The 56796-nt window shown below is 64.6% G+C and carries 56 protein-coding genes and 1 tRNA gene (2 of these 57 running past the window's edge); 38 read left to right on the top strand and 19 right to left on the bottom strand.

The window, feature by feature from the left end:
- From CH292_RS03040 to CH292_RS03010, 7 genes are all read left to right on the top strand, one after another.
- A protein-coding gene (locus tag CH292_RS03040) for a type I polyketide synthase (RefSeq protein ID WP_218830162.1) crosses the window boundary here: on the top strand, positions 1-2663 show its end. It extends 7939 nt beyond the left edge of the window; only the last 2663 of its 10602 coding nucleotides appear in the window; its start codon lies off the left edge, out of view; its stop codon occupies positions 2661-2663.
- 9 nt (positions 2664-2672) lie between these two features.
- Positions 2673-12839, top strand: coding sequence for a type I polyketide synthase (locus CH292_RS03035; RefSeq protein WP_094653961.1), 10167 nt, complete (start codon positions 2673-2675; stop codon positions 12837-12839).
- Between the two features lie 105 nt (positions 12840-12944).
- Complete coding sequence (gene purN / locus CH292_RS03030; protein ID WP_094626244.1) at positions 12945-13583, top strand: phosphoribosylglycinamide formyltransferase; 639 nt, start codon at positions 12945-12947, stop codon at positions 13581-13583.
- Entirely contained in the window at positions 13580-15130 is a 1551-nt protein-coding gene (gene purH, locus CH292_RS03025) for a bifunctional phosphoribosylaminoimidazolecarboxamide formyltransferase/IMP cyclohydrolase (RefSeq protein ID WP_094653960.1), read from the top strand. Before purN ends, purH begins: the two co-directional genes overlap by 4 nt.
- Before the next feature lie 141 nt (positions 15131-15271).
- Positions 15272-16138, top strand: coding sequence for a DUF559 domain-containing protein (locus CH292_RS03020; RefSeq protein WP_037161515.1), 867 nt, complete (start codon positions 15272-15274; stop codon positions 16136-16138).
- A 97-nt stretch (positions 16139-16235) separates the two neighbouring features.
- Positions 16236-17621: a sigma 54-interacting transcriptional regulator gene (locus CH292_RS03015; protein WP_026347681.1), complete on the top strand. Its 1386-nt coding sequence runs from the start codon at positions 16236-16238 to the stop codon at positions 17619-17621.
- The gene (locus CH292_RS03010) at positions 17621-19570 is read left to right on the top strand and encodes a VWA domain-containing protein (RefSeq protein ID WP_019664480.1); all 1950 of its coding nucleotides are present in this window, start codon (positions 17621-17623) and stop codon (positions 19568-19570) included. Before CH292_RS03015 ends, CH292_RS03010 begins: the two co-directional genes overlap by 1 nt.
- On the opposite strand, the gene CH292_RS03005 is transcribed toward CH292_RS03010, so the two are convergent.
- The 7 genes from CH292_RS03005 to rpmB form a co-directional block, all read right to left on the bottom strand.
- Positions 19567-20136 carry a DUF1707 domain-containing protein gene (locus CH292_RS03005; RefSeq protein ID WP_019664481.1) on the bottom strand — a complete coding sequence of 190 codons (570 nt, stop codon included), beginning with the start codon at positions 20134-20136 and terminating at the stop codon, positions 19567-19569. The genes CH292_RS03010 and CH292_RS03005 overlap by 4 nt on opposite strands.
- A gap of 13 nt (positions 20137-20149) precedes the next feature.
- Positions 20150-20611, bottom strand: coding sequence for a hypothetical protein (locus CH292_RS03000; RefSeq protein ID WP_019664482.1), 462 nt, complete (start codon positions 20609-20611; stop codon positions 20150-20152).
- Positions 20612-20674: 63 nt separating this feature from the next.
- Entirely contained in the window at positions 20675-21598 is a 924-nt protein-coding gene (locus CH292_RS02995; RefSeq protein WP_019664483.1) for an AEC family transporter, read from the bottom strand.
- Between the two features lie 108 nt (positions 21599-21706).
- Complete coding sequence (gene rpsR, locus CH292_RS02990) at positions 21707-21961, bottom strand: 30S ribosomal protein S18 (RefSeq protein WP_008719028.1); 255 nt, start codon at positions 21959-21961, stop codon at positions 21707-21709.
- Positions 21962-21978: 17 nt separating this feature from the next.
- Positions 21979-22284 (bottom strand): 30S ribosomal protein S14, encoded by a 306-nt coding sequence (gene rpsN / locus CH292_RS02985; protein WP_019664484.1) that lies wholly within the window; start codon positions 22282-22284, stop codon positions 21979-21981.
- 17 nt (positions 22285-22301) lie between these two features.
- A complete protein-coding gene (gene rpmG / locus CH292_RS02980) occupies positions 22302-22472 on the bottom strand; it encodes a 50S ribosomal protein L33 (protein WP_170947607.1) in 171 nt (56 codons plus the stop codon).
- Positions 22469-22705, bottom strand: coding sequence for a 50S ribosomal protein L28 (rpmB, locus tag CH292_RS02975; protein WP_019664486.1), 237 nt, complete (start codon positions 22703-22705; stop codon positions 22469-22471). Before rpmB ends, rpmG begins: the two co-directional genes overlap by 4 nt.
- Positions 22706-22814: 109 nt before the next feature.
- On the opposite strand from rpmB, the gene mrf reads away from it, so the two are divergent.
- The 5 genes from mrf (at position 22815) to CH292_RS02950 (ending at position 26990) form a co-directional block, all read left to right on the top strand.
- Complete coding sequence (gene mrf / locus CH292_RS02970; protein ID WP_094653959.1) at positions 22815-24065, top strand: ribosome hibernation factor-recruiting GTPase MRF; 1251 nt, start codon at positions 22815-22817, stop codon at positions 24063-24065.
- Positions 24062-24322, top strand: a complete 261-nt coding sequence (locus CH292_RS02965; RefSeq protein WP_019664488.1) for a type B 50S ribosomal protein L31 — start codon at positions 24062-24064, stop codon at positions 24320-24322. Before mrf ends, CH292_RS02965 begins: the two co-directional genes overlap by 4 nt.
- 3 nt (positions 24323-24325) lie before the next feature.
- Positions 24326-24493, top strand: coding sequence for a 50S ribosomal protein L32 (rpmF, locus tag CH292_RS02960; RefSeq protein ID WP_037110618.1), 168 nt, complete (start codon positions 24326-24328; stop codon positions 24491-24493).
- 193 nt (positions 24494-24686) lie between these two features.
- A complete protein-coding gene (locus CH292_RS02955; protein ID WP_170947606.1) occupies positions 24687-25772 on the top strand; it encodes a lipase family protein in 1086 nt (361 codons plus the stop codon).
- 36 nt (positions 25773-25808) lie between these two features.
- Positions 25809-26990 (top strand): RtcB family protein, encoded by a 1182-nt coding sequence (locus CH292_RS02950; protein ID WP_094653958.1) that lies wholly within the window; start codon positions 25809-25811, stop codon positions 26988-26990.
- A gap of 72 nt (positions 26991-27062) precedes the next feature.
- On the opposite strand, the gene corA is transcribed toward CH292_RS02950, so the two are convergent.
- Complete coding sequence (corA, locus tag CH292_RS02945; protein WP_037185226.1) at positions 27063-28079, bottom strand: magnesium/cobalt transporter CorA; 1017 nt, start codon at positions 28077-28079, stop codon at positions 27063-27065.
- 76 nt (positions 28080-28155) lie between these two features.
- Here corA and CH292_RS02940 point away from each other — a divergent pair, with 76 nt between their 5' ends.
- The 8 genes from CH292_RS02940 to CH292_RS02900 all read left to right on the top strand — a co-directional run bounded on the left by CH292_RS02940 (position 28156) and on the right by CH292_RS02900 (position 35748).
- On the top strand, positions 28156-28590 hold the full coding sequence (locus CH292_RS02940; RefSeq protein ID WP_094653957.1) for a VOC family protein: 435 nt from the start codon (positions 28156-28158) through the stop codon (positions 28588-28590).
- A gap of 91 nt (positions 28591-28681) precedes the next feature.
- On the top strand, positions 28682-29299 hold the full coding sequence (locus tag CH292_RS02935) for a trimeric intracellular cation channel family protein (RefSeq protein ID WP_019664495.1): 618 nt from the start codon (positions 28682-28684) through the stop codon (positions 29297-29299).
- A gap of 39 nt (positions 29300-29338) precedes the next feature.
- On the top strand, positions 29339-30031 hold the full coding sequence (locus tag CH292_RS02930) for a response regulator transcription factor (RefSeq protein ID WP_170945144.1): 693 nt from the start codon (positions 29339-29341) through the stop codon (positions 30029-30031).
- 44 nt (positions 30032-30075) lie between these two features.
- Positions 30076-31530, top strand: coding sequence for a HAMP domain-containing sensor histidine kinase (locus CH292_RS02925; protein WP_256977892.1), 1455 nt, complete (start codon positions 30076-30078; stop codon positions 31528-31530).
- A 104-nt stretch (positions 31531-31634) separates the two neighbouring features.
- Positions 31635-33083 carry a S1C family serine protease gene (locus CH292_RS02920; protein WP_094653955.1) on the top strand — a complete coding sequence of 483 codons (1449 nt, stop codon included), beginning with the start codon at positions 31635-31637 and terminating at the stop codon, positions 33081-33083.
- Between the two features lie 89 nt (positions 33084-33172).
- Complete coding sequence (locus CH292_RS02915; protein ID WP_019664499.1) at positions 33173-33670, top strand: molybdenum cofactor biosynthesis protein B; 498 nt, start codon at positions 33173-33175, stop codon at positions 33668-33670.
- Between the two features lie 772 nt (positions 33671-34442).
- On the top strand, positions 34443-35153 hold the full coding sequence (locus CH292_RS02905; protein ID WP_094653953.1) for an MspA family porin: 711 nt from the start codon (positions 34443-34445) through the stop codon (positions 35151-35153).
- A gap of 169 nt (positions 35154-35322) precedes the next feature.
- Positions 35323-35748 carry a hypothetical protein gene (locus tag CH292_RS02900; protein WP_094653952.1) on the top strand — a complete coding sequence of 142 codons (426 nt, stop codon included), beginning with the start codon at positions 35323-35325 and terminating at the stop codon, positions 35746-35748.
- Between the two features lie 151 nt (positions 35749-35899).
- Here the strand turns inward: CH292_RS02900 and mscL are convergent, their stop codons facing one another.
- A complete protein-coding gene (mscL, locus tag CH292_RS02895; RefSeq protein ID WP_019664505.1) occupies positions 35900-36379 on the bottom strand; it encodes a large conductance mechanosensitive channel protein MscL in 480 nt (159 codons plus the stop codon).
- Between the two features lie 274 nt (positions 36380-36653).
- Between mscL and CH292_RS02890 the strand changes: the two genes are divergently transcribed.
- The 3 genes from CH292_RS02890 (at position 36654) to CH292_RS02880 (ending at position 38754) form a co-directional block, all read left to right on the top strand.
- The gene (locus CH292_RS02890; protein WP_020111420.1) at positions 36654-37322 is read left to right on the top strand and encodes an MspA family porin; all 669 of its coding nucleotides are present in this window, start codon (positions 36654-36656) and stop codon (positions 37320-37322) included.
- A 43-nt stretch (positions 37323-37365) separates the two neighbouring features.
- Positions 37366-38094, top strand: coding sequence for an MspA family porin (locus CH292_RS02885; protein ID WP_094653951.1), 729 nt, complete (start codon positions 37366-37368; stop codon positions 38092-38094).
- Positions 38095-38229: 135 nt separating this feature from the next.
- Positions 38230-38754, top strand: coding sequence for a hypothetical protein (locus CH292_RS02880; RefSeq protein WP_094653950.1), 525 nt, complete (start codon positions 38230-38232; stop codon positions 38752-38754).
- Between the two features lie 5 nt (positions 38755-38759).
- On the opposite strand, the gene CH292_RS02875 is transcribed toward CH292_RS02880, so the two are convergent.
- The 3 genes from CH292_RS02875 to CH292_RS02865 form a co-directional block, all read right to left on the bottom strand.
- The gene (locus tag CH292_RS02875) at positions 38760-39473 is read right to left on the bottom strand and encodes an SAF domain-containing protein (protein WP_094653949.1); all 714 of its coding nucleotides are present in this window, start codon (positions 39471-39473) and stop codon (positions 38760-38762) included.
- Between the two features lie 81 nt (positions 39474-39554).
- Entirely contained in the window at positions 39555-39884 is a 330-nt protein-coding gene (locus CH292_RS02870) for an FmdB family zinc ribbon protein (protein ID WP_037161652.1), read from the bottom strand.
- Positions 39885-39974: 90 nt separating this feature from the next.
- Positions 39975-40571 carry a 5-formyltetrahydrofolate cyclo-ligase gene (locus CH292_RS02865; protein ID WP_170947600.1) on the bottom strand — a complete coding sequence of 199 codons (597 nt, stop codon included), beginning with the start codon at positions 40569-40571 and terminating at the stop codon, positions 39975-39977.
- Positions 40572-40652: 81 nt separating this feature from the next.
- On the opposite strand from CH292_RS02865, the gene CH292_RS02860 reads away from it, so the two are divergent.
- The 9 genes from CH292_RS02860 to CH292_RS28800 all read left to right on the top strand — a co-directional run bounded on the left by CH292_RS02860 (position 40653) and on the right by CH292_RS28800 (position 47244).
- Entirely contained in the window at positions 40653-41594 is a 942-nt protein-coding gene (locus tag CH292_RS02860) for a UTP--glucose-1-phosphate uridylyltransferase (RefSeq protein WP_019664512.1), read from the top strand.
- Positions 41595-41628: 34 nt separating this feature from the next.
- Positions 41629-42888, top strand: coding sequence for a gephyrin-like molybdotransferase Glp (gene glp / locus CH292_RS02855; RefSeq protein ID WP_020111413.1), 1260 nt, complete (start codon positions 41629-41631; stop codon positions 42886-42888).
- Positions 42889-42962: 74 nt separating this feature from the next.
- Positions 42963-43610 (top strand): GNAT family N-acetyltransferase, encoded by a 648-nt coding sequence (locus CH292_RS02850; protein WP_019664514.1) that lies wholly within the window; start codon positions 42963-42965, stop codon positions 43608-43610.
- Positions 43611-43765: 155 nt separating this feature from the next.
- Positions 43766-44590 carry a gephyrin-like molybdotransferase receptor GlpR gene (gene glpR / locus CH292_RS02845; RefSeq protein ID WP_037161492.1) on the top strand — a complete coding sequence of 275 codons (825 nt, stop codon included), beginning with the start codon at positions 43766-43768 and terminating at the stop codon, positions 44588-44590.
- A 52-nt stretch (positions 44591-44642) separates the two neighbouring features.
- Positions 44643-44718 (top strand) — tRNA-Ala (locus CH292_RS02840).
- Between the two features lie 550 nt (positions 44719-45268).
- Positions 45269-45724: a GyrI-like domain-containing protein gene (locus CH292_RS02835; RefSeq protein ID WP_019664517.1), complete on the top strand. Its 456-nt coding sequence runs from the start codon at positions 45269-45271 to the stop codon at positions 45722-45724.
- Between the two features lie 8 nt (positions 45725-45732).
- The gene (locus tag CH292_RS02830; protein WP_019664518.1) at positions 45733-46155 is read left to right on the top strand and encodes an effector binding domain-containing protein; all 423 of its coding nucleotides are present in this window, start codon (positions 45733-45735) and stop codon (positions 46153-46155) included.
- Between the two features lie 194 nt (positions 46156-46349).
- Positions 46350-47027: a ScbR family autoregulator-binding transcription factor gene (locus tag CH292_RS02825; protein ID WP_026347686.1), complete on the top strand. Its 678-nt coding sequence runs from the start codon at positions 46350-46352 to the stop codon at positions 47025-47027.
- Between the two features lie 43 nt (positions 47028-47070).
- Positions 47071-47244 carry a hypothetical protein gene (locus CH292_RS28800; RefSeq protein WP_020111410.1) on the top strand — a complete coding sequence of 58 codons (174 nt, stop codon included), beginning with the start codon at positions 47071-47073 and terminating at the stop codon, positions 47242-47244.
- Here the strand turns inward: CH292_RS28800 and CH292_RS02820 are convergent.
- Both CH292_RS02820 and CH292_RS02815 read right to left on the bottom strand, forming a co-directional pair.
- The gene (locus CH292_RS02820) at positions 47241-47945 is read right to left on the bottom strand and encodes a ferredoxin reductase (RefSeq protein ID WP_094653948.1); all 705 of its coding nucleotides are present in this window, start codon (positions 47943-47945) and stop codon (positions 47241-47243) included. The genes CH292_RS28800 and CH292_RS02820 overlap by 4 nt on opposite strands.
- On the bottom strand, positions 47942-48541 hold the full coding sequence (locus CH292_RS02815; RefSeq protein ID WP_026347688.1) for a sulfite oxidase-like oxidoreductase: 600 nt from the start codon (positions 48539-48541) through the stop codon (positions 47942-47944). The genes CH292_RS02820 and CH292_RS02815 overlap by 4 nt, the downstream gene beginning before the upstream one ends.
- Positions 48542-48639: 98 nt before the next feature.
- Between CH292_RS02815 and CH292_RS02810 the strand changes: the two genes are divergently transcribed.
- Positions 48640-49479, top strand: a complete 840-nt coding sequence (locus tag CH292_RS02810) for an SDR family oxidoreductase (protein WP_094626262.1) — start codon at positions 48640-48642, stop codon at positions 49477-49479.
- Here CH292_RS02810 and soxR read toward each other — a convergent pair.
- Together soxR and arsC are read right to left on the bottom strand one after the other, a co-directional pair.
- Complete coding sequence (gene soxR / locus CH292_RS02805) at positions 49474-49932, bottom strand: redox-sensitive transcriptional activator SoxR (RefSeq protein ID WP_020111406.1); 459 nt, start codon at positions 49930-49932, stop codon at positions 49474-49476. The genes CH292_RS02810 and soxR overlap by 6 nt on opposite strands.
- A gap of 19 nt (positions 49933-49951) precedes the next feature.
- Entirely contained in the window at positions 49952-50299 is a 348-nt protein-coding gene (gene arsC / locus CH292_RS02800; RefSeq protein WP_027498741.1) for an arsenate reductase (glutaredoxin), read from the bottom strand.
- A 54-nt stretch (positions 50300-50353) separates the two neighbouring features.
- On the opposite strand from arsC, the gene CH292_RS02795 reads away from it, so the two are divergent.
- The 4 genes from CH292_RS02795 (at position 50354) to CH292_RS02780 (ending at position 53650) form a co-directional block, all read left to right on the top strand.
- Entirely contained in the window at positions 50354-51019 is a 666-nt protein-coding gene (locus CH292_RS02795) for an NAD(P)-binding oxidoreductase (protein ID WP_179277895.1), read from the top strand.
- Between the two features lie 29 nt (positions 51020-51048).
- Complete coding sequence (locus tag CH292_RS02790) at positions 51049-51402, top strand: GntR family transcriptional regulator (protein WP_019664527.1); 354 nt, start codon at positions 51049-51051, stop codon at positions 51400-51402.
- A gap of 61 nt (positions 51403-51463) precedes the next feature.
- Positions 51464-51895 carry a DoxX family protein gene (locus CH292_RS02785; RefSeq protein ID WP_094626263.1) on the top strand — a complete coding sequence of 144 codons (432 nt, stop codon included), beginning with the start codon at positions 51464-51466 and terminating at the stop codon, positions 51893-51895.
- 78 nt (positions 51896-51973) lie between these two features.
- On the top strand, positions 51974-53650 hold the full coding sequence (locus CH292_RS02780; protein ID WP_256977876.1) for a BCCT family transporter: 1677 nt from the start codon (positions 51974-51976) through the stop codon (positions 53648-53650).
- Here the strand turns inward: CH292_RS02780 and CH292_RS02775 are convergent.
- Positions 53601-55142 (bottom strand): dolichyl-phosphate-mannose--protein mannosyltransferase, encoded by a 1542-nt coding sequence (locus tag CH292_RS02775; protein WP_037143919.1) that lies wholly within the window; start codon positions 55140-55142, stop codon positions 53601-53603. The genes CH292_RS02780 and CH292_RS02775 overlap by 50 nt on opposite strands.
- Positions 55143-55178: 36 nt before the next feature.
- Here CH292_RS02775 and rsmI point away from each other — a divergent pair, with 36 nt between their 5' ends.
- A complete protein-coding gene (rsmI, locus tag CH292_RS02770) occupies positions 55179-56027 on the top strand; it encodes a 16S rRNA (cytidine(1402)-2'-O)-methyltransferase (protein ID WP_020111399.1) in 849 nt (282 codons plus the stop codon).
- Here the strand turns inward: rsmI and CH292_RS02765 are convergent.
- Positions 56004-56432, bottom strand: a complete 429-nt coding sequence (locus CH292_RS02765) for an SRPBCC family protein (RefSeq protein WP_020111398.1) — start codon at positions 56430-56432, stop codon at positions 56004-56006. The genes rsmI and CH292_RS02765 overlap by 24 nt on opposite strands.
- Before the next feature lie 15 nt (positions 56433-56447).
- A protein-coding gene (locus CH292_RS02760; RefSeq protein WP_020111397.1) for an alpha/beta hydrolase crosses the window boundary here: on the bottom strand, positions 56448-56796 show its 3' portion. 683 nt of this gene lie beyond the right edge of the window; the window shows 349 of its 1032 coding nt (coding positions 684-1032); its start codon lies off the right edge, out of view — the gene reads right to left on this strand; it ends in the stop codon at positions 56448-56450.

Here is a 56796-nt window from a genome sequence, read left to right as displayed (position 1 = left end):
CGGCGCCCGAGCGTCGCGGTGACGCGGCAGGTATGGGCCAGACCGAGCTGGACCACCCGTTGGTGGGTGCGCTGGTGCGTCGAGCAGGATCGGGAGAAGTCCTTCTGACAGGCCGACTTTCACCGTCGACGACGCCTTTGCTCGGCGAGCATGCAGTCCTCGGCACGAAAATGCTGCCCGGTGCTTCACTCGTCGAACTGGCGATCACCGCTGGCGAGACGGTGGATCTTCCCGTTGTCGACGAGCTCACTCTCGAAGCGCCTCTTGTCGTCGGCGACGGCGGTTCGGTGGTCGTGCAGGTCGTCGCGGATCCCGATGGTGTCGTGGAGATCTACTCACGCCCACATGACGAGGACGGGTGGATCAGGCATGCAACCGGACACTTGTCCGCCTCGAGGGCCGAGGGCACTACGCCGACATCTGTCGACTTGTCGCAGGACGCAGAACCGATCGACGTGAGCGACCTGTACGACACGATGGCTGACGCCGGATACGAGTACGGCCCGATCTTCCGAGGAGTGCGCGCCGCGTGGCGTGACGGCAACACAGTGGTGGCGGACCTCGAACTGCCGGCCACCGAGGAGACCGCGACGACGCGCTTCGCTCTACACCCGGCGCTGCTCGATGCGGCATTGCACTGCACCACGTTCTTGGACGGAGATTCCGCGGCAGGTGAGGGCGAGGTCGAACTCCCCTTCGCGTGGCAGCACGTGCAGGTGCACGGTCCGAGAAGTGGCCGCAGCGTCCGGGCACGGGTATCGCGTGTCGGGACGGGTGACGGTGTACGTATCGACCTCACCGATGCCACGGGCCGACCCGTCGCGACAGTGGGGTCTTACCGGACCCGACCGGTACCGGCAGGGCGGCTCGGAGCGCCGCGTCGACCGGTGCTGTACACACTCGCCACCGTGCCACTGACGACGGCATCTCGGTCCACGGCGGGAACCGAGAACTGGACGCGGCTGGACACGTGGCCGTCTCTCATAGCCAATAGTGTTGGGCGAGTGGCAGTGTGGTCGGCGCCTCGTTCCGACGACAATTCGCCGACCGCGATCAGAGCGGCGGTCGACCAGGCGTTGGCCGTTCTGCAACCGTTCCTCGCCGATGCACAGTCGGCAGAATCGACTCTCGTGGTCGTCGTGGGCGACAGTGCATCCGATGCGGCGGTCCGCGGGCTCGTACGTGCGGCTGCAGCGGAGAATCCGGGCCGCGTGGTCCTCGTGGACGTCGGTTCCGGTCCGTCGTGGCCGTTGCCGCACGCCGTCGTGGACCTCGGTGAACCCGAAATCGTGTTGCGCGACGGGGGGATCGGGGTGCCGAGGCTCGTGCCGGCATCACAGTCCGACGAACTCGAGCCGGTTCTTGCCTGGGGGACCGTCCTGGTCACCGGCGGAATCAGCGGCCTCGGCGCACTCGTCGCGCGACACCTCGTCGACCATCACGATGTCCGCTCATTGGTTCTGGTCGGTCGTCGCGGCGCCGAGACGCCGGGTGCAGCGGATCTGGTGGCCGACCTCACCTCGGCGGGTGCCGACGTCACGCTGGTGCGATGCGACGTCTCCGTACGGTCCGAGGCGGCAGCCCTGCTCGACGAGCATCGGATAGACAGCATCGTGCATGCGGCCGGAGTGCTCGACGACGCTCTCGTGACCGACCTGACAGCAGAGCGCATCGACACGGTGCTCCGCCCGAAGCTGGACGCAGCCTGGAACCTGCACGAGCTCACGCTCGATCGAGAGCTCGCACATTTCGTGATGTTCTCCTCCGTCGCAGCCGTTGTCGACGCCACCGCGCAGGGCAACTACGCAGCTGCGAACCTGGCCGTCGAACATCTCGCGAGTAGGCGGCGCGCGCTCGGACTTGCGGCAGTCGCACCGGCGTGGGGACTGTGGAGCGGGGTCGGGATGGGAACCACCCTCGCCGAGGCCGACCTACGACGCATCGCACGCTCGGGCATGGCCGCGATGGACACAGCATCCGGGCTCGCACTGTTCGACGAGGTCGTGCGCAGTGCGCTGGTCGCGCCGGTGCCTGTCCAGCTGGATCCGACGGCGTTGCGCGGGGAACCAGCGTCGCTGCCGCCGGCATTGCGCTCACTCGTTCGGGCGCAACCGGCCCGGCAGCAGCCCGTCGCCGCAGTCACATTGGCCGATCGTTTGGTCACCGTCGCCGAGGCCGATCGACTGCACACGGTCCTTCGCGCGGTACGCACCGAGGTCGCAGGTGTACTCGGTCACGATGGGCCCGATACTGTCGACCCGGCACGGGCGTTCACCGAGGTGGGATTCGATTCACTTGCAGCCGTTGAGCTTCGGAACCGCCTCACCGCCGTAACCGGACGGACCCTGCCGTCGACGCTGACGTTCGACTACGCCACCCCCGCGGCGCTGGCCGATCATCTGCTGGAACTTCTCGCGCCGGAACCGCGGAATCACGACAGACCGGACGACGACGCGAACGTGCGAGAACTGTTGGCGACCATCCCGCTCGACAGGCTGCGTACCGCAGGACTGCTGGACACGCTGATGGAACTGGCGGAACCAGTTGCCGCACAAAGCGAGACGATCGAATCCGAGACCGAGCGCTCTATCGCCGACATGAACGTTGCCGACCTGGTGCGCGCTGCACTGGGTAGGCGAGAGACCCCACCGAACGAGGAGTGACGAGCCACCGTGGACACATCCGTCGAACAGATCGTCGCAGCCCTACGTGAATCGATGCTGGAGAACGAACGGTTACGGGAGCGCAACAAGGCCCTGAGCACTGCTGCCGAGAACGTAGTCAGCGAGCCCATCGCAATCGTGTCCATGAGTTGCCGCTACCCGGGCGGTGTGACCACACCCGAGGAGCTGTGGGACCTCGTGGACGGGGAAACCGATGCAGTAGGCGGCTTTCCGACCGACCGCGGGTGGGACATCGAGAATCTGTACGATCCCGACCCCGCGACACCCGGCCGCACTCACGTCGCCCTCGGCGGATTCCTCTACGACGCGTCGGAGTTCGACGCCGACTTCTTCGGGATCTCACCGCGTGAAGCCGTCGCGATGGATCCGCAGCAACGTTTGCTTCTCGAAGTGGCGTGGGAGGCATTCGAGCGCGGAGGGCTCGATCCGAGTACGTTGCGCGGCAGCAGGACCGGTGTGTTCACCGGCATCATGTATCACGACTACGGCACGTGGCTGACGGAAGTTCCAGAAGGGGTCGAGGGCTACCTCGGTAACGGAAACCTGGGGTCGGTGGCGTCGGGGCGGGTGTCGTACGTACTCGGGCTCGAAGGTCCAGCCGTCAGTATCGACACGGCATGCTCGTCGTCGCTTGTCGCGGTCCACCTCGCCGCGCAGGCACTGCGGCGAGGTGAGTGCACGCTGGCCCTCGCCGGTGGTGTGACCGTGATGTCGACGCCCGATACGTTCGTCGACTTCTCCCGTCAGGGTGGCCTCGCGGCCGATGGTCGGTGCAAGTCCTTTGCCGCATCTGCCGACGGGACGGGCTGGGGTGAAGGCGCTGGTCTCCTACTCCTCGAGAAGCTGTCGGACGCGCGCAAGAACGGTCATCAGGTACTGGGAGTGCTGCGCGGCAGCGCAATCAATCAGGACGGTGCATCGAACGGACTGACAGCCCCCAACGGACCCTCCCAGCAGCGAGTCATCGGTCATGCGCTGGCGGATGCGCGGCTGACTCCGTCGGCGATTCAGGTGGTGGAAGCGCACGGCACCGGGACTCCGCTCGGCGATCCGATCGAAGCGCAGGCCCTCCTAGCGACGTACGGCCGCGACCGTAGCGGCGAGGCGTTGCACCTGGGTTCGATCAAGTCGAACATCGGGCACACGCAGGCCGCTGCCGGTGTCGCCGGCATCATCAAGCTGGTCATGGCGATGCGCAACGGTCGTATGCCGCGCACGTTGCACGCCGACGAGCGATCGGACCGTATCGACTGGTCTGCGGGAGCGGTCGAGCTGCTGACCGAGGCCAGGGAATGGCCCGAGCTCGACGGAACGCGTCGCGCTGCTGTGTCGTCGTTCGGGATCAGCGGTACCAACGCGCACGTCATCGTCGAAGGCGTTCCGCACCTCGAGCCCGCAGACGAGGTCGAAGGCGGTGACCGTGTGCTTCCGATTGCGCTGTCCGCGCGCACGATCGGAGCGCTTCGGTCGTCCGCGTCGAGCTTTGCCGAGAGACTCGAATCCGCACGGCTCGCCGACGTCGCGTTGTCCGCGGCGACTACTCGCGCCGGTTTCGAACACCGCGCCGTCGTCCTCGGCGTCGACTCCGCATCGGCGGTTGCCGGCCTCGGCGCACTCGCCGGGGGATTCGACGCGCCGCATGTCATCACCGGACGCAGCGCGCGAGACTCACGAGTCGCATTCGTCTTCCCCGGCCAGGGGTCGCAGTGGGTGTCGATGGCATCGGACCTGCACCGAGAATCACCGATCTTCGCGAGCGAACTCGACCGATGCGCGGCTGCTCTCGCGCCGTACCTGGACCGTCCACTACTGGAACTGCTGTGCGACGCCGACGCCCTCGAGCGTGTCGGGGTCGTGCAACCCGCACTGTGGGCGGTCATGGTGTCACTCGCCGCGCTGTGGCGCGCTTACGGAGTCGAACCCGCCGCGGTCATCGGCCATTCGCAGGGCGAGATCGCGGCTGCGTGTGTTGTCGGTGCACTGGCGCTCGACGACGGGGCCCGCGTGGTCGCGCTGCGTAGTCGAGCCATCGCCGAGGACCTCAGCGGGCGCGGAGCGATGCTGTCCGTCGGACTGCCGCTCGCCGACGTGGAAACCCAACTGGCCTCGCGCAGCGGAGTGTCGATTGCGGCCGTCAACGGTGCATCGTCCGTCGTCGTGTCCGGTGACACCGAGTCGATCGATGAGCTCGCGACAACGCTCGCCGCCGAGAACATCCGCATCAAACGCCTACCCGTCGACTACGCGTCGCATTCGGCGCATGTGGAATCGATCCGCGCGCGAGTGCTGACCGACCTCGCCGGCATAAACGCGTCGTCGTCGCCGATTCCCTTTTACTCCACGGTCACCGGCGGGCCAATCGACACTGCAACGCTCGGCGCGGAGTACTGGTACGAGAATCTGCGCGGCACAGTACGATTCGCCGACGCCACAGGTGCTTTGCTCGACGCCGACTACGGCGTGTTCGTCGAATGCAGCCCGCATCCGGTGTTGGTCGCCGGGATCGAGGAAACCGCGGATGCGCGAGGTCGCGACGTCACGGCGCAGTCCTCACTCCGTCGAGACGAAGGCGCCGGAACGCGCTGGACCGAAGCGCTGGCCGAGGCCTGGGTTCGCGGAGTTCGCGTCGATTGGGCCCCAGCATTCGACGGGCTGTCGGCCTCGGTCGTCGACGTACCCACCTACCGATTCGACCGCAGCCGCTTCTGGCTACCGAATGCCGTTGCAGCCGCCGGTGATCCGAGTGCCATCGGTATCGACCGACTCGATCACCCCATACTGGTCGGCGAGATCGCCGCGGCAGGTGGCGGCGCGACGATCTTCACCGGCAGGGTCCGCCAGGACTCACCCGAGTGGATCGCTGACCATGGTGTCGCAGGCACCGTACTTCTGCCGGGCACCGCCCTGGTGGACCTGGTGATCGCAGCCGCGGACCGCGTCGGCGCGCGGCATCTGTCGGAGCTGACCCTCGAAGCGCCGGTGATCGTAGGCTCGGGCGTCGACATTCAGATTCGTGTCGACGAGGCCGACGGCAGCGGCGACCGGTCGGTGTCGGTGCACGGACGCGCAGACGGTGGCACCACGTGGGTTCGGCACGCGTCCGGCGTACTCGCGACGGACGTGCCCAGTGTGCCGCGCTTCGACTTCGGGCAATGGCCGCCTGCCGGCGCCGAGCAGGTTCCCCTCGACGGCCTGTACGACGCATTGGCCGAACGCGGCCACGACTACGGGCCAGCGTTCCGTGGCCTACGGGCTGCATGGCGACGCGGCGACGAGGTGTTCGCCGAGGTGGATCTGCCCGTGGATGCGGGGACGCACGTGCTGCACCCGGCATTGTTCGATGCCGCTCTGCATGTCGGCTTTCTCGCGGACTCGAACGATGGAGTCGAGCTTCCGTTCGTATGGTCGGACGTGACCGTGCATGCCGGTGGCGCAATGTCGTTGAGGGTGCGCGCTCGCGGCACCAGCACACTGTCCCTCGACCTGGCCGACGCGACAGGAGCGCCGGTCGCGACGGTGGGGGCGCTCGTGTCGCGGGTCGTCGATTCGTCCGACGTCGCAGCCACTCGAGGGACGGAGAATCTCTACAGGCTCGACTGGCAGTCGGTGCCGCAGTCGGCTGCGTCCGATCGGGCACTCGAGATCGTCACCGTCACGCCCGACGACATCGATCCGGTGCGCTCGGTACGCAGTGAATTCGACCGACTCGTTCCGCTGTTGCGCGCGGCAGCGGACACCGACTCTCCGCTGCTGGTCGTCCGCACGAGCGAGGGTGTGTCGTGTGCGGGAGAGTCCGTGTCGCCCGTAGCGGCAGCGGTGTGGGGGCTCGTGCGAACCGCTCAGGCCGAGAACCCGGGCGTGATCGTTCTCGTCGACGCGCCTGCCGGAACCGACGACGACGCCGTTGCCGGAGCCGTCGGCTCGGGTGAACCCGAGCTCGCGATCCGAGACGGCTCACTCCGCGTTCCGAGGTTGGTCGCGGTAGACGGAGCGAATGCGGTTGCGCAGCCGATCGATTCGAACGGAACCGTGCTGGTGGTCGGAGGCTCCGGTGGACTCGGCATTGCCCTTGTTCGCCATCTGATCGCACACGACGGGCTCCGCCACATCCTGCTCGTCTCACGCAAGGGAGAGGTGCCCGCGGAGATTGCGGAGTTCGCGGCCGAGCACGATGCCCACGTCGGGGCCGCAGCCTGCGACGCCGCAGACCGGACCGCGCTGGCCGCGGTGATCGACGCCGTACCGTCGGCGCATCCGCTGACCGGCATCTACCACCTCGCCGGAGTGCTCGACGACGGGCTCGTCACCGGGGTCGATCCCGAGCGAGTCGATCGTGTGCTGCGCCCGAAAGTCGACGTCGCATGGAACCTTCATGTGCTGACCGCAGAGATGAACCTCGCACGATTCGTGCTGTTCTCCTCCGCGGCCGGCGTCGTCGACGGTGCAGGCCAGGGTGCCTACGGCGGAGCCAACGGTTTCCTCGACGGCCTCGCGGGACTTCGTGCAGCACAGGGCCTTCCGGTGTTGTCGCTGGCATGGGGATTCTGGGCTGAACGCACCGGCATGACGGGGCATCTGACCGACGCCGATGTCGAACGAATGGCGCGCAGTGGCGTGATCCCCATCCAGACCGACGACGGCTTGACGATGCTCGACGCGGCCCTCGGTGGTGCAGACCCCGTCGTCGTCCCGATCGGATTGAACCTGAGCGCGCTTCGTGAGGCGAGCGCGGTTCCGACGGTTCTCCGCGGACTGGTCCCGACCGCCAGACGGGCTGCATCCACTGCTCGGTCGGCGAATGCAGGGTTGGCCGACCGGCTCCGGTCCATGGCACCAGCCGACCGCACATCGACGCTCCTCGAACTCGTACGCACGCACGTCTCGTCGGTCCTCGGCCACGGATCCGACATGGTGCTCGATCCGCGGCGGTCGTTCAGGGACTGGGGCTTCGACTCCTTGTCGGCGGTGGAGCTTCGTAACCGTCTGAGTGGTGTGGTCGGCACGCGCTTGCCCGCGACGCTCGTGTTCGACTATCCGGATCCGGCGTCGCTCGCAGCGCATCTCGAATCCGAGATTCTGGGCGACGGTGTTTTCGAACCAGTGAGCGAGACTGCGGCCAGCACTACATCGGACGACGACGCCGTCGCCATCATTGCCATGACCTGCCGCTTCCCCGGCGGCATCTCCTCACCCGAGGATCTATGGCGCCTGCTCGAGAACGGCGAGGACGTCATCACGGACTTCCCGAACGATCGCGGTTGGAAGCTCGACGACATCTACGATCCCGAACCAGGACTCGCGGGCCGTACATCCACGCTACGCGGCGGATTTTTGCACGACGCAGCTGATTTCGACGCGGACCTCTTCGGCATGGGACCCCGCGAAGCACTCGCGACGGACCCACAACAGCGACTGTTGCTCGAGACGTCGTGGGAAGCCTTCGAACGTGCCGGAATCGATCCACGCTCGGTACGCGGCAGTGACACAGGCGTATTCGCAGGAGTGATGTACCACGACTACGGATCCGGTATCGGCCAGGTCCCCGACGCGATCAAGGACTATCTCGGCAACGGCAGCTCCGGCAGTGTGGTGTCGGGGCGGGTGGCGTATGCGTTCGGTTTGGAGGGGCCGACGATGACGGTGGATACGGCGTGTTCGTCGTCGTTGGTGTCGTTGCATCTGGCGGCGCAGGCGGTGCGTCGTGGTGAGTGCTCGATGGCGTTGGCGGGCGGTGTGAGCGTCATGGCTTCTCCTGGAACGTTCGTCGAATTCACGCGTCAGCGCGGTCTCGCCCCTGACGGTCGGTCCAAGTCGTTCTCGGACGATGCGGACGGTGCCGGATTTGCGGAGGGAATGGGAGTGCTTCTACTGCAGCGTCTTTCGGATGCGCGCGCTGCGGGTCGTCGGGTGTGGGGTGTGGTGCGGGGTTCGGCGGTCAATTCCGATGGTGCGTCGAATGGTTTGACGGCGCCGAACGGTCCGTCGCAGCAGCGGGTGATTCGGGCGGCGTTGGTGGATGCGGGTGTGGGTGTGTCGGGTGTGCAGGTGGTGGAGGCGCATGGGACGGGGACTCGGTTGGGTGATCCGATCGAGGCGCAGGCGGTGTTGGCGACGTATGGTCGTGGGCGTGTGGGTGGGCCGTTGGTGTTGGGTTCGGTGAAGTCGAATCTGGGTCATACGCAGGCTGCTGCGGGTGTGGCGGGTGTGATGAAGGTGGTGTTGGGGATGCGGTTCGGGGTGGTGCCTGCGTCGTTGCATGTGGGTGCGCCCTCGTCTCGGGTGGAGTGGTCCGGTGGGGTGGAGGTGGCGTCGGTGGCGCGGGAGTGGGTTGGTGGTGTGGATGGTGTGCGTCGTGGTGCGGTGTCGTCGTTCGGTATCAGTGGGACCAATGCGCATGTGGTGATCGAGGAGGGGGATCCGGTCGAGTCCGCACCGGCACCCGTTGTCGACGCTCCGCCCTTGCCGATCGTGCTGTCCGGTCACACGTCCGACGCAGTTCTGGATCTGGCACAGAGGATTTCGGGTATCGATCCGTCGGTCGATGTTCGAGACATCGCCGCTACGTCGGTCCGTGGTCGCGCTGTGCTCGCGCACTCTGCCGCCGTGGTGGTTCGTGACCACCAGGAGCTGGAATCGGCCCTCGATGCACTCGTCTCGGGACGCGCACATGCAGGCGTGGTGCGCGGAACTGCCGCACACGGCCGTGTCGCGTTCCTGTTCACCGGCCAGGGTGCGCAGCGCATCGGCATGGCCGACGATCTTCGTCGGACCTATCCGGTGTTCGCCTCGGTGTTCGACGACGTCACCAGTCGATTCGACCGGTACCTCGACTTGCCGCTCGCCGAGGTAGTGTCCGGGGACCACGACGGCTTGGACGACACTCTCTACACTCAATGCGCCCTGTTCGCCGTCGAGCTGGCGCTGTTTCGACTGCTCGAATCCCTCGGTGTGCGAGCGGATGTGGTGGCCGGCCACTCCATCGGTGAACTCACCGCCGCCCACGTCGCGGGCGTGTTCGACCTGGATGATGCGGTCCGACTTGTCGCCGCTCGCGCGTCGGGGATGCAGGCGCTTCCTTCCGGAGGCGCGATGATCGCCCTCGATGCGTCCGAATCGGAGATCGCACCATTGCTCGACGATTCGGTGTCGATCGCAGCGATCAACGCACCACGGTCCGCGGTGATCTCCGGCGACGAGGAGTCCGTCGAGCGGGTAGCCGCGTTCTTCACCGATCGCCGGTCGACGCGCCTGCGTGTGTCCCACGCGTTCCACTCCGCACGGATGGAGCCGATGCTGCACGGACTCTCGGACGCCGCACGGACGGTGACATTCCACGAGCCGGTCATGCCGATCGTGTCCACGCTCACCGGAACGACCGTGACGCCGGATCTGTTGACCGATCCCGAGTACTGGTCGGCACAAGTACGCGGCACCGTGCGCTTCGCCGAAGCGGTCGCAACACTCGAGGCAGACGGGGTTCGAACTTTCGTCGAAATCGGACCCGACGCTGCATTGACCTCTCCCACGAACGATTCACTCGTCGACCCGGATCGTGCCGCTGTGATCCCACTGCTGCGGCGCAAGACCGAGGATGCGGCAGAGTTCGCGAAAGCGCTCGGTGCGTTGCACATTCGAGGAATTTCCGTGGCGTGGGATTCCGTTGCCGGGAACGCCGGGTCGGTGGATTTGCCGACGTACCCGTTCCAGCGACAGCGTTACTGGCTCGCGGACGTAGCGCGACCGGCTGTGACCGACAACTCCGACGTGCACCCGATGCTCGGGTCGGTGCTCGAACTGGCCGAGAGCGAGCTGATCGCATTCACTGGGCGAATCGGGGTGGAGACACATCCGTGGTTGGCTGATCACGCTGTCGGCGGCGTGGTGCTGCTGCCCGGGGCCGCATTCGTCGAATTCGCGGTCGCAGCAGGTGATCGCTTCGGGCCGACGACGGTCTCCGACCTCGTCATGGAACGCCCTCTCGCGATTCCGCGATCAGGCTCGGTCGAAGTGCAAGTTGTTGTTGCAGAACCTGATTCGAGCTCGGCACGACGCGTGAGCATCCACGCTCGGTCGGAGGACGCGGGCTGGACTCGGCACGCAGCCGGATCCCTGATCGCTCCTGCGGCTTCCGGGCCGAGGCGCTCGGATGCCTGGCCACCAGCGGATGCCGTTGCCGTCGACATCACGGATTCGTACGCAGAATTGGCAGCGCAGGGCTACAACTACGGCCCGGCCTTCCGCGGGCTGCAGTCGGCGTGGCGGCACGGCGCCGATGTATACGCCGAACTCGCGCTTCCCGACGACGTCGACGCCGATGGTTACGGCCTGCACCCGGCGCTGCTGGACTCCACGCTGCACGCGATCGATCTGCTCGACGGGCAGGACCGAACGGTGATGGCGCTGCCCTTCGCGTGGGACGGCGTCACGCTGCATGCGTCCGGGGCAACGAAGGTGCGACTACATCTGACCTCCAGCACCCAGGACGAGGTGCGGCTCGAACTGACGGACAGCCACGGGGAGCCGGTCGTCACCGTCGAGAGTCTCCGGTTGCGGACGGTCACCGACGAGCAGTTGTCCGGGCTCCGCGCGACACCCGGCGACCTGTATGCAGTCGAGTGGACCCCACTCGAGCTCGGCTCGGACTCGGCAGAATTCGTCGTCGTCGATGTTCCGACCGACTCCGGTGTGGACGTCCCAGGTGACACTCGGAACGCGATCGTAGGGGTGGCTCGGGAACTTCAGCGACATCTCGCCGAACCGTCCCCGCAGACCATCGTCGTCACCACCCGGTCCGCGGTGTCGGTCGATACACCCGTCGATGTCACACAGGCGGGTGTGTGGGGCCTCGTGCGGTCGGCGGCCGCAGAGCATCCGGATCGACTGGTGCTCGTGGATGTCGACGCCGACCCTGCATCGACTGCTGTGCTGTCCGCGGCAGTTGCGTCGGGAGAGCCCGAGATCGCGCTGCGCGGGGGAGCAGCTTTCGTGCCAAGGCTCGTCGAACATCACTCGGATTCACCCGAGGCAGGTCCGCTCGGGACCGTGCTGATCACGGGAGGCACGGGCACGCTGGGCCGGATCCTCGCAGCTCACCTACTCGCCGAGTACTCCGTGTCGCGGATCCTGCTGGTCGGTCGAAACGGCGGAGATGTGTCCGACTTCGACGACTCACGTGTCGAGGCGGTTGCGTGTGACGTCACCGATCGCGACGCTCTCCGCGCGTTGGTCGACGGGATCGACGACCTGGGAGCCGTCGTCCATGCGGCAGGCGTGCTCGACGACGGCGTCCTCACCGCGCTTACAGCCGAACGCATCACCGCGGTACTCGCACCCAAGGTCGACGCGGCGTGGCATCTACACGAGCTGACGAAAGACAGAGGTCTTGCGGCGTTCGTGCTGTTCTCGTCGGCCGCGAGCGTGCTCGGAGGCGCAGGCCAGGCTGCATACGCGTCGGCGAACGGGTTCCTCGACGCCCTTGCCGAACATCGCGTCGGCGAAGGTCTTCCCGCTGTGTCTCTGGGGTGGGGAGTGTGGGACACCGAGACCGGGATGGGCGGCACGCTCAGCAGCACCGAGCGTGCGCGCTTGAGCCGAGACGGACTTGCGCCGTTGTCGGTGGAGGATTCGCTCGCGTTGTTCGACCGCGCGCTGACGGCCGATTCTGCGGTCCTGCTGCCGGTGCGCGTCGCGGCGACTCAGCAGTCGGTTCACCTCCTGCGTCACTTCGCAGAACCGGAACCGGTACGCGTCGCGACAGTCGAGGCAGTCGGTCTACGGGGGAGGATCAAGGCGATGTCGGCCGTTGACGCGCGGGACGTGCTGATCGAAGCAGTGCGCGGCCACGTCGCGGATGTGCTCGGTCATGCGAGTTCGGCGATGGTCGATCCGGATCGAGGCTTCGGGGAGATGGGCGTCGACTCGCTCGCGGCCCTGGAAGTACGGAACCGCCTCGCGGCCGACACCGAGTTGCGCCTCTCCACGACGCTGACGTTCGATTACCCGAACCCGGCCGTTCTCGGCGCCTTTCTGACCGAGGAACTAGGGATCGTGGCAAGCCTCCCGACCGAACCTCGGGACTCCGAGGCGGCGGTCGACGATGTATCCGACGCCACTGCCGAGGAACTGTTCGCGGTCCTCGACCAGGAACTGACGTAGAGCCTCTCGATCGAGAAAGGACCTGCGTTACGACGCCCGAACAGGCAGCGACTATTCTTCACACTGGTCCCGGTCAGATACAGACGGGCGATCCGGCCTCGATCGATCAGGAGAAGTGCGCTGACTGCCACCCGTGAGCACCCAGCACGCGTCGTTGTCCTCGCTTCGGGCACCGGATCGCTTCTGCAGTCCCTGATCGATGCGACGAAGGCCGAGTCCTATCCGGCGCGGATCGTTGCGGTCGGTGTCGATCGTGATTGCGACGCTGCCCGGCATGCACACACTGCCGGGATTGCGCATTTCCGCGTCGGGCTGAGGGAGTTCGCGGACCGTGATGGCTGGGATGCGGCTCTCACCGAACGTGTGCTGGCGCACGAGCCCGATCTGGTGGTGACCGCCGGCTTCATGAAGATTCTCGGTTCCGATTTTCTCGGTGCGTTCGCCGGACGCATCGTCAACACTCATCCTGCGCTGTTGCCGTCGTTCCCCGGTGCGCATGCAGTGGAGGATGCGCTCGCCTACGGCGTCAAACTGACCGGGTCGACGGTGCATCTCGTCGATGCCGGTGTCGATACCGGGCCGATTCTGGCTCAGGAAGCTGTGCCCGTGCTGGGCGACGACGATGTCGCGACTCTGCACGAGCGAATCAAGACCGTGGAACGCAGGCTTCTGGTCGATGTGATCGCAGCTGTTGCCACCCGAGGTGTTGTCTCCGATGGACGAAAGGCTCAGATTCAACCATGAGTGAACGTAAAGCAGTGCGCCGCGCACTGGTCAGCGTCTACGACAAGACCGGTTTGATCGAACTCGCAACCGGCTTGCACACGGCAGGCGTCGCTCTGGTCTCCACCGGATCGACAGCATCCAAGATCACCGACGCCGGGATCCCGGTCACCAAGGTCGAGGATCTCACCGGATTTCCCGAGACCCTCGACGGCCGTGTGAAGACGCTGCATCCGCGTGTCCATGCGGGTGTTCTCGCCGATACCCGTCGGCCGGAGCATGTTTCGCAGCTCGAGGAGCTCGGGATCGAGGCGTTCGAGTTGGTCGTGGTGAACCTCTATCCGTTCACCGACACCGTTGCCAGTGGCGCGACACCGGACGAATGCGTCGAGCAGATCGACATCGGTGGCCCGTCGATGGTCCGCGCTGCCGCGAAGAATCACCCGTCGGTGGCGGTCGTGGTGGATCCGGCTCGGTACTCCGATGTACTCACCGCAGTGTCCGGCGGCGGGTTCACGCTCGCCGAGCGCACTTCGCTTGCGGCACAGGCGTTCCAGCACACCGCTGCGTACGACGTCGCGGTCGCCTCGTGGATGAGCAGCGTTCTCGTGGAATCGGACTCGCAGTTCCCCGAATGGATCGGCGGCACCTGGGACCGCGCGGCAGTGCTGCGCTACGGCGAGAACCCGCATCAGGCCGCAGCCCTGTACAAGGACCCGGCCGGCACCGGCATAGCTCAGGCCGAGCAGCTGCACGGCAAAGAAATGTCTTACAACAACTTCACCGACGCCGACGCAGCGTGGCGTGCCGCTTTCGATCACGAGGGCCCGACCGTCGCGATCATCAAGCACGCCAATCCGTGTGGCATCGCCGTCGGCGCGGATATCGCCGAAGCGCACCGCAAAGCCCACGCCTGCGACCCCGTCAGTGCTTACGGCGGCGTGATCGCAGCCAACCGCGAAGTGACGGTCGCGATGGCCGAGCAGGTCGCGGAAATCTTCACCGAGGTGATCGTCGCTCCGTCCTACGCAGACGGTGCACTCGGAGTTCTGCAGCGCAAGAAGAACATTCGGGTTCTGCTCGCGGCCGCGCCGTCGGGCAAGGGTGTCGAGCTCAAGCCGATCTCCGGTGGGACTCTGCTGCAGGAACGCGACGCCATCGACGCCGACGGCGACAACCCGGCCAACTGGACTCTGGCAGCCGGTGACGCAGCGGACGAGCAGACCCTGAAGGATCTCGAATTCGCCTGGCGTGCAGGCCGTGCCGTCAAGTCCAACGCAATCCTGCTGGCCAAGGACGGCGCGTCCGTCGGCGTCGGTATGGGCCAGGTCAACCGCGTCGACGCAGCTCATCTCGCCGTCCAGCGTGCGGGCGATCGCGTCGTCGGTTCGGTTGCCTCCTCGGACGCCTTCTTCCCGTTCCCCGACGGCCTGCAGGTTCTCTTGGCCGCAGGCGTCAAAGCCGTCGTGCAGCCCGGCGGATCCGTCCGCGACAACGAAGTCATCGCCGCAGCCCAGGACGCCGGCGTCACGCTGTACCTCACCGGTTCGCGTCACTTCGCGCACTGATCCAGTTCGCACTTGTGCGGGCCGAAGCACCTGATTGGTCTGCACAAGTGCGAACTCGCGCCCTGTGGACAGACCGGAATCTATCCACAGGCTCCGGCTCCAGACCGCTTTTCGGGTGGGTAGCCGTGCAATCGTGGGCGGGTGCCCGCCGACCAGCCGTTCAGAGGTTCCCTCGCAGTCCGCGACGGTAGCCTGACTCGACATCAGCTGACCCACGGCTTCAAGCGCATTCACCGCGACGTCTATGTGCGCAAGGACGTTCGGATCGACGCCGTTGTCCGGGCGCGGGCAGCCCATGAGTTCGCTGGTAGGGCGGCGGTGTGTTGCGGGATGTCGGCAGCTGCATTGCACGGCGCACGATGGATCGACCCCGACTCGCCTGCGGAGGTGATCTGGCTCGGACGCCGACGCCAACTCGACGGTATCCGCATCCGATTCGATACCGTCCGCGATGTCGAGATCACCACCGTCGCAGGTCTGCCGGTGACCACGATCCCCAGAACCATGTTCGATCTGGCGAGGCGGCTCCCCAGAGTGCGGGCCGTGCAGGTTCTGGACGACCTGTCAGGAGTGTCCGGAATCTCGGCTGCAGACGTTCTTCCGTTGTGCGCACGGTATGCGGGCTTACGGGGAGTATCCGCGGCGCGATCGGTTCTGGCACTCGTCGACGGTGGTGCAGAGTCTCCGCAGGAAACCGCTACTCGGCTGTTGCTCGTCGATGCAGGACTGCCTCCACCCGAGACACAGATTCGCGTTGCCGACGAACACGGCATGTTGTTCGCTCGCTGCGATCTGGGCTGGCCGGAGTGGAAGGTGGCCGTCGAGTACGACGGGGTGCAGCACTGGACGTCGGAGAAGCAGCGGTCCTGGGACATCGAGCGGTTCGAGAGGCTCGAGCGCGCCGGCTGGCTGGTGGTCCGAGTGAATTCGGAGCAACTGCGCCTCCGTCCGCGCGAGGTGGTCGAGCGTGTTCGACGCAAACTGCGGCAAGCGGGCGCGCCTGTGTGACGAGTTCGCACTTGTGCAGACGAAAGACCCCCGTTTCTCTGCACAAGTGCGAACTCGACGAACGGTGCTTCTTCTGAGACGGGCGTACTTTGGTGAAGTGACCTCTAATCGACCTGGCATCACCACTGTCGGCGAGTTGCGTGCGTCCGGACACGTGCAGCGCTCCGTGAAAGAAGAACTCCGGGAAAATCTGCTCGACGCGTTGCGTGAGGGCAGGGATGCGTGGCCGGGAATTCTGGGCTTCGACAAGACTGTGCTTCCGCAGTTCGAGCGAGCGATTCTTGCTGGTCATGACGTTGTTCTGCTCGGTGAACGAGGGCAGGGAAAGACACGCCTTCTGCGTACGTTGAACCTTCTGCTCGACGAGTGGGCGCCTGTCATTGCAGGTTCCGAGCTCGGTGAGCATCCGTACGAACCCATCACTCCGGCGAGTATCCGACGCGCACGTGAGCTCGGCGACGGGTTGCCCGTCGAGTGGCGTCACCGTAGCGAGCGATACTCGGAGAAGCTGGCGACTCCGGACACGTCGGTTGCGGACCTCGTCGGCGATGTCGATCCGGTGAAGGTCGCCGAGGGTCGGAGTCTGGGAGATCCGGAGACCATCCACTTCGGGCTCGTGCCGCGGAGTCACCGGGGGATCGTGGCGATCAACGAACTCCCCGATCTCGCGGAACGTATTCAGGTTTCACTGCTCAACGTCATGGAGGAGCGGGATATCCAGGTCCGCGGCTACACGCTGCGGCTGCCGCTGGATGTCGTCCTCGTCGCGAGCGCGAACCCCGAGGACTACACCAACCGTGGGCGGATCATCACTCCACTGAAGGACCGCTTCGGCGCCGAGATACGTACTCACTACCCGCATGCGTTGGCCGACGAGATCTCGGTGATCGAGCAGGAGGCCAACCTCCCGGCGAACGTACCGTCGTATCTGCTCGAGGTGCTGGCTCGGTTCACCCGGCTGCTGCGTGAGTCGCCGTCCGTCGACCAGCGTTCGGGTGTGTCGGCGCGGTTCGCCATCGCGGCGGCGGAGACCATCGCGGCCGCAGCGGTGCATCGTGCTGCGGTTCTCGGCGAGAGCGACGCGGTGGCGCGGCCGGTGGACCTCGGAACCATCATCGAAGTGCTCAGGGGCAAGGTGGAATTCGAGTCCGGTGAAGAGGGCCGCGAGACCGAGGTGCTCGAGCATCTGCTTCGGCGCGCGACGGCCGACACGGTGCGGGACCGGTTGGGCGGAATCAACCTGGCACCGCTCGTCACGGCCATCGAACAGGGTGAGCCGGTGGTGACGGGCGACCGAATTGCCGCCAAGACACTGATCGGTGAGCTGCCGGACCTCGAGGTGCTGCAGGACATCGACGAGCGTCTGAACGCGACCTCCGACGGCGAACGCGCTGCCGCAACGGAACTCGCGCTGGAAGGGTTGTACCTTGCGCGGCGGATTTCCAAGGATCCCGATGACGACGGACAGACGGTGTACAGCTGATGCCTGCCAGTAGATACGGGCGGTATCACGACGGCCCCGATCCACTGGCACCGCCGGTAGACCTCCGCGAAGCACTGGAGTCGATCGGCGAGGACGTGCTCGAGGGCGCATCGCCTCGCCGGGCGATGCAGGAGATGCTCCGGCGGGGTACCCGGAACATGAGGGGCCTCGACGATCTGGCGGCCGAGGCCAACCGTCGGCGACGGGATCTTCTGCGCAAGAACAACCTCGACGGAACACTTCAGGAGGTCCGCGAACTCCTGGACAAAGCTGTGCTCGAGGAGCGCAAGGCGCTGGCGCGTGCGCTCGACGACGATGCGCGTTTCCAGGAGATGCAAATCGGGGATCTGTCCCCGTCGACGGCGCAGGCCGTGCAGGAGTTGGCCGATTACGACTGGCGTTCCTCGGAGGGTCGTGAGAACTACGAGAAGATCAAGGATCTCCTCGGGCGGGAGATGTTGGACCAACGCTTCGCCGGTATGAAGAATGCGCTCGAGAATGCGACGGACGAGGATCGACAAGCCATCAGCGAGATGCTGAAGGATCTGAACGAGCTTCTGGACAAGCACAATCGAGGCGAGGACACCGAGCAGGACTTCTCGGAGTTCATGGCCGAGCACGGCCAGCATTTCCCCGAGAATCCGTCGAACGTCGAGGAGCTCCTCGATTCGCTCGCTCAGCGCGCCGCGGCAGCTCAGCGTCTGCGGAACTCGCTGAGCCCGGAGCAGCGAGCGGAATTGGATGCGCTGGCGCAGCAGGCATTCGGAGATTCCACTCTTCTGCAACAGCTCGACCAGCTGGACCAGAACCTTCAGCAGGCCAGGCCGGGGGAGGATTGGGACGGTTCGCAGAACTTCCGCGGCGAGAACGGGATGGGCCTGGGCGACGGGACCGGTGCGCTGCAGGACATCGCTGATCTGGAGAACCTCGGAAATCAGCTTTCCCAGCAGTACAACGGCGCCGCGCTCGACGACATCGACGCCGACGCGTTGCTGAAACAGTTGGGGCCCGAAGCTGCGGCGGATGCTCGCATGTTGGCCGAGCTCGAAAAGGCGCTCGAACAGCAAGGTTTCATGGACAAGGGTGCCGACGGCCAGTGGCGGCTGTCGCCGAAGGCGATGCGTCAGCTGGGACAGTCGGCCCTCAAGGACGTCGCGGGACGAATTTCCCGACGCGGCGGCGAGCGCGACACGCGCAAGGCCGGTGCGATGGGAGAGCCGACGGGTGCTTCTCGGGCATGGGAATTCGGTGACACGGAGCCGTGGGACGTCACCCGCACCGTCAACAATGCCGTCCTGCGCACCGCAGCCGAAGGTTCGACGTTCCCGGTGCAACTCCAGGTGACCGACGTCGAGATCAGCGAGACCGAAACGCGGACGCAGGCGGCCGTTGCGTTGCTCGTCGACACGTCGTTCTCGATGGTGATGGACGGTCGCTGGGTGCCGATGAAACGCACCGCGCTTGCGTTGAATCACCTTGTCAGCACCAGGTTTCGCGGTGACGATCTGCAGCTGATCGGCTTCGGTCGTCACGCGCAGACGTTGACGGCGTCGGAACTGGCCGGTCTCGACGGGGCGTACGACCAGGGCACCAATCTGCATCACGCGTTGATGCTGGCGGTGCGGCACCTGCGTCGGCATCCCAACGCGCAACCCGTCGTGCTGATCGTGACCGACGGCGAGCCCACCGCGCACCTCGAGCCCGACGGGCACGCGTATTTCGACTATCCGCCGTCGAACAGAACGTTGGGGCTGACGGTCCGTGAACTCGACACGGTGGCGAAGCTGGGTGCGCAGGTGACCATCTTCCGGTTGGGAGACGATCCGGGGTTGGCCCGCGTCGTGGACAAGATGGCCGAGCGGGTCGGCGGGCGAGTCATCGCCCCCGAGCTGGACGGGCTGGGAGCTGCGGTGGTGTCGGACTATCTGAAACGCAGGAAGTCCCGCTAGTCCTTGGCTTTGATGCTGACGCCGCCCCAGAAGGCGAAGCCTGTCACCACGATTCGTGGGGCTCCGGGAGCACCTTGCTGGCTCAGGTGGTCGAAGCCGCCCATGATACCTGCGCCGCGTACTTCGACGGCGACGTTGCGGGGGACCGTGATGTCGATGCCGCCCATGATCGCAACGCAGTTGAGCGTCACCTCGGGAGCCGAGAAGTGTGCTCGGCGTAGGTCGATCTCACCGCCGCCCCAGAACGCGACGGCCTCGACGCGCGGTGCGACGGTCCATTCTCCCTTGCGCTCGAATCCACTCATGATGGCGACGGCGCGATCGGTGGAACGGCTGGGAGCCGAGTAGAGAGCTTCGGTGGGCGGCGTCAGCGCAAGGTCGCTGGTGAGAACGTCGAGTTCACCGTAGGTTTTCGCGCGATACGCGGCGGCCGTGCGTTCGTCGTACTCGGACACCGTGAGCTGGCCACCGGCCAGAGCGTCACTGAGGAGCTTCGCGACGAGGTTGCGGTCCGCGTCGGCGGCACGGACGGATTCACGGTTCTGTTCGGGCAGGTGATCGCTCACCTGGGTCAGGTTACTAGGCCGCGTTGACGATGGCGCGGTCTCCGACGGGCGAACTCAAGGTCATCTGCATCGTGCCGTACACGGCGACCATGATGCAGGCCTTGTCCGCGGCCTCGGGAAGCGTTCCGGTGCGCAGTGCGATGACGACTTCGGTGTCGGACTCGGTGACCTCCACCTCGGCCCCGTAGCACTCCGGGGTTCCGGTGACGAAATGGATGGCGATGGTGTTGGGGGAGATCTGGCTCCACGACTCGAACGGCGTCGACACCGCGCGCACCAGTCCTGGGGTGGATTCGAACATCGTCCCGACGTCGCCTACCGGAACCTCCACGGGCACCGGCGGTGCACTGGGACTGTGCATCAGCTGCGCAGACGTAGGGGTGGTGGCTTCGACGTCGTCACCGCCGTCGGCAGGGTCGTTGCCGCACCCGACGAGCAGGACGCACAGCAGAACTCCTGCAGCCAGAAACCTCATGATTCCAAAGTAACCGCGGGAGCTGAGGAGAACCTTTGGGTAGTCCAAGAATCGGGCGATCGGTCAGGCCAGCAGGGCTGTCACCAGTGCGATGACGGGTATCGCTGCGATGGTGGTGACGAAGGCCGTGTCCCGCGCCATGACGACGGCGCGGTTGTAGCGGTTCGCGAAGACGAAGACGTTCTGGGCGGTGGGCAGCGCGGAGATGACGGTGATGGCGAAGAGTTCGTGCCCTTCCAATCCCATGGCGAGTCCCATGAGGTAGCCGAGGACCGGCTGGAGCACCATTTTCATCGCCGTCGCGAGGAGTACGTCTCGCCTGGGGCTCGTGCCTTTCTGGAGAACACGGGCGCCGTAGAGCGAGAGACCGAACGCGAGAAGAGCGCCGGGCACGGCGGCGCCGCCGACCAGGTCGAACGGCTGCATGATGGCTTCGGGCAGTTCGATGCCGAAGATGGACAGCAGGAGTCCTGCGGCGCCGGCGAGGACGATGGGGTTCTTGAAGGGCGTGACGACGATATTGCGGATGGATGCTTTCTTGCCCATGGTCGACAGGTCCAGGATGGTCAGCGCCAACGGCGAGTACACCATGATCTGGAAGAGCAGCAGCGGTGCGACGAAGTTGGCGTCGCCCAGCACGAACACCGCGATGGGAATGCCGAGGTTGGCGGCGTTGACGTAGGACGACGCCAGGCCGCCGATCGTTGCCTCGGGCACGCGGCGTTTCAGCACGAGCCGGGCCAGGAGGAAGTACAGGGCGCCGACGGCGAGGGCGGTCACGCCGGCGATCACGAGGATCGGCGACAGGATGACGGCCAGGTCGGCCTGCGCGAGTGTCACGAACAGCAGCGAAGGTGTCGCGACGAAGAACACGAGCCGGCTCAGGACGAACTGGCCGTGCTCGCCGAGAACTCGGAACTTGGCGAGTACGTAGCCGAGCGCGATGACGATGAAGATGACCGTGAAGCCTTCGAGAACACCGGACATGGAGCGGTAGGTCTCGTTTCTCTCGGGGAGGCTGGCCAGGACTAACTCTAGTGCTCACGCAGAAAGGCCACGCACCCGAGAGTGCGTGGCCTTTCCTACGAGAAATTCTTACCGGCTGGTGAACGGCAGCAAAGCCATCTCACGAGCGTTCTTCACTGCGACGGCGACCTGACGCTGCTGCTGCGGCGTGAGGCCGGTGACGCGGCGGCTACGGATCTTGCCGCGGTCCGAGATGAACTGACGAAGAAGGTTGATGTCCTTGTAGTCCACCGTGGTCACCTTGGCGGCGTTCAACGGGTTCTTCTTGGGTCGACGTCCTGCCTCTGCGCGGACCTTCTTCGACGGTGCTCTCTTGACTGCCATCTGTTCTTCCCTGTTCCTTACCAGCTCGACTTGTGGACGCCTGGCAGCTCCCCACGGTGAGCCATCTCGCGTACCTTCACGCGTGACAGTCCAAATTTCCGCAGGTGACCGCGCGGACGTCCATCCGCAGCGTCACGATTGCGCAATCGTACCGGACTCGCGTCGCGCGGTAGACGCTGCAGTGCCGCTTGGGCCTCTGCTCGCTCGGAATCGGGTGTCGACGGCTTCCGGATGATCTCCTTCAGTTCGCTCCGGCGGGCTGCCCACCGGGCGACGACGACCTTCCGCTGCTCGTTCTTGGCGATCTTCGATTTCTTGGCCATGTCAGCGCTCCTCGCGGCTAGCGTTCTTCACGGAAGTCGACGTGCTTGCGGACGACGGGGTCGTACTTCTTGAGCACGATGCGATCGGGGTCGTTTCGACGGTTCTTGCGGGTCACGTAGGTGTATCCGGTGCCTGCGGTCGACTTGAGTTTGATGATCGGACGGACGTCCGTGCTCTTTCCCATCAGAGCTTCTCCCCTCGTGCTACGAGCTTGGCGACGACGGCATCGATTCCGTCACGGTCGATGGTCTTGATCCCCTTCGCCGAGAGCGTCAGGGTGACGCGGCGGCCGAGGCTCGGGACGAAGTAGGTCTTCTTCTGGATGTTCGGGTCCCAGCGACGGCTGGTCCTGACGTGCGAGTGCGAAACGGACTTACCGAATCCCGGCTTCCGTCCCGTCACCTGGCAGTGCGCGGACATACGCGGTCCTCTCTAGCTGACATGACAATCGTTTTCGACAAAGCGTTGTTTCGAATGTAGCGTGACAACGCAAGAAATGACAATCGTTGTCGATAGAAGGGATCTGCTTGTGGACGGCCGCACACCACTCGTACTCGTATCCGGTTGGACGGGTGCCATGGACGACGTGGTGACCTCACTGCTCGGGCCGGGCACCGTCGCCGTACGCCACGACCTCAGCCGCGTCTACGAGGGCGTCGTCCGCCGGACGCTCTACGCGGACGGCGACGCACCGCGCGAAACCATTCTCGAACTCGCGCACGGCTGTGTCTCCTGCACGCTGCGTGAGGACCTCCTCCCGCTACTGAGGACGCTGTCCACCCGTAGTTCGGTGCAACGGATCGTCCTGGCGATGGATCCTGCCCTCGAGCCGGAAGCGTTGTGCTGGGCGATCGAGAACGTCGTCGTCGCGGGCATCGTCGGTCAGGTCGACGGATCGGCTTCGCGAGACGTCCGTATCGAAGCCGTGATCGACTGCCTCGACGCCGCCACCTGGCTCGCGGACGCCACCGGCGACGACGCCCTGGCCGACCGAGGAATCGTGGCCAGCGGCGACGACGACCGGACCGTCGCGCAGGTCGTCGTCGGGCAGGTCGACTATGCCGATGCTCTCGTCGTCACCGCAGGCCCCGAGGTCGACGCGTGGGAACGCGCCAAGCTCGCCGCCGTGTTGGAGCGTCTGGCACCTGGTGCGCCCATCGCGTGGGTGGGGCCGGGGGACAAGCTCGACGCCGACGCGCTGGTCGCTGCCGTTCCGCTGGGTGCGCGTCGCGGCGCCATCACCGACGCCCACTCGCCGCTGCTGCGCGGTGAACCTCCACTCACGGCGGATTGCGGAGTGACTCTCGTCGAATTCTCGGCGACGCGACCCTTCCATCCCGAACGACTCCACGAGGCAATCGACGTTCTGCTCGACGGCGTCGTCACCGCACGCGGACGCGCCTGGGTGGCAACCCAACCCGACGAGGCCCTGTGGATCGAGTCCGCCGGCGGCGGCCTGCGCGTCGCCAGTGCCGGAAAATGGCTGGCCGCAATGACACCGGAGGAACAGGACGGCGTCGACACCTCGCGTCGGGCCATGGCTGCCCTTCGGTGGAACGACGACTTCGGTGACCGCGACACCTCGCTGGTCGTCCTGGTCCACGCCGCCGACCCCTCCGAAATCGACCGGACGCTGCAGTGGGCGCTGGTGTCCGACGGCGAGATGACCGACCGGCAGGCATGGGCCGAATGGAACGACCCGTTCGGCCAGTGGCACGAAGACCCGTGCGAAACAACAGAATCCCCGTACTCGGAGCAGAAGAAAGAGGCACAGGAATGAAGGCAGGAATCCATCCCGACTACCACCCCGTGGTATTCCAGGACGCAGGAACAGGAACCAAGTTCCTCACCCGGTCCACCATCACCTCGACCCGGGAGGTCGAATGGGAAGACGGCAACACCTACCCACTCGTCATCGTCGACGTCACCAGCGAATCCCACCCCTTCTGGACCGGTGCCGCACGCATCATGGACACCCAGGGTCGCGTGGAGAAGTTCGAGAAGCGCTACGGCCGTCGCAGCCGTAAGGAGGCCTGAGACATGGCTGTACCGAAGCGGAAAATGTCGCGGTCCAACACCCGCAGCCGCCGAGCACAGTGGAAAGCCGTCGCTCCCGACCTCGTGAGCGTCCGCGTCGGCGGGCAGGAATTCAAAGTCCCTCGCCGACTCGTCAAGGCCGTACAGACAGGTGTCTACGACCCGAGCTGAACCCGAGCAACCTTTCCGAGAGCGAACGTGCCGTTCGGTCACTTCAAGTGACCGAACGGCACGTTCGCTCCGCTTCAGGGGGCAAACAAAACCCTGGCGTCCGGTGTGGAGAAGCCGTTAGTCTGTCGAAGTGTCCACTTCCTTCGCTTTTCGGTCCGCTGCTGCCCTGACGTGCGCTGTTCTTGCGTGCACCATGGCAGGTGCTGTTGCATCCGCAGAGCCGGTGGACAGGACGCCCGGCACGATTGTGGAGACGTCCCCGCTGCCCACTGATCTGTGGATTCCCGGAACCGGTGAGGCGCAGCGCATCACGTATTGGACTGTCGGATCCGACGGTGCTCCGGCGCTCAGTAGTGGAACGTTTTTCGTTCCGGAGGGACCGGCGCCCGAGGGGGGTTGGCCGGTCGTCGGTTGGGCTCATGGCACTTCCGGTCTCGCCGACGAGTGTGCGCCGTCCCGTGTCGGCCCCGCCGACCGTGAGCGAGATTTCGGCTACTTGTCGACGTGGATCGAGCAGGGATACGCGATTGCCGCGACCGATTACGTCGGCCTGGGCACGCCTGGCTTGATGCCGTATCTCGACGGCAAGGTGTCTGCGCACAGTGTCGTGGATTCGGTGAAGGCGGCCAGATCCGTCGAGCCGTCGTTGTCGAACAAGTGGGTAGTGATCGGCCAGTCCCAGGGCGGTGGCGCAGCGATCACCACCGCTCGATACGCGACGGAATACGGTGGCCCCGAGCTGGATTACCGCGGAGCCGTCGGGACCGGGGTGCCGGCGAACATCGAGCTGGCACTTCTGCCGCTGGGCCCGGGAGTTCTTCCGGTCGCCGCGGGCAAGGGTCTGACGACGTATCTGCTGTACATCCTGGCGGGTCTGCGATATGCGCATCCGGAGATCGACCTCGACTCGTACCTCACCGAACAGGGAAGACAGCTGGTCGACCGCGCGGAAAGGGTCTGCGTGTTCGATGCTGAGGACGAGTTCGTGGGCACCGTCTCCGGTGATCTGTTTGCCAAACCGTTGAACCAGATTCCGAATTTCTACGGTCTGTTGAACGACTACATGGGTGTGCCCGTCTCCGGCTACGACCGTCCGGTCTTCATCGGCCAAGGTTTGACGGACGTGGATGTGCCTGCACCCGCTGCTCTTTCACTGGTTGCTCAGATGAAGGCGAACGGTCAGGACGTCACGCTCCACACGTACCCGACGGATCACAGCGGTGCACTTCTGCAATCACAGGCGGATTCCGTTCCGTTCGTGAAACGACTTTTCGAATAACGCCTCCTCCGTGCGAGGGGGCTGAAAGGACACATCATGCCCCCGAACAAGGTGGGCTCGAAGCTGCTCAATTGGGCTTCTCATCTCGAGGACAACACGCTGGCGCAGGCCCGGGAGACCGCGTCGATGCCGTTCGTTCACCCGCACGTCGCACTGATGCCCGACGCGCACAGCGGAATGGGCAGTGCCGTCGGGACCGTCATTCCGACGCTCGGTGCTGTTATTCCGGCTGCTGTCGGGGTGGACATCGGCTGCGGAATGATCGGTGTACGTACTGGATTCACGAAGTCCGATCTCGAGGGACGCGACCTGTCGAAGCTGCGGCTCGCGATCGAGGCGAGCATTCCGCTGTCGATGGGCAACTACAACCTCGGTGTCGACGCGTGGGACTTCACTGCCGAGAAGTTGGCCGAGTTGGAGGGCCTCGCGGCGGCGAACGCCGTCGACCTGTCGCATTCACCGAAGTGGCGTGAGCAGCTCGGATCACTCGGATCGGGCAACCACTTTTGCGAATTGTGCCTCGACGAGACCGACCATGTCTGGTTGTTCCTGCACAGCGGGTCGCGTGGCGTCGGGAACAAGATTGCCAAGAAGCACATTGCCGTCGCGCAGAGGTTGTGCAAGCAGTGGTGGATCGATCTGCCGAACAAGGATCTCGCCTACATCCCCGAGGGGGTTCCCGAGTTCGGTAAGTACATCAGGGATCTGAAGTGGGCGCAGCGGTTCGCCTACCTCAACAGGGCCGAGATGATGGACCGGTTCGGTGCGGTGTTCGCGCGGTGGATGGGCGTCGCCGATCATGGTGAGATCGAGAGGGTCAATTGCCACCACAACTACACGGTGAAGGAACGGCACGGGAACAAGGATGTGTGGCTAACACGTAAGGGTGCGGTGGATGCTCACGAGGGCGTCAAGGCGATGATCCCAGGTTCGATGGGGACGAGGTCGTACGTCGTCGTGGGTAAGGGGAGTGCAGCCGGGCTGTGCTCGGCTCCCCACGGCGCCGGGCGGAGGTTCTCGCGGACCGAGGCCAGGAAGCGGTACACGGTGGAGGATCTGCGGAATCGGATGGTGGGTATCGAGTTTCGCGACGGCGAGGAGTTCGTCGACGAGATTCCCGACGCTTACAAGGATATAGACATTGTGATGGCCGACGCGGTCGATCTCGTGGAGGTCGAGCACGAGTTGCGGCAGATCCTCAACGTCAAGGGCACCTGAACAGGTGAGCGGAAATGTAGTGCCGTCTGGTCACTCCGCAGGCTCCGCTCCTGCCCTGGCCTGCATTTCCGCTCACAGCCACTTCTGGCGTTTGAAGACCAGGTAGAGGACGGAGGACAGGACGACCATGCCGAGGATGGCCATGGGATATCCCAGGTGCCATTTGAGCTCCGGCATGTCCTCGAAGTTCATCCCGTAGATGGCGGCGATCAGCGAGGGAGCGAACAGGATTGCGCCCCAGGACGATATTTTCTTGGTCTGCTCGGTCTGATCGAGGCTGACCTGCGTCATGGCGCGCATTTCCTCGTTCTGCTGCTGCGCGACGAGTGTGGCGTGGGTCTGCAACGCGTTCTGCAGAGTCGCTTTGAAGCCCTCCACGCGTTCGGTGATGCGGACGCAGTGGTCGAGGACGTCGCGGAGGGATCGTTTGAGTTCGACGTCGAGTTCGTATTCGTTGTTGCCGCGTTTCAGGGCTTCGATCATCGACACCAATGGTTCGGTTGCGCGCTGGAATTCGGCTACTTCACGCGAGAGCGTGTAGATGCGTCGGGACACGGATGGGTCGCCGGAGAAGAGCTGGTCCTCGATTTCGTCGATGTCGTTCTGCAGCCCTTCGACGACGGGCTCGTACTCGTCGACGACTTGGTCGAGGATGGCGTACATGACGGCTTCGGTGCCGAGCGTCAACAGCTCGGGTTCGGCTTCCAATCGCGATCTGACGGCGGATAATTCGGGCGATTCGGCGTGGCGGATGGTGACGACGAAGTCCGGTCCGAGGAAGACGTGCAGCTCGCCGAACTCGACTTTCTCGGTTTCGTCGATGTAGCGGGCGGGCCGGAAGACGACGAAGAGTTGGTCGCCGTACTGCTCGAGCTTGGGGCGCTGGTGCGCGGCGATGGCGTCTTCGACGGCAAGGCGGTGGAGTCCGAATTCGGCTGCAACCGAATTGATCTCCTCTTCCTCGGGTCGATAGAGGCCGATCCACGCCATGCCGTGTCGATCCCGCATGGCCTCGTACGTGCTGTCGAGGTTGTCCGGGGTGACGGCACGCTTGCCGTCGACATAGACCGCGTTGTCGACGATCGGCAACTTTCTCACCTGCACTCTCTTCGGTAGTGACCGTGGAAAGCCTGCCAGACCGGGCCGGAGGCGTCAGACTGGGTGCATGGATCAGCGCGTACATTTCCTGACACTCGCTACTCCCGACGTCGATGCGTCCCGAGCGTTCTACCGCGACGGCCTCGGGTGGACACCTCTTCTGGACGTACCGGGAGAGATCATCTTCTTCCAGATCGCGTCGGGCTTGGTTCTGGGCTTGTTCGACGCACAGAAATTCACCGAGGACCTCGGGCGGAACGACGGGCCCGCAACGGTGGGCGGGTTGACGCTCTCCCACAACGTCAGCTCGCCCGCCGAAGCCGACGCAGTGGTGAAGGCAGCCGTCGACGCAGGTGGGACCTTGATCAAGCAGCCGCAGAAAGCTGCCTTCGGTGGGTACAACGGCCACTTCGCCGACCCCAACGGCGTCATCTGGGAGGTCTGCCACAACCCCGGCTGGAGCGTGGACGAGGACGGAACTGTCCAGCTCAGTGAACTGTAGGTCGTCGCGACGAACCCGACCACACGGCCAGTTGCGCTGACGGAACAGGGAAGATTTCGGCGCCTGTAGGGAGTCGTGCGACGCTTGTCCCGTGCTGGTCGAGGTGCTGGGGTATGTGGGAATTGTGGCGTTTGCGGCGTCCGGGGCGTTGATCGGTGTTCGTAAGCGGTTGGATTTGTTCGGGGTGTGCGTTGTCGGGATCACGACGGGTATCGGCGGGGGCATCATTCGCGACGTGCTGCTGGGCATTCATCCGCCGACGTCGTTGGATCAGTGGCCGAATGTGACGGTTGCTCTGGCGACGTCGTTGGTGGTGTTCGTGGCGCATCCGGTGATGAATCGGATTTGGCGTGGGGTTCTGTTGTTCGATGCGTTCGGGATGGGGCTGTTCGCGGCGACGGGTGCGACGGTGGCGTTGGCTGCTGGTGGCAGCTCGTTGTCGGCATGCTTGATCGGCGCGACGACGGCTGTGGCCGGTGGCGTCATCCGGGATGTTCTCGTCAACGAGGTTCCGCTGCTGCTGCGCCGGGACTTGTATGCGGTGCCGGCTCTGCTGGGGTCGACGGTGGTGGCGATCGTCGAGGGGTCGGGCCTTCCGGACAACGTGGGCCTGGTCGCGGGCACGATCATTGCGACGGGTCTGCGGGTGCTGGCTCTGTGGCGTCGGTGGAATCTGCCCATTGCGCGGCGCCTGCCGAGTGTGGACTAGACCCCTTCTCAGACATATCTCAGTCCGTCAGGACAAACTATGACAATGCGCATTTTGGTTGTCGACGACGATCGAGCAGTCCGGGACTCGCTCAGGAGGTCGCTCACCTTCAACGGGTACACGGTGGAATTGGCGGTCGACGGGCTCGATGCGCTCGAGAAAGTTGCAGCGGCTCGCCCGGATGCTTTGGTTCTCGACGTCATGATGCCGCGGTTGGACGGCTTGGAAGTGTGCCGTCGGCTGCGTAGTACGGGCGATGATCTGCCCATCCTGGTGCTGACTGCGCGTGACTCCGTGTCCGAGCGCGTCGCGGGCCTCGACGCCGGCGCCGACGACTATCTGCCCAAGCCTTTCGCGCTCGAAGAACTACTTGCTCGCTTGCGTGCGCTGCTTCGTCGGACGGCGATGGACGCCGAGGGTGAATCGGAGGCGATGACCTTCGCTGATCTGTCGCTCGATCCTGTGACCCGTGAGGTCACCCGCGGGGAGCGGTCGATCAGTCTGACGCGTACCGAGTTCTCGCTGATGGAGATGTTGATGATGAACCCGCGTCGGGTTCTGACTCGCAGCCGCATCTTGGAGGAGGTGTGGGGGTACGACTTCCCGACGTCGGGCAACGCTCTCGAGGTGTACGTCGGCTACTTGCGTCGTAAGACCGAGGCCGAGGGTGAGCCTCGGTTGATCCACACTGTCCGCGGCGTCGGTTACGTTCTCCGCGAGACGCCTCCGTGATGGTCGCTCCTTTCGGTCAGCGCTCTTCGGCAGGGCAGCGTTCGATGGCAGGGCAGCGTTCGTCGGATCCGGCCGCGATGCGTCCTCCGATGCCGCTGACTCGCACGGTCTCCTTGCGCTGGCGGGTGACGTTGTTGGCGGCGTCGGTGGTGGCCGTGGCGGTGGCCGTGATGGCGATCGCGGCGTACGCGGTGGTCTCGCGGGCCCTGTACGGCGACGTGGACAGTCAGCTTCGCACCCGTGCGGACGCTCTGATCAACAGCAACATCGTCACGTTCGACCCTCGTTACGTTGCCGGCGCGACGCTCTACAGCACCGACGTGTCCGTCGCGCTTGTCTTTCCGGACCTGAGCAAGTACGTGCCGCCGGGTTCGAAGGTGCCGATCGGTGAGCCGGAAATCGCTGTCGCGGAGGGCCGGACGGATCTGTCCTTGCGCACGGTCGACGATCAGCGTGTTCTGAGTCAGCGTGCACAGGACGGCAGTGCGATCGTCATCGCGCAAAGACTGTCGCCGACGGGTGCTGTGCTGGACCGGCTGGCGTGGGTGCTTCTGGTCGTCGGCGCCTTCGGCGTCGTGCTCGCGGCGGGTGCGGGCATGGCTGTCGGCAGAACCGGGTTGAGACCCATTGCGCGCCTGACCGCTGCCGCGGAACGGGTTGCGCGGACGGATGATCTGACGCCGATTCCCGTGACCGGCGACGACGAATTGGCCCGGCTGACGACGAGTTTCAACACGATGCTTCGTGCGTTGGCGGAATCGCGTGGGCGGCAGAGCCGATTGGTCGCCGACGCCGGTCACGAGTTGCGTACGCCGCTGACGTCGCTGCGGACCAACATGGAATTGTTGATCGCTGCCGGCCGTCCCGGGGCGCCGGCGATTCCGGACGAGGACATGGCAGAGCTGCGTACGGACGTCGTCGCGCAGATTCAGGAGTTGTCCACGCTCGTCGGTGATCTGGTGGATCTGGCTCGGGAGGACGCACCGGAGACGGTGTTCGAGCGGGTGGATCTGGCCGACGCCGTCGAGCGGAGTCTCGAGCGAGCGAGGCGTCGCCGCAACGAAATCGACTTCGATGCGACGCTGGAGCCGTGGTTCGTCTACGGCGATCAGGCCGGATTGTCACGTGCGGTTCTGAACGTGTTGGACAACGCCGCCAAGTGGAGTCCGGCGGGCGGTGAAGTTCGTGTCGTCATGCGCAGGATCGGCGACGGGTTGATGGAGCTGACCGTCGACGATGCGGGTCCTGGAATTCCCGAGGAGGACCGGGAATTGGTGTTCGAGCGGTTCTATCGCTCGACGGCATCGCGGTCCATGCCGGGTTCCGGACTCGGCTTGGCGATCGTGCGCCAGGTCGTCGTCAAGCACGGTGGAACCATCGGCGTCGAGGTGTCGGAGCGCGGAGGTGCGCTCATTCGGATCGTTCTGCCGGGGGAATCGGCACCGGACCTGGTGGCGGCCGAAGAGGGCGATTCCGACGGCACAGTCATGGGAAACTGATAGGCGCATCTCAGCGCACTCTCAGTACGGACCGGCAATGTAGTCGACAACAGAGCGGGTGACTTCGCACCACGCGAGGTTTCTAGTGAAAGAAGCGACTGCAGATGACCGACGATCGTAACGACTCCGAGCCGAACACGACCCCGCACGATCCTGCCCAGCAGAATCCGACGCGGCAGAATCCGGCTCCGCAGTCCGATCAGCATGCGACACAGCAGTTCCCGACTCAGCAGGGGCAGCCGGGTTCGCACAACCCGTACGCCGCCCCTTCGTACGGCCACAATCCGTACCAGCAGGGCGCGCCCACCCAGAGCTACGGGTACAACCAGACTCATGCAGCTCCGACGCAGCACGACGCTCCGGTGCAGGCTCCGCCCGCTCTGCGCAGGCGACCGGGCCGCGCGACGATCGCAGCGGGTGCAATCGCACTGGTTCTGGTCGGCGGCGGTATCGGCGGGGCAGTGGGTGTCTACGCGGCGGGAGGCGGCAACGGAGCCGGCAACGCCACCAACTCCCTCAACTCGACGGTGACGGCCGCTCAGCCCGCAGCGAACATCCCCGACGGTTCCATTCAGGCCGTCGCGAACAAGGTCCTGCCCAGCGTCGTGCAGATCCAGGTGACCGGCAGTCAGGCCGAGGGCGAGGGTTCCGGGGTGATCCTGTCGTCGGATGGCCTCATTCTGACCAACAATCACGTGGCGACGGGCGCCGGAGCCAACGGCAAGCTCACGGTTGCCTTCAACGACGGTTCGACGGCTCAGGCGACGCTCGTCGGTGCCGATGCGGTCTCGGACATGGCCGTCATCAAGGTCGAGGGTCGCACCGACCTGACGCCGATCGAGCTCGGAACGTCGTCGAACCTCCAGGTCGGTCAGCAGGTCGTGGCCATCGGCTCGCCTCTGGGCCTGGCCGGAACCGTCACGACGGGCATCGTGTCCTCACTCAACCGCCCGGTCTCGACGAGCGGTGAATCCGGCAACCAGAACTCCGTCATCGACGCCATTCAGACCGATGCGGCCATCAACCCCGGTAACTCCGGTGGTGCGCTCGTGAACACCGAGGGCCAGCTGATCGGGATCAACACCGCTATCGCGACCCTTGGCGGTGGCCAGTCGAGCGGATCGCAGAGCGGATCCATCGGCCTCGGCTTCGCGATCCCGGTCGATCAGGCAAAGCGCATTGCCGACGAACTGAGTACGACGGGCAAGGCCACGCAGGCGATGATCGGCGTCCAGGTGCCCTCTCAGAACAACGCGAACGGCGCGACGGTCGTCGAGGTCACCGAAGGCGGTCCTGCGGCTGGAGCGGGCATCCCGACGGGTGCGGTCATCACCAAGGTCGACGATCGGGTGATCACGAGCGGTGACGCACTGATCGCCGCTGTGCGTTCGCACGCGCCGGGAGACTCGGTGAAGATCACCTACACCGAGGGTGGGAGCGAGAAAACCGTGGACGTGACGCTCGGAACGGCAGAGCCTCAGACGGCAGCGGTGCAGGCGCCGTCCGAGTCGCAATCGCCTCTGCAGATCCCCGGCTTCCCCGGTGGTCGATGATGCCGATCGACACCGAACGTCTGGCAACCGTGGCGACGATTTACGCACAGCGTGAATCGGGAGCGGGCTCTACTACTACGGTTATCGGTATGGAACACGAGGCACCTCTGGCCGGGCGGGCGTTGGTCGTGATCGTCGACGATCGGACCGCACACAGCAACGAGAAGGATTCGACGGGTCCGTTGGTAACGGAGCTGCTCACCGAGGCGGGCTTCCTGGTCGACGGGGTGGTCGCGGTGACGTCGGACGAGGTCGACGTTCGGAACGCGCTGAATACTGCGGTGATCGGCGGTGTCGATCTGGTGGTGTCCATCGGCGGGACCGGTGTTTCGCCTCGCGACGTGACTCCCGACGTCACGGCCGAGGTGCTGGATCGCGAGATTCCGGGCATCAGCGAGGCGCTGCGGTCCTCGGGTCTCGCGGCCGGTTCACTCGACGCCGGCCTCTCGCGTGGTCTCGTGGGGGTATCGGGAAGCACCCTGGTGGTCAATCTGGCGTCCTCGCGGGCGGCTATCCGCGACGGTATGGCGACGTTGACTCCGCTGGCCGCTCAGGTCATCACCGAGCTGTCCGGATTGGACGCTTGAGCATCGCCGATGCCTGAGGACGAGAAGCCCGCGACAAACGGGGCAGAGCAGGACAAGACAGAGCCGGACGCTGAGAGCCGGGCCCGTGCGCAACGGGCCCGGCTCGCTCGTGTTTTCGGCGACGTTCTTCCGGAACAGACGGCCGACGATCGGAGTGAGTCGACGTCCAGGACGTCGGCCGACTGGTTCGAACGCGAGCGTCCACCCCACCACTTCTGATGTGATCCACAACACATTTTTAAGTGTGAATCACAGTCCTGTTAGTAGTTCGTTTACGCGCCGTTAGCGTCGGCTCATGTCCGATACGCACTGCTGGACTTCCAATCAGCGTGATTCGAAACCTCGTGCTCGATCGTCGGCCTCGGTGCGAGCGCCGCGTTACCTGAACGTCTTCCCATATCAGCGCGTGTTTACGCCGCAGTGAGGTTTGTAACGGATCGACAACGGTGGCGATGGGTGTGACCGGGGTTACTGTCCGGTATGGTGTGAAAACCGTTCACATGCTTGAAACACATCACGATTCGGGCATGTACGACGGGCAATCGTAGGGATTGTCACGATCCGGCAACTCCTCTAATGTTCCCCTCAGCTTCTGGCAGACCGGGTGCGAGCAATACGCTCCGGACGCGGCTGGCAGAACTGATATACGAACCTGATCCAAGGATCTAGTTCTGCTCGGGGAGTCGCGGCGTCGTTGCTGACGAGGAACCGAGGGTGAAAGCCACAAGCTTCCCGTGCGACTGCGCTGGGACTGAACATGATGAGGAAGTAAATGACGGAGATCCAGAAGCCGCGGCGTAGCCGTGGACTGAAGTCCATGGGCGCTGCAGTTGTTGCCGGCGCTTCGGTTGTCGGCCTGGTGCTCGGTACGGGTACCGCGTCCGCCGCTGTCGACAGCACCAACTCGGTTGTGGATGCCAACGGCAACCTCATCACCGTGACGCTGTCTGACACCTTCATCAACAGCGTCTCGCCGCTGGACGGTAACCCGCTCACCCGCGAGTGGTTCGCCAACGGCGTTGCCGGCTGGGAAGTCACCGGACCTGACGCAGAAGACTTCTCGGGCACGGTAACCGTCGGCTACCAGGTCGGTTACCCGGCCAGCCTCGGTGGCAAGATCACCTTCGGCTACGAGACTCCGAACTTCAGCCTCGGGCTGGGATCGAGCTCGGACACGGCTGCAGACGGTGGTGTCGCGACAGGGACCAGCACTGACGTCTCCACCAATAACCTGCTGCCTTCGCTTGGTTTCTCCGCGGAGATCGCACCCGGACCCGGCATCGTCGATGCAACGGGCGCGTCGGGCAACGTCCAGGGCACCGAAGGCTCGGGGACCGGCCCGTCCGGAACCATCCAGGTCGCAAACGTTCACGGTACCGCTACCGGCATCCTCGGCAACGTCCGCGTTCGTCCGTACGTCGCCGTCACCAGCGACACCGGCGACGTCGCTGTCACCTACGGCAACCCCTGGGTCTTCAACTGATCTCGATCAGTTGAGAACGGCTTCACCTCAGTGTTGACACACTGACATCACGATCGGGCCCGTCCGGAATCATCCGGGCGGGCCCGATCTGTGTTCTGACCCTTCCATCTTCGATAACGTGCGGCAGGTGCCGGTGTGCCTGCTCGGCACGAGAAATGGCTGATATCAAATGCGTTCCACTCTGATCTCTGCGGTCGCACTGACCGCGCTGGTCGCCCTTGCCGGATGTAGTAGTGACAGCAGCGAATCCGCGTCCGGAGCGAATGCCGACGCGTGCACCCAATTCGCAGCCGCACACGACGAGTTGACCGACTTGACTGCGGCCGGTCCCGTCGACGGTGACGCCGAGAAGTGGACGGCGGACAAGGATGCCGCAATCGCCAAGTTCGCACCCCTCGGGGACACTGCCTCCGGTGACGTTCAGACGCAGCTGCAGACGTTGGTGACAGCACTTCCGGCGGACTCACTGGAACTTGCCGAGCCAGGAAGCGAATCCGGTCAGGCGTTCGTGGACAACTCTGCTGCTGTGGCATCCGCGTGTGAAAGCGACGGAACCACGATCACTCTTGCCGAGTTCCCGCTCCAGAAGTTCTGATCGCCTATTTCACTGTGAAAATGGCCCCGGCGAATCGCCGGGGCCATTTGTCTTAGGTTCAAAGATTTCCGAACCGAAAGATTGTTTGGATGAAGAAAAGCACCTGTCCCTACCGATTCGTCGGCAGAAGCAGGCGCTATTTCTCTCGTTTTCAGGACTTGCTGTGCGCCCCACCGCTCGGCTCGTCGGTGTCGCCGATGGCTTCGCCGCTGCCGCCGGTGGTGTCCGCGGGAGTGGAGAGCTTACGGCCGACGTCGGTGCCGCCGGCGAGGATGTCGCGGATCTGGACGAGAACGTCGACGTCGCTCAGCTCCTTCTCGGGCTGGCTGACGAACCGCTTCTTGGCCGTGTTCACAGGCAAGATGAGGACGAAGTAGACGACAGCCGCGATGATCACGAAGTTGATGACTGCGGTCACCACTGCACCGACGTTGATGAAAGTCTCGGCGCTGGAGGTGATTTGGAAGCCCCAGCCGTACTCGTTGGAGCCGCCGATGGCGGAAACGAGGGGGTTGACGATGTTGGTGGTGAATGCGGTGACGATCGCGGTGAACGCTGCGCCGACGACAACCGCGACGGCGAGGTCCACGACGTTTCCTCGGAGCAGGAAGTCCTTGAATCCCTTGAGCATGAGCCCTCCTCATTTTCGATCGGACGTGCGCGTTGTGTACTGAGGCAAGACGTTAGTCGACCGAGAAGCGGATCTGTCGGACGTCGGAAGTGATTGAATGTGCGCGTATGTGAGGGTTACACACAAAAATCATTCGAAGTTGTTAATGACTACGGGCTTTTCATCCCGTATCCTTCCCCAGGAATGAGTCTCGGTGATGTAAGTCGAGGCGGTCGGATTCGGCAGGAGTGGAGCCTGCGAAACGACTCGATGTGTTGCTTCAACGAGGGGAATTATGAACAAGTCTCGTTTCACGGCGCTGCGCCGAATCGGCCGAATCGCGGCGCTCGGTGCAGCCGCATCGATGGCCGTCGGGCTGATGTCCACCGGGGTGGCCAATGCCGAAACCTTCGTGCCCCTCCCCAACGGTGAGAAGGTGGCAGGGCCCTACAAGATCGCCCACTTCGACGAGTCCGCCAAGGTTGCTCCGCAGATCGCCTTCAACGGGCTGAACCGGAACGCATGGGCCACCGGCACTGCGCTGTCGGAGGTCCCCGAGGGTGCAGAAGGCACCCTCAAGACCGGATATCTCGTCGGGTGCCAGTTGGACATGGAAGACCTCAACCTCGGTTTCGACCTCGGTGCAGGCATCGAAGGCGGCAACACCAACATCATCACGCTGTTCCCCAATCTGTTCCAGATCGGTGGCGAGGGCGAGACCACCAACAAGATCGAGGGCGGTCTGTCGTTCGAGGTTCCGCTGAAGGATCGCGAAGTTGCTGCGGTCGAGGTCGCCTCGAAGGACGTCAAGGGCCCCGTCACGGCGATTCAGTACCAGGACGTCGCGATCTCCGTGCAGAACTGCGGTGGATACGCCCAGGCCCGCTCGTACACCACGCTCGAGCTGACCGGCGATTACCGCTACAAGGGCACGCTCTACGGCCAGCCGTTCAGCCTCGGCTGACGCTCGAACGACTTCGCAGAACTTACGAGGGGAACAGACACACGTGAAGAACAACAAGAGCGCAGCCGCACGCATCGCGGCCATCGGCGCAGCAGGAGCCGTCGCACTCGGCTTCTGGTCGGCCGGCGCAGCCAACGCAGACACCTTCGTGCCGCTCGCGGACAACGAGATCTCGAAGACACTCATCGACGGAACCGTCGTGACCATCAAGGGATTCGGCCAGAGCGGCCTGATATCGCCGTCCATGGGTGCTACCCCGACCCAGCGCAACGTGTGGGTCACCGGCAACTACACCGTCGAAACCTCCAACCCCGGTGGCGGTTCCATCGAACCGGGCTTCCTCGTCGGATGCCAGGTGGACTTCGCGGCCGGCATCAGCGGCGGCGTCGAAGGATCGTTCGGCCAGGGCAACACGATCAAGCTCGAGCCGGGTAAACCCCTGAGTTCACTCGAGATCAACCGCACGCAGCCGAACACGTACGACATCGGCGCAGGCGTCAACCTGGACCTCGCTCCCGGTCAGCTCAACGACATCAAACTGGTCGCTGACGAGACAAGCGCCAAGATCGACGGCGTCACCGTTGCCACGGACACGTCCAACAGCTTCGACTTCTCCGGCAACGGCGGCGGCTACACGTACGCCGACGAGACCCTCAGTGTCTCGGGCTGCGCAGGATTCGCTGAGGCGCGGTCCTACGTCAACGTCACCATCGACAACGACGCAGTGACGTCCACCGTGACGCTGTGGGGACAGCCCTTCAGCATCGGCTGATTCGTCGCATTTTCCGCTTCTGGCGGTGACGCATTTCGCGTCACCGCCAGAGGTGTTTTACCCGTCAGTAAGCAAAGTACTTGTGATTTTTAACAGAGTTAGTGCAAGGCGACCTCGCACGATAGGATCCCCGTTATGGGTCGTCACAGAGCAGGGGATGCTGCACCGTCACGTGACTGGATCGACGCTCAGATCGGCAAGCGGCACCGGCTGTCGCGGTTCCACGATCCGAGTATCGCGCTGGATGATCAGTCTGCGCTGCTCTGGCTGTTCCCGACGCGTGCCGACGTGGGGGATTACGCCCACCGGGACGAGGCGTACCGGAACCTCGGAACGTCCGCAGCCCTCAATGTCATGCGAAACGTCTTCGCCGACTTCGACTCCTACGTGCTCCACCTCTCGGACCAGCGCGTCGTGGAGCACCGGCCCATGCGCGCCGACGATACGTTGCACAGTGACGTCTTCATCGAGACGTACGAGGCCTCCGACGGCGCCGACGTGTACGGGGTCCGCGTCGTCTTCACCGATACGATCGGCGCTCTTGTGTTCACCGATCACGCCACGTTCGTCGGCAAGTTGGAGCCGCAGCAGGCTCCGATCCACGACGAAGAAGTGAAGCCTCCCGCGAAGTCCGATCCGGGGCTTGCCGCCAGCAGCTGATCGCCTCACCTCAAGGTGACCGCAAGCGAGCTGGTCAACGACGCGCCGGCAACAGTGGTTGCGTCCTCCGCCGACATGGCGATCAGCACCACACGGTCACTGCCGCGCTGTTGTGGGGTGTCGGCCGATACGAGAACGACTACGGCCTCCCTCGCCAGAATGCGGGGCGACTTGTCGTCGCCACCGTCGCCGACGGTCAGAACGTCGACGACATCTCCGGATCGGAGTAATTCGGTCACGCCGGGATCGCCCAGACGAACCGGAACCACTCGTGCGTCCGCCGACTCGGTGATGGCCTCGGCCAGGCGCGACGACAACAAGCGCACATCTGTCAACGGCTCACCGGCACGGATCGGGCCGGCAAGTGTGCGGGCCGACGCGTCGTCGACATCGGTGATCGCACCGTCCGGCACGGACGACGGTGGGTACTCACGAAGTTCCACGTCGTCGACCGTCAACTGGACTCCTGGCGTCAGATCCCGCGCGGCGACGACCACGACGACATGATCGTCGGCCGCCGCGTCGCGCGCGAACAGAGCTACGGCGCAGGCAGCGAGAACGCCCGCCGCGATGCGGCGGAGCAGAACAGCGTGCATCCAGGTCGGCCGAGCCGACAGGCGATCGAGCAGGGTGGCGTCGAGACGAGAGGACGCAGAGAGTTTCGACGGGTGCCGGCCGGAGGACCGGCGGCGATCACGGGAAGGCGGCATGTCGGTCACGCTAGCGACCGCGGAGTCCTACACCGACGAAAACAGGCCCCGGCTGTGGATGAAGCCGGAGCCTGTGGACAACTGGAAAAACTAGGAGCTGGCAGCAGCCTTCGACGGCGTGCTCGACGTGGTCGTGTTGGAGTTGGAGGATGAGGAATCGCTGGTAGACGACGTCTTGGTCTCCGTCTTGGTCGACGAGTCGCTCTTGGACTCGCCTGCGCTCTCGCTCACCGAGCTGGATCCGCCCCGGCTGTCGGTTCGGTAGAATCCGCTGCCCTTGAACACGATGCCGACAGAGTTGAACAGTTTGCGCAGCTTGCCCGAGCAGGCCGGGCACACCGTCAGGGAGTCGTCACTGAAGGACTGCACGATGTCGAATCGGTTGTCGCATTCGGTGCAGGCGTACGAATATGTGGGCATCGATGATCCTCCGCGCTGGTCCACTCCATCGGTGAAAGAGAGAGCATTGGCACTCTACAGTCATGACTGCCAACGAAGCCATTCGGCCGACTATTCCCCAGTTAGTTCCACCAGGCCTCCGTCCGGTGTCAGCGCGTGCGTCGAGCGACGATCGTGCGGTTCCTCGGGCAACTTCTCCACCAGTTCCCCGTCGCGCACGATCGCGACGATCGGAACGCCTGGTTCGACGAAGTCCAGCGTCCTATCGTAGAAACCGGCACCTCGGCCCAGCCGAACGCCCCGGAAATCGACGGCGAGAGCGGGCACGAACACCAACGAACACCGCGTCACGGACTCCGGGTTCAACACCGGACCGCTCGGTTCGAGCAATCCGTAGGGAGCCGCCCGAAGGCTGCCCCGACCTGTGTATTCTGCCCAGTGCAACGGCCCCGGTTCCCTCGCGACCGGGACCAGAACCTGGGGGGTTCGATGTAGAAGTTCGTCGAGCAGATCGAGTGAGCCCGGTTCACTCCCGACCGGCACGTACGCAGCCACGGCACTCGCTCCCCGCGCCGAATCAGCCGCGGCATGACAGAGTTTCCTGGATTCCTCGGCGTGAACTTCGGCGCTGAGAGCGCGACGAGAATTCAAGACATGACGTCGCCACGCGTCCTTGGACACAGGCGTCGGGAATTCACCATTCGTCATAAGTTTTCAGCTTAAGCACCAACGGGAAACAGCCATCACACGCGGAGCGAATCCGTAGCGAGCATGGATAGGGTAGGCAATATGACAGACGCGTCGACAGGTCCGGTACGGCATTTCAGAACGGCGATCGTTCCCGCCGCAGGAATGGGAACCCGATTCCTTCCTGCCACCAAAACGGTCCCGAAGGAATTGCTGCCCGTCGTCGATACGCCAGGAATCGAGCTGGTCGCCGGCGAGGCTGCCGACTCCGGCGCGCAGCGTCTGGTGATCGTGACATCGCCGGGTAAGGACGGCGTCGTCGCACACTTCGTCGAGGACCTCGTCCTGGAAACGAAGCTCGAAGCCAGCGGCAAGCTCAAGATGCTCGAGAAGGTTCGTGTGGCACCCGCGCTTCTCGACGTCCAGTCGGTCGTGCAGCAGGAGCCGCTCGGACTCGGCCACGCTGTCGCGTGCGCCGAGGAAGTGCTCGACGACGACGAGAGCGCCGTCGCAGTGCTGCTTCCCGACGACCTGGTGCTTCCTCGTGGCGTTCTCGACGTCATGTCGCGCGTCCGCGCCAAGCGCGGCGGCTCGGTGCTGTGCGCATTCGAGGTTCCCGAAGAGAACGTTTCCGCGTACGGCGTCTTCGAGGTCGAGAAGGTTCCCGACGCCGTCAACCCGAACGTGCTCAAGGTCACCGGCATGGTGGAGAAGCCCAACCGAGAAGACGCGCCGTCGCTGTTCGCCGCGGCGGGCCGCTACCTGCTGGACCGCGCGATCTTCGACGCACTCCGACGCATCGAGCCCGGTGCGGGCGGCGAACTTCAGCTGACCGACGCCATCGCCCTCCTCATCGAAGAAGGACACCCGGTCCACGTCGTCGTCCACCGCGGACCCCGACACGACCTCGGAAATCCCGGAGGATACCTCCGCGCTGCGGTTGACTTTGCTCTCGAACGTGATGATTACGGTCCGGCGTTGCGTGAGTGGCTGACCGAGCGTCTGAGTGACGACTGGGCGCCGCAGCTCACGAAGTACGAGTAGGCCCGCGAAGTGTGAAAATCGGAGGAAGGGCCAGATGCGCTCGGTTGAGGATCAGCAGACCCGAGTGACTGCTGCGGCAGTTGCACCGCGGCCTGTTCGGGTCGCGATCTCGGAAGCGCAGGGCCTGCTCTGCGCGGAGGAAGTCGTCACCGAGCGCCCCCTGCCCGGCTTCGACCAGGCGGCCATCGACGGTTACGCCGTCCGCAGCGTCGACGTCGCGCAGGCAGGCACGGACCTCCGCAACGAGGACGACGAGCGGATCGAACTCACCCTGCCCGTCGTGGGTGAGGTGAGCGCAGGGTCGCGTCAACCGATCCGATTGCAGCCACGGCAGGCCGTCCGCGTCGACACCGGCGCGCCGTTGCCGACGCTCGCCGACGCGGTGCTACCGCTCGACCGCACCGACGGCGGGCACGCACGGGTGAAGGTGTATCGCCCGGTGCGTTCGGGTGACTACGTCCGCAAGATCGGCGACGACGTGCAACCCGGCGACGTCGCCGTCCGCTCCGGAACCATCATCGGCGCTGCCCAGGTCGGCCTGCTCGCCGCCGTCGGACGCGACAAGGTGCTGGTCCATCCGCGCCCGAGGCTGTCCGTGATCTCGGTGGGCGGCGAACTCGTCGACACCGACCGGACGCCGGGGCCAGGGCAGGTCTACGACGTCAACTCCTATTCACTGGCCGCCGCGGCCCGAGACGCGGGTGCCGACGTCAACCGCGTCGGCATCGTCAGCACCGACCCGAAGCGACTGCGAGAAGTGGTCGAAGGTCAGCTGATCCGCTCGGAGATCGTCGTCATCGCCGGCGCGGTCGGTGGCGGTGCATCGGACTCGGTACGCGAAGCACTCTCGGACCTGGGCGATCTCGAAGTCGAACGTGTCGCCATGCACCCCGGATCGGTTCAGGGCTTCGGCCAGCTCGGACGGGACGAGGTCCCGACCTTCCTGCTGCCCGCGAACCCCGTCAGCGCGCTGGTGGTCTTCGAGGTGATGGTCCGGCCGCTCATTCGTATTGCGCTCGGACGCAGACAGCCGATGCGCCGCACCGTCACCGCACGCACCGTCGCCCCCATCACGTCCATCGAGGATCGCAAGGGATTCCTGCGCGGCCAGCTGATGCGCGACGAGGAAACCGGTGAATACCTCGTCCAGGCACTCGGGGGAGCGCCGGGAGCGTCGTCTCACCTTCTGGCGACCCTCGCCGAGGCCAACTGTCTGGTCGTCATCGACCCAGACGTCACCGAAATCCGCACCGGCGAAGAGGTCGACGTGTCCTTCCTGGCGCAGAGGGGATAGAGCTCCAGGTGAGTGGAAATGCGTCCTGGGGGACGCATTTCCACTCACCTACGCAGGGCGCCTAATATCGAAAAATGTCACGCACGTGGTCGAGCCACCCTGGGTGGCCGGCAAAGTTGGGTCCTCTGACGGTGTCGGCCGGAACGGTGACGCTCCGCCCGGTGCGGCTGCGTGACGGTGCATCCTGGAGTCGGACGAGGATTGCCGACCGTGCGCACCTCGAGCCGTGGGAGCCCACGGGTGAAGGCGCATGGGTTGCGCGCCACCACATCTCCGCCTGGCCAGGCCTCGTATCCGGTCTGAAGTCGGAGGCCCGCAAGGGCCACATGCTGCCGATGGCGATCGAGCTGAACGGCGATTTCTGCGGTCAGCTCACCGTCGGCAACATCGTCCGAGGGGCGCTCCGATCGGCGTGGATCGGATACTGGGTCGCCAAGGAAGTCAACGGCCACGGCGTCGCGACGGCGGCGTTGGCGCTGGGCCTGGACCACTGCTTCGGCCCCGTCGGCCTGCACCGAGTCGAAGCGACGGTGCGGCCGGAGAACCACGCGAGCCAGGCCGTGCTGCGCAATGTCGGATTCCGCGAAGAGGGCTTGCTGAAGAACTACCTCGACGTCGACGGACGGTGGCGCGACCACGTTCTGGTGGCCATGACGTCCACCGAGGTACAGGGGACCGTCGCGGATCGATTGGTACGGGCAGGCCGAGCTGCCTGGGCGTGAGTAGCGTATCTCCGCCGACGGCTCGAGACTCGTGTGACTAAAGTGACGTGTGTGTAATTCGGGTCGGCGCGTCTCCGCGGTAAGGGCACCTCTTCCGCATAGCCTGATCCCGTCACCGATGTAACCGGATCTGCCTCGGAAGGAGAACGCGCGCGATGCCCAACTCGATCATCTGGATCGGTCTGGTCGCCATCTGGGTGTTCGTTCTGCTCCCGATGATGACGAGCAAGCGTCCTCGGATCATGCAGACATCCGACGTCGCCTTGGCCACCCGCGTACTCCATCGCGGCGGCACCAAGCGGACGGCACGCGGACCGGCAACCGGCCACGCCAGCGACCCGGACTGGCGGCCCGAACACGACGAGCGCGTATCCGCTCCGGCAAGCGTCGTCTTCGGGCGGCGCACCGAGCACACCGACCCATCCGGTCGCGAACACCCGAACACCCAGGCGGAGGACCGTATGGACACTCACGCAGATCCCGACATGGACGACACGGACGTCGCCGACGAGCGGGACTACGTTCCCAACCGCCGGGGGCGCGGCGGATTCGATCCCGAGGCCGACGCCATCGCGCGCGCCGCTCGGTACTCGTTCCGTCAGCGCGCAGTGCTCGGGTTGGTCTTCGCGGCCATCACCACCGGCGCGCTAGCCGTGATCCTCACGCCGATGCTGTGGTGGGCGTGCGGTCTGGCAGTGCTGTCGTTGGTCGGGTACCTCTACTACCTCCGCCGTCAGGTGCAGATCGAGCAGGAAATCCGTCGCCGACGCATGACTCGCATGGGCCGCTCCAGGCTCGGTGTCGAGTCTCGTACGGACGACGAGCTCAAACTGGTACCGCAGCGTCTGAAGCGACCGGGTGCCGTCGTCCTCGAAATCGACGACGAGGACCCGGAATTCGACCACCTGGACCACTACGACGAGCCGTTCCAACAGCAAGGTTCGATGGACGACGACATCCGACGCGCCTCGGGAGCATGACGCCTACGCGCCTTTGATATGGTTGCTCAGCGGTTCGCAAGGATCGCAAGAAGGGGCTGTGGCGCAGTTGGTAGCGCGTCTCGTTCGCATCGAGAAGGTCAGGGGTTCGATTCCCCTCAGCTCCACCAAAGATTCAGATCCACCAGAGATGGTCGTACATACAAGATGAGGCTCGGCCCGGTTGTCCGGGCCGAGCCTCATTTGTTCGGTGCGTCTGGGATCAGTTGGAGGAACCAGCGCCCAGCAGGTCGATGATCGGGATGTCCGATGCGGAGCTTCCCGTGGTGCTGCCGGTGGAGAGAAGGCTGGAGATGAATGCTGCGAGATCCATGCGGTGAGCTCCTTGTACTGAAGGGGTGGTGTTCGCGAACGTCGGCACTCTCACCGACAAGGAGTATTGATACAGGATTCAATTCGGGTACGTCCACGGTTACGGAAGAAATTAATCCATCGCAGTCTGTTTTTGAGAGGTATCACAAGCGGGTGGTCTCGGCGGCGCCATCCGATCGTGATGAATTACTGGTCCATGGGCCGAGTCCGTCGTGATGGCGGGGAGATCGAACCGGTAGGCTTTGGCCGGAAAATGTTTCAATCAGTATCGATGGTCGACGTCTACTGGGGAAGCGTCACCCCGGTCGCGGGCTCGTTCGCCGCGGCCCCGAGGTAGTGGAGTGGTGTATGGCTTTCGAGATCGTCGACCTCGAAGAAACCTGGGTTGCCGGTCTTCCGGTCCGCAGCCCCAAGCGTGCGCTGGGGCGGTTGAACGACCCTGCTCTCGATCAGGCGTGGTCTTCCGTTCTGAAACAGGACATCGGCGGCCCACTTGCCTCCGTCTACACGGATTTCGCTCCGGGCATCGGTTCGTACAACACTCAGATCGTCGGTTACCGGTGTTCGACGCTCGCCGAGGTCACGCGTGGGCATCTGGTCGCGCGTATTCCGGCTGCCAAGTACGCAAAATTCTCGTCCGTCGGTCATTTCCCCGACGTGATGGTCCGGTTGTGGCAGCAGATCGAGCACGCGGAAGAGCAGCACGAGATCACGCGGACGTTCACAGCCGATTACGAGTGTTATCCGCACGCCTACAAGATCGACCTCTATCTGTCGATCGAGCTGTCGGGTGCTCGGGCGTGAGTCATCGAGTGACCGCACGTAGCGCGGAGTTGTTCGGCGGCCTCGTGGCGCCCAGGATCACTCCGGGCGCCGAGGCCAGCACCAGTGAACTGTTCCGATTTCTGCGCGAACGTATTCGCGATCAGCACCTGGAGCCCGTCGACATCAGCACCGTCTACGTCCCGGACGCGGCCGGTGATTACAACGCCGTGGTCGCGACGCCGTTCGATTCTCCGTCGGACGTTCCCGTGGGTGATGTCTTCGTGTCCGTACCCAGTGGGGTGTATGCGGTATTTGTCCCCGATGGGGTAATTCAGGACCCGGTCGAGGACGTGTGGGCCCAGGTCGAAGACGCAACAGCAAATGGCGAGCTATTTCGTGCGTACAAAGAAGACATCGAAGTCGTTACAAAAACCGGCGAAGTGGAACTTTATATTTCGATAGTTATCTGATTCGTCCAAGGCGTCACTTATTCGTCACTCGTGGATCACAATAGTGATACATGTGAGGTTAGTATTGTCCTGCGCAACCGGACTGTCGGGTGGGTCGGCGAATTCGAGAAGACGGGTTCGGAGCATTCCTCGAGCGGTCTCAGCAGGGCGGCGTCGGTGTCATGAGTAGGCAACTGAGCAGGGGTGAGTAGTTCATGGTTAGGCAACTGAGGGCAGAAGCCACGCGTGCAGCCGCATTGCGTGCAGCCGCAGATCTCTTTCTCGAGGTCGGTCACGCAAATGCCACACTGAGTCAGGTGTCGGCGAAGTCCGGAGTGACCAAAGGCGCTCTGTATTTCCATTTCGCGTCCAAGGAAGAGCTCGCGCGCGCCATCGTCGACGAGGGCCATGAGCGCGTATCCACCGCCTGTGCAGGCCTCGTTGATTCGCGATCGCCCGCCCTCGAGTCGGTCATCGGTATCTCCTACTCCGTCCTCGAACTTGCCGCGTCGGATCCGTTGGTCCGTGTGATGTACCGCCTGCAGATGGAGATCGACGGCTCGGAGACGGCTCGCGGCAGCGTGTTCGGCACCTGGGGCAACATCTTCGAGCACCTCTTCGACCGGGCGATCGAGCACGGTGACGTGGCCGATCATCTGGATTCGTCCAACGCTGCGCTTCTCGTGTGCGAGATGCTGGCCGGCGTGTTGATGGTGTCCGAGGCTCAGTCGACGCTGGAAACCGCTCCGTCGCGGATGGAGAAGGTGTGGAACACCGTTCTGCCGTCCCTGGTACCGCCGAACAAGCTCGGGTACTTCCGCGAATTCGCGGCTCGCAGCCTGTCCAGTTTCGTTCCCGCTTCCGAGTTGGTGAACGAGTCCGTCCACGTCTGACTCCTGCTTGCGGAGTCTCGGAACCAGGCGGACACTGTGTGACATGAACCACACAGCATTGACCGAGCATCGAATGTCCGACGCCGAGCTCCGCAAAGCAATCAAGACGCTGCAGAGCAGGGCCGACGACGCCCGCCACCGCGGAGACGAGGACGATGCAACGCGCATCGAGTCGACCGTTGCCGATTACCGTGAGGAAATGTCGAAGCGCCTCTAACCGAATCGTTCGGTTCTGATGCGCGGCGGTAGGTGGCCGTCCTGCACCAGGAGGTCCGCTGCCGCTTCGACGAATCCCGTCGGTCCACACACGAAGCACGACGGCGCGAACTCGGCGGGCCATCCGTCGACGACGAGATCGTCCGACGTGAGTCGGCCGACGCGGCCTCGGTAGCCCTCGGGAGCTTCCCTGGTGAAGCGGTATGCGACGTCGATTCCGCCGGGCATCGCGCGAAGTTCGGAGGCGTACAGGATCTCCGCGGGTGTCCGGACCGAGTAGATGAGGCGAAAGGGGGTCTTGCGTTCGGCCGTCCTGCGCGCGCGGAGCATCGACATCAGAGGAACGACGCCGGAGCCACCTGCGAGGAGCAGCACCGGGGCTGGGTCGGATTCGTTCCAGACGAACCATCCGCCGATCGGGCCGCGCATTTCGACCTGCTCGCCGACCTCGAGGACTCCGGTGAGGTACGGCGACACCTCGCCGTCGTCGACGGTCTGCACGGTGAGCGCGACGGTCGTGCCGTCCGTTGGAGTTGCTATCGAGTAACTACGCTGCGCCGAGTAACCGTCCTTCGCGGTGAGGCGCACGTCGACGTGCTGCCCCGGCATGTGGCCCGGCCAGTCCGGAATGTCGAAGACGAGGGTCTCGGCGGTCGAGGTTTCCCTGATCTTCGCGACGAGTGTTGCAACCAGCCAGTTCAATCTCCCTGATACCTCTGCTCCTGCCACGGATCGCCGTAGTCGTGATATCCGTTGCGTTCCCAGAATCCGGGCTCGTCGCGCATGAGCAAGGTCAGCTTCTCGATCCACTTGGCCGATTTCCAGAAGTACAGGCCCGGAACCAGCAGGCGGGCGGGCCCACCGTGCTCGGGGTGCAACGGCTTTCCGTCGTATTCGTATGCGAGCCAGGCTTTTCCGTTACGCAGTTCACCGAGCGGGAGGTTGGTGGTGTACCCGTCGCGTCCATGAGCCATCACGTGGGTTGCGGTGGTCTCGATTCCGTCCAGCACCGTGTCGAGTGACACCCCGCGCCACCGAGTGTCCAACTTGGACCACTTGGTGACGCAGTGGATGTCCACCGTCGGCTTCTCTGCGGGCAGAGCGCGCATCTCGTTCCACGTCCAACGGTGCTTCTCGCCGCGCTCGGTGACGACCGTGAACTCCCAGCCCTCGGTACGAACGCGAGGTGTCGGCCCGGCGGACAGAACCGGGAAATCGTCGGTTCGGTACTGGCCGGGCGGGATACGGGACGAGTCGCCTCTGTTCTTGCCGACGAATCCCCTCGACACTATTGCCATCGGCCCAGTCTCCTCCGTCGACACCACCAGCGACAACCGGACAGGCGCGTAGGGTGCGAAGGACACATTCTTCGAGTTCGTGGGGGACCAGACACACGATGACCATCAAGGATCTGCGAGGAAAGAAGACGCTCGTCACGGGGGCGGGCAGCGGGATCGGGCGTGCCACGGCCATCGCCGCGTCCAGAGCAGGCGCGAAGCTGTATCTCACCGACATCAACGAAGTGGGATTGAAGGAGACCGTCGCGGCAGTCGGCTCGTCGGTCGAGATGCACGCGGCCTTCGACGTCTCGGACTACGAGGCAGTGACGTCGTTCGCGTCCACGGTGCACCAGTCCGTCGACAGCCTCGACATCGTCATGAACGTCGCAGGAATCTCGGCGTGGGGAACGGTGGAGAACCTCGAGCACCGGCACTGGAAGTCGATGATCGACGTCAACCTCATGGGACCGATCCACGTCATGGAGAACTTTCTTCCCCCGATGGTCAAGGCAGGTCGCGGAGGTCACCTCGTCAACGTCTCGTCTGCGGCGGGCCTCATTCCATTGCCGTGGCACGCCGCCTACAGCGCCAGCAAATACGGTCTGCGCGGTGCGTCGGAAGTCCTGCGCTACGACCTCAAGCGGCACGGCATCGGCGTCAGCCTCGTCGTACCGGGTGGGGTCAAGACCGGCCTGGTGAACACCGTGGAGATCGCAGGCGTCGACCGCGACGATCCGCGCGTGCAGAAGCTGCAGCATCGCTTCGAGAAACGAGCTGTCGAACCCGACGTGGTGGCCGACGCGATCATCACGGGAATCGTCAAGAACCGCTATCTTGTCTACTCGTCCAACGACATCCGCTTCGGATACTGGTGGGCTCGAAAGTTCGCGCTGCCCTACGAGTTCGTGCTGCAGAAGGCCAACGACCAGTTCGGGAAATTGCTGAAGAAGTCATAGGTCGACGTCCAGACGCCGTGCGCCGGGCCCGCTGTCGGCCAACTCGTCGCCCGGATTGGCCAGCGCGCAACTGGAGAGCGACAGGCAGCCGCACCCGATGCAGCCCGTCAGGTCGTCCCGAAGCCTGACGAGTTGCTCGATACGACGGTCCAGGTCGGCATGCCAGTGGCCCGAGAGCTTGGCCCAGTCGCGTTTGGTGGGTGTCCGCTCCTCCGGGAGGTCGGCCAACGCGTCGCGAATGCGTGAGAGCGGAATGCCGACCTTCTGCGAGATGCGAATGAACGCAACGCGCCGCAGAGTGTCGCGGTGGTAGCGCCGTTGGTTCCCCGACGTACGTCGGCTGGTGATGAGGCCCTGCTTCTCGTAGAAGTGCAAGGCCGACACCGCAACTCCGCTGCGCTCGGACAGTTGGCCTGGGCTGAGCTCACGCACTTTCCAATCGGGCATCGGCATACCTCGACATTACTTGCGCTTACAGAACCTCGTGCACCTTGTCGGCCGGCCTCGCGAGCACGGTGCCCTTGTCCGTCACGACGATCGGGCGTTCGATGAGGATCGGGTGTTCGACCATTGCCGCGATCAGACCGTCCTCGGATGCGTCCTTCAGCCCGAGTTCCTTGTACAGCGCTTCCTTTCGACGGATTGCCTGGGCGGCCGTCAGGCCCGCGTCGTCGAGAAGTTTGCGCAGTCCGTCCTTGGTGGGCGGGGTTTCGAGGTATTTCACGACGGTCGGCTCGATCCCCGCCTCCTGGATGGCTTTCAACACGGTGCGCGAGGTGTTGCATCGGGGATTGTGGTAGATGGTCGCAGTCGAAGTCATGGACATAGATAGTGCCACTGTTTGTGGTCCGAGCCGGTCGGGTAGTCGAGTGCAATGACTGATCGACGAGTAGTGATCGCAGGCGGACACGGCAAGATCGCGCAGCACCTGATTCAGGTTCTCACGGCACAGGGCGACCGAGCGGTGGCGTTGATTCGAAACCCGCACCACGTCGACGCTGTGAAGGCGCTGGGCGCACTCCCCGAGGTGGTGGACCTCGAGAATGCATCCGTCGAGGACGTCGCTGCCCTGTTGCACGACGCCGATGCCGTGGTCTTCGCGGCGGGAGCCGGGCCATCCGGTGGCGTAGAGCGCAAGGACACCGTCGACCGCGCGGCGTCGGTGCTGCTGGCCGACTCTGCCGAGAAGGCCGGTGTTGCACGGTTCGTGCAGATCAGCTCGTTCGGAGCGGGTGAGCCGGTTGCGGACGACGCCGAGGACACTTGGAAGGCGTACATCGCGGCCAAGACGGCGGCCGAGGAAGATCTGAAGTCCAGGCAGAAGCTGGACTGGACGATTCTGCGCCCCGGGGGATTGACGGACGACGACCCGTCGGGCCATGTCACGCTGACCGCGCCGCCGCTGGAGCGCGGGACGGTGCCGCGCGCCGATGTCGCGGCCGTCATCGCAGCGTTGATCGACACCCCGGCCGCCGCGGGCAAGACCTTGATGTTGACGTCGGGCGATGTCACCGTGGAGGACGCTGTCTCCGCGGTGTGACCGCGTGAGTGCGTGATAGAAAGTCCTGCATGCGCATCCACGTCGACCCGGCGTCCGGGACCCCGTTGTTCGAGCAGGTGAGGTCGGGGATTCTCGATCTGGTGCGGAGCGGTGAACTGGTCGCGGAGACCAAGATTCCGACGGTGCGTGGTCTGGCCGAGGAGTTGTCGATCGCGCCGCACACCGTCGCGAAGGCGTACAAGGAACTCGAGGCGCAGGGCGTCATCTCCGCCCGTGGGCGTCTGGGGACGTTCATCGCGTCGGGCGGGGATCCGACGGAGGACAACGCGGCGCGCGCAGCGCGGAAGTACGTCACCGAGTTGCGCGCCCTCGGGTTGTCCGACGAGAAGATCCGGGGACATGTCGACACAGCACTAAGTTGACGCTTCAACATAACTGTGTCAGGGTAGTCCGGTTCCCATTGCCGTGCCCGAAGGATCTGACATGAACTCGACCATCTTCCGCGACATTGCAACACTCGTTGCCCGAATCGGCCTGGGCATCGTGTTCATCGCCCACGGGTGGCAGAAACTCAACACCAACGGACTCGACGCGACCAAGGCCGGTTTCGAAGGCATGGGCGTCCCGCTGCCTGCAGCCTCCGCGTACTTCGCAACCTTCGTCGAACTCGTCGGCGGTGTCGCGCTGGTGGTGGGAATCTTCACCCCGATCATCGGCATCCTGCTGTTCCTCGACATGCTCGGTGCATTCCTGTTCGTGCACTACGACCTGGGTGTATTCGTGTCCGAGGGCGGCTACGAGCTCGTCCTGGCGCTCGGCGTCGGCGCCCTGCTGATCGCCGCGACCGGAGCCGGACGCTTCAGCCTCGACGCAGCCACCGGCGGCCGAACCAGCTTCGCGAAAGCGCGCGCCTGACACGTCGCTCGACCCGGAACCCTGGCACCTACTCGGAAATTCGCCACGCCACCACGGTGATAGTGCTTCACTTCACCTATGGCAACGAATACCGAGCGGTCCCAGGGTTCAGTCGTTTCCGGATCGACACCGCACCCACCGCGCACGGATTACCTGGTGTTCGGCACGACGGCAGCGATCACCGCCGCGATTCTGGTGTGGGGCCTGCTCGCTGCCGACTCGCTCGAATCCACGACGACGTCGATCCTGAGCTGGTTGGTGACCAACATCGGGTGGCTGTTCATCATCGCGGCCTCGGGGTTCGTCGTGTTCTCGATCTACCTCGCAGTCAGCAAGTTCGGCAGGATTCCGCTCGGAAAAGACGGCGAGAAGCCGGAATTCAAGACGGTCAGCTGGATCGCCATGATGTTCAGTGCCGGCATGGGGATCGGGTTGATGTTCTTCGGCGTCGCAGAACCCCTGTCTCACTTCGTGTCTCCGCCCCCGGGATCGGACGGCACCGTCGGGGCTGCGATGGCGACGACGATGTTCCACTGGAGTCTGCATCCGTGGTCCATCTACGCGGTGGTCGGACTAGCCGTGGCCTGCGGAACGTATCGACGCGGCCGTAAGCAGCTGATCAGTTCGGCGTTCATCCCGTTGCTGGGGCGCCGCGCGGAGGGCCCCATCGGCAAGGTCATCGACATCCTCGCGATCTTCGCCACCATGTTCGGCACCGCCGCGTCGCTCGGTCTCGGCGCACTCCAGATCGGCTCGGGATTTCAAGTTCTCGGCTGGCTGGGGGAGGCGGGCACCCTGTTGCTCGTCGCGATCGTGGCACTGTTGACGCTCGCCTTCGTCGCCTCGGCAGTCTCGGGCGTCGCGAAAGGCATCCAGTGGTTGTCCAACATCAACATGGTGCTGGCGCTGGTTCTCGCGGTCTTCGTCTTCGTCCTCGGACCGACCGTGTTGATACTCAATCTGATTCCGACGACCATCGGTGACTACGCCAGCCAGCTCGTGCACATGTCGGCTCGGTCCGCAGCGGCAGGCGACGGCGGCGAAACCGCCACCTGGTTGTCGTCGTGGACCATCTTCTACTGGGCATGGTGGGTGTCCTGGACGCCGTTCGTCGGCATGTTCCTCGCACGAATCAGCCGCGGCCGCACCGTCCGCGAGTTCGTCGTCGGCGTGATCCTCGTACCCAGCACGGTGAGCCTGGTCTGGTTCTCCATTTTCGGTGGAGCGGGCATCGCCGAACAACAGAACGGAATCGATCTCGCGGGCCGGGACAGCAGCGAGTCCCAATTGTTCGGCATGCTAGAGAATCTGCCCGTCGCAGGGATTTCGAGTGTCCTGGTCATGGTGCTCGTGGCCATCTTCTTCGTCTCGGGAGCCGACGCCGCATCGATGGTGATGGGCACACTGAGCCAACGCGGTAGTCAGGAACCGAGCAGATGGGTCGTCGTGTTCTGGGGCGTGCTCACCGGCGGCATCGCCGCGCTGATGCTGTGGACCGGCGGCGCCGACGCACTGAACGGGCTCCAGACCATGACCATCATCGCCGCCGCACCGTTCGTGCTCGTGATGATCGGGCTGTGCATCTCGCTCTACCGCGACCTCTCCCACGACCCCCTTGTGAGCAGAACTCGGACTCCGGGTCGCTCCGCGGGCTCCGCTCCAGCCGGCCAGGGCCTACCTTTCCACTCACGTGCGGGGGAGGGGTCTAACGCCAGGAAGGCAACCAGAGCTGCTGCTGCCACAGATCCGGAGTGATGGGCATTCCCGTCAGGATCGGCCACAACCAGATGAAGTTCGCCACGACGAGCGCCACGTAGAGGCACACGAGCATCAGCCCCGTGCCACGTCGCTCCACCGACGCTCGCGCCCGGCCGATGATCTGCCCCAGGATCAGTGCGAATCCCATGACCATGAACGGCGCGAGCGCGACAGCGTAGAAGTAGTACATCTGCCGATCCAGCGTGGCGAACCACGGCAGATACGCTGCGCCGTAGCCGGTCAGCACGACGGCGAATCGCCAATCCCGACGGACCAGCATCATCCACAGGCACCACAGCAGCATCGGAACCGCGAGCCACCACATGGCCGGGGTGCCGATGAGCATGATCGCCTTGACGCACGAGCTCGCCGAGCATCCCTGAACGGTGTCGCCCTCGGCGAAGTAGTACAGCATCGGCCGCAGACCCATCGGCCACGTCCACGGCTTCGACTCCCACGGGTGGACGTTGCCCGCCGAGTTCGTCAGACCCGAGTGGAACGTGAGCACGTTGCCGCTGTAGTACCACAGTGATCGCAGCGCAGCGGGCACGAACGAGAACGGCCCGTCCGTGCCGATCTGGTTGCCGACGGCATGTCGGTTCACGCTGGTCTCGCTGGCGAACCACCCTGCGTAGGTGCACAGGTACACGATCAGCGGAATCACCACCAGCGCGTAGAGCGCGGGTCCGATGTCGCGTACTGCCGTGCCGATCCACGGCCGCTGCACCCCGCTCGCACGCCGCGCTGCGAGATCGAACGCGACCGACAACAGACCGAAGAACACGATGAAATAGATCCCGGACCACTTGGTTCCGCACGCCAAGCCCAGCAGGATTCCCGCGCCGAACCTCCACCAGCGCACCCCCATTCGTGGGCCGTACACGCTGGCGGCGATGCGACCCTCCGCCTGGACCTTCGCCATGCGTCGTCGAACGTCGTCTCGGTCGACGACCAGACACCCCATCGCGGCCGTCACGAAGAACGCCAGGAAGATGTCCAACATCCCGATGCGCGACGAGACGAACGTGACGCCGTCGACGGTCAGCAGAATGCCCGCGATCGCACCGACCAGCGTCGAGCGGGCAAGACGCCGCACGATCCGAATCACGATCAGCACCAGCAGAGTTCCCGCAACCGCCGCGGAGAACCGCCAGCCCCACCCGTTGTAGCCGAAGAGTGCCTCGCCGACGGCGATCAGCTGCTTTCCGACCGGAGGATGAACCACCAATCCGTACCCGGGGTTGTCCTCGATCCCGCCGCCGGTGAACACCTGCCAGCCCTGCGGCGCGTAATGCTTCTCGTCGAACACCGGAGTACCGGCATCGGTGGGGTAGCGCAGCATCGCGAACCGCGTGACGGCCGCGAGCGCCGTGATCACCAGAGTGACGATCCACCCCCGCCGACGATCGGTGTCGCGGTAATAGTCGGCAGCGGGTGTACTCGGCCCCGGACTGACTACGTATCGCTCGCTCGACTCGCGTAGGGCCACACACCGATCGTAGGGGTCGAGTCCCGGTGGAGAAGAATGGGCGCCATGCTGATCCTTGCCGCAACACCGATGGGCGATCTGGGTGACGCGTCCCAGCGACTCCGCGACGCCTTGGCCACGGCCGACGTCGTCGCAGCCGAAGACACCCGCCGGACGAAACAGCTGGCGTCGGGGCTCGGGGTCGCCATCACCGGCAAGATCGTCAGCTTCTACGACCAGGTGGAGACATCCCGGCTTCCCGGGCTGGTCGACGCTGTCCGCGACGGCAAATCGGTCCTGCTCGTCACCGACGCCGGAATGCCGTCGGTCAGTGACCCCGGCTACCGCCTCGTCGCCGCATGCGTCGACGCCGACCTGCCGGTGACGTGCCTACCCGGCCCGTCCGCAGTCACCACCGCCCTCGCACTCTCCGGATTGCCCGTCGAACGCTTCTGCTTCGACGGCTTCCCGCCGCGCAAACAAGGCGGCCGACGCCGATTCTTCGAATCCCTCGCCACCGAATCGCGCGCCTGCGTCTTCTTCGAGGCCCCTCATCGCCTCTCCGACTGCCTCGCCGACGCCGTCGCAGTGCTCGGCCCCGACCGCCGCGCCGCGGTCTGCAGAGAGCTCACCAAGACCTACGAGGAAGTCAAGAGAGGCACCCTCGGCGAACTCGCCGACTGGGCTGCCGACGGAGTACGCGGAGAAATCACCGTCGTCCTCGCCGGAGCCGTCGCCGTGGCGTCGGAACCGGAAGACCTCATCGACGACGTCGAGGAGCTGGTGGCGTCGGGCATGCGGTTGAAGGATGCCTGTGCCCAGTTGGCAGTCGGCGGCGTGTCCAAGCGGGATCTCTACGAGGCGGTCCTGGCTGCGAGAAGCTCAGCCGACGACTTGCTGACGTAGCCCTTCGGTTGCGGCCGCGAGGATAGTCTTGGTGCCCTTCTTGACGAGGAAACCCGGGATCGGGATCTTCGGGTCGACCGTCAGTGAGAACGTCACGTGTGTTCCCTTGTCGGTCGGAGTGAGGGTGTACTCGCCGTGCTGGGACTTCTGCTGCGAACCCTCGACGAGGTCCCAGACGACTTTGTCGTCCGCCCAGGTGTATTCGACGGTCTGCTCGTCGTTGATGCCGAGGATCGATACCGACATCTTCACGTGATGGGGCTTGCCGTCATCGAATCGGTCGATGATCTCGATCTTCTTGTGGACGGGCGACCACGCGGGTAGCCCTTCGACGTCCATGAGTACGTCCAACACCGCTGCCGGCTCGGCCGCGATGTCGACCTCTGTATCTGCTGTGACTGCCATGAGAAGAAAGGTAACTCAGGCGGAGTCGGCAGTGGCCGACATTGGGCTGTGGGCTTTGACGAACGCGCCGAATTTGCGTACCGCGCGGTGCGCTTCGGGCACGAAGTCGGCGGCCTGGAACACGTGTACCTGGTTGTCCCACACCTGAAGTTCGCAGTCGACGCCTGCTGCGGCGAGGCGCTCGGCCATCAGTTCGGCGTCGGCGAGCACCATTTCGGTGGAACCCGCCTGGATCAGAACCGGAGGTAGGCCGACGAGATCCGCGTCGACGGGTGAAACTCGTGGTCCCCGTTCGCCTTCGACGACGATGCGGGCATCCACTCGGTCGGCGAGGACCGTCAGGGCGGGTACGGCCCCGGCAGGG

This window comes from Rhodococcus sp. 14-2470-1a (genome assembly GCF_002259425.1).
GTDB classification, from domain to species: domain Bacteria; phylum Actinomycetota; class Actinomycetes; order Mycobacteriales; family Mycobacteriaceae; genus Rhodococcoides; species Rhodococcoides fascians_E.
This window is presented reverse-complemented; position numbering and strand designations above follow the sequence as displayed.

What these genes read in the sequence shown, in the direction of transcription:
- CH292_RS02920 (WP_094653955.1), top strand. Translation starts at nt 31,635, where the DNA reads ATGACCGACGATCGTAACGACTCCGAGCCGAACACGACCCCGCACGAT.
- purH (WP_094653960.1), top strand. Translation starts at nt 13,580, where the DNA reads ATGAGTGAACGTAAAGCAGTGCGCCGCGCACTGGTCAGCGTCTACGAC.
- rsmI (WP_020111399.1), top strand. Translation starts at nt 55,179, where the DNA reads ATGGGCGCCATGCTGATCCTTGCCGCAACACCGATGGGCGATCTGGGT.
- CH292_RS02785 (WP_094626263.1), top strand. Translation starts at nt 51,464, where the DNA reads ATGAACTCGACCATCTTCCGCGACATTGCAACACTCGTTGCCCGAATC.
- CH292_RS02825 (WP_026347686.1), top strand. Translation starts at nt 46,350, where the DNA reads ATGGTTAGGCAACTGAGGGCAGAAGCCACGCGTGCAGCCGCATTGCGT.
- rpsN (WP_019664484.1), bottom strand. Translation starts at nt 22,284, where the DNA reads ATGGCCAAGAAATCGAAGATCGCCAAGAACGAGCAGCGGAAGGTCGTC.
- CH292_RS02915 (WP_019664499.1), top strand. Translation starts at nt 33,173, where the DNA reads ATGGAACACGAGGCACCTCTGGCCGGGCGGGCGTTGGTCGTGATCGTC.
- CH292_RS28800 (WP_020111410.1), top strand. Translation starts at nt 47,071, where the DNA reads ATGAACCACACAGCATTGACCGAGCATCGAATGTCCGACGCCGAGCTC.
- CH292_RS02865 (WP_170947600.1), bottom strand. Translation starts at nt 40,571, where the DNA reads ATGACGAATGGTGAATTCCCGACGCCTGTGTCCAAGGACGCGTGGCGA.
- CH292_RS02795 (WP_179277895.1), top strand. Translation starts at nt 50,354, where the DNA reads ATGACTGATCGACGAGTAGTGATCGCAGGCGGACACGGCAAGATCGCG.
- CH292_RS02815 (WP_026347688.1), bottom strand. Translation starts at nt 48,541, where the DNA reads ATGGCAATAGTGTCGAGGGGATTCGTCGGCAAGAACAGAGGCGACTCG.
- glpR (WP_037161492.1), top strand. Translation starts at nt 43,766, where the DNA reads ATGCCCAACTCGATCATCTGGATCGGTCTGGTCGCCATCTGGGTGTTC.
- CH292_RS02930 (WP_170945144.1), top strand. Translation starts at nt 29,339, where the DNA reads ATGACAATGCGCATTTTGGTTGTCGACGACGATCGAGCAGTCCGGGAC.
- CH292_RS02780 (WP_256977876.1), top strand. Translation starts at nt 51,974, where the DNA reads ATGGCAACGAATACCGAGCGGTCCCAGGGTTCAGTCGTTTCCGGATCG.
- CH292_RS02790 (WP_019664527.1), top strand. Translation starts at nt 51,049, where the DNA reads ATGCGCATCCACGTCGACCCGGCGTCCGGGACCCCGTTGTTCGAGCAG.
- CH292_RS02905 (WP_094653953.1), top strand. Translation starts at nt 34,443, where the DNA reads ATGACGGAGATCCAGAAGCCGCGGCGTAGCCGTGGACTGAAGTCCATG.
- CH292_RS02880 (WP_094653950.1), top strand. Translation starts at nt 38,230, where the DNA reads ATGGGTCGTCACAGAGCAGGGGATGCTGCACCGTCACGTGACTGGATC.
- arsC (WP_027498741.1), bottom strand. Translation starts at nt 50,299, where the DNA reads ATGACTTCGACTGCGACCATCTACCACAATCCCCGATGCAACACCTCG.
- CH292_RS02950 (WP_094653958.1), top strand. Translation starts at nt 25,809, where the DNA reads ATGCCCCCGAACAAGGTGGGCTCGAAGCTGCTCAATTGGGCTTCTCAT.
- CH292_RS02995 (WP_019664483.1), bottom strand. Translation starts at nt 21,598, where the DNA reads ATGTCCGGTGTTCTCGAAGGCTTCACGGTCATCTTCATCGTCATCGCG.
- CH292_RS02835 (WP_019664517.1), top strand. Translation starts at nt 45,269, where the DNA reads ATGGCTTTCGAGATCGTCGACCTCGAAGAAACCTGGGTTGCCGGTCTT.
- CH292_RS02850 (WP_019664514.1), top strand. Translation starts at nt 42,963, where the DNA reads ATGTCACGCACGTGGTCGAGCCACCCTGGGTGGCCGGCAAAGTTGGGT.
- rpsR (WP_008719028.1), bottom strand. Translation starts at nt 21,961, where the DNA reads ATGGCAGTCAAGAGAGCACCGTCGAAGAAGGTCCGCGCAGAGGCAGGA.
- CH292_RS02900 (WP_094653952.1), top strand. Translation starts at nt 35,323, where the DNA reads ATGCGTTCCACTCTGATCTCTGCGGTCGCACTGACCGCGCTGGTCGCC.
- CH292_RS02890 (WP_020111420.1), top strand. Translation starts at nt 36,654, where the DNA reads ATGAACAAGTCTCGTTTCACGGCGCTGCGCCGAATCGGCCGAATCGCG.
- CH292_RS02925 (WP_256977892.1), top strand. Translation starts at nt 30,076, where the DNA reads ATGGCAGGGCAGCGTTCGTCGGATCCGGCCGCGATGCGTCCTCCGATG.
- CH292_RS02955 (WP_170947606.1), top strand. Translation starts at nt 24,687, where the DNA reads ATGGCAGGTGCTGTTGCATCCGCAGAGCCGGTGGACAGGACGCCCGGC.
- rpmF (WP_037110618.1), top strand. Translation starts at nt 24,326, where the DNA reads ATGGCTGTACCGAAGCGGAAAATGTCGCGGTCCAACACCCGCAGCCGC.
- mscL (WP_019664505.1), bottom strand. Translation starts at nt 36,379, where the DNA reads ATGCTCAAGGGATTCAAGGACTTCCTGCTCCGAGGAAACGTCGTGGAC.
- CH292_RS02965 (WP_019664488.1), top strand. Translation starts at nt 24,062, where the DNA reads ATGAAGGCAGGAATCCATCCCGACTACCACCCCGTGGTATTCCAGGAC.
- CH292_RS03000 (WP_019664482.1), bottom strand. Translation starts at nt 20,611, where the DNA reads ATGAGGTTTCTGGCTGCAGGAGTTCTGCTGTGCGTCCTGCTCGTCGGG.
- CH292_RS02940 (WP_094653957.1), top strand. Translation starts at nt 28,156, where the DNA reads ATGGATCAGCGCGTACATTTCCTGACACTCGCTACTCCCGACGTCGAT.
- CH292_RS03010 (WP_019664480.1), top strand. Translation starts at nt 17,621, where the DNA reads ATGCCTGCCAGTAGATACGGGCGGTATCACGACGGCCCCGATCCACTG.
- CH292_RS02765 (WP_020111398.1), bottom strand. Translation starts at nt 56,432, where the DNA reads ATGGCAGTCACAGCAGATACAGAGGTCGACATCGCGGCCGAGCCGGCA.
- CH292_RS02860 (WP_019664512.1), top strand. Translation starts at nt 40,653, where the DNA reads ATGACAGACGCGTCGACAGGTCCGGTACGGCATTTCAGAACGGCGATC.
- rpmB (WP_019664486.1), bottom strand. Translation starts at nt 22,705, where the DNA reads ATGTCCGCGCACTGCCAGGTGACGGGACGGAAGCCGGGATTCGGTAAG.
- CH292_RS02870 (WP_037161652.1), bottom strand. Translation starts at nt 39,884, where the DNA reads ATGCCCACATATTCGTACGCCTGCACCGAATGCGACAACCGATTCGAC.
- CH292_RS02810 (WP_094626262.1), top strand. Translation starts at nt 48,640, where the DNA reads ATGACCATCAAGGATCTGCGAGGAAAGAAGACGCTCGTCACGGGGGCG.
- soxR (WP_020111406.1), bottom strand. Translation starts at nt 49,932, where the DNA reads ATGCCGATGCCCGATTGGAAAGTGCGTGAGCTCAGCCCAGGCCAACTG.
- glp (WP_020111413.1), top strand. Translation starts at nt 41,629, where the DNA reads ATGCGCTCGGTTGAGGATCAGCAGACCCGAGTGACTGCTGCGGCAGTT.